Source organism: Vibrio metoecus, assembly GCF_009665255.1.
GTDB classification, from domain to species: domain Bacteria; phylum Pseudomonadota; class Gammaproteobacteria; order Enterobacterales; family Vibrionaceae; genus Vibrio; species Vibrio metoecus_B.
The window spans coordinates 2,778,358-2,836,028 of record NZ_CP035686.1 but is presented as its reverse complement, the minus strand read 5'-3'; the positions used below and the strand labels follow the sequence as shown (position 1 = coordinate 2,836,028).

Sequence of the window (57,671 nt, the reverse complement as noted above, 5' to 3'; positions counted from 1 at the left end):
CGGATCAATAAATTGAGGGAATAGTGCCACAAGAAAAACAATGGATTTGGGATTGGTCAAATTGATCAACACCGCTTTACGCAACAGTGCCGATTGCGATAATTCCGCTTGCGGAGCCACCATCGTCAATGGTGTTCGATCGCGCCACTTTTGAATCCCTAACCACAATAAATACGCCGCGCCGACCCATTTAATGATGGTAAAAGCCAATGCCGATTGAGCAACCAAAGCACCAATACCGATCCCAACTAATACAATGTGGCAAGCTAAGCCTATCTGCAGACCAATGATGGCCCCTAATGAATGACGGGTACCATAACTTAAACCATTACTGATTGAGTTGACCGTGCCAGAACCGGGCGCCAGACTAAACACAACCGCGGTAAGCACATAGGCAAGCCAAACTTGGATATCCATTGCAATTCCTCATTCCTGATTTATGCTAGCCAACTGAGGCTAAATGCAACCGCGCACAACCACATCGCCACCAGCTTATGAACCTTGAAAAAAACCTTACCCCTTATACGCAAGAGTCGAGTTTGGAGCAAGCTCTCAACTTTGAGATAGCTCAAGTGTGGCACACTCGCCACGAAGGAACTTATCGCAGTTTTGATAAAAAGCACATTTATTGGTGTAGTCTGCAACATCCAACTCACCAAAAAGCCGTCGTGGTGGTGAATGGGCGCATTGAGTCGGCATGGAAATACCAAGAGTTGTGCTATGACCTGTTTCGCCAGGGTTTTGATGTGTATACCTATGATCATCGCGGGCAAGGATTGTCGGAACGACTCACCGAGGATCGACAAATCGGTTATGTGCACGAATTTCAAGATTATGTCGCCGATTTAGCAGGCTTAGTGGAGCATTTCCACTTAGAACGTTACCCACAACGTTTCTTATTAGCACATTCTATGGGCGGCGCAGTAGCAACCCGCTATGTTCAAAGTACCCCCAACCACCCTTTTCATGCTGTAGCACTCAGTGCTCCGATGTTTGGCGTAGCGATGCCTTGGTATTTGCGACCATTCGCGGTGTTGATCACTCAACTCATGGCCGCGTTCTCTATGAAACCCAGCTACGCCCCAGGTTATGGTCCTTATCATCCCAAGCCATTTCCTCTTAACTTGCTCACGCACAGTGAGCGACGTTATCACGTATTTCGTAAACTGTATGAAGCGCATCCTGAATTACAAATTGGTGGCCCAAGCCATCGCTGGGTTTGGCAAAGTCTGCTCGCGACCAAGCAATGCCTACAGTTAACCCGCCAAATCAAAGTACCAATGTTGATTTTGCAAGCCAGTGAAGAGGCGATTGTGTGTAACCACGCTCAAAACCGGTTGTTTAAAAAACTCACCCGAACCCAAAAGAGTGCCGCTTTACAGGTTATCGCGGGCGCTCGGCATGAACTTCTTTTTGAGCAAGATGCATACCGAAATCAGGCGTTGACGCATATTTTACGCTTTTTCGCCACACACTCGGTGAATCAGAAAAATTGAGGAAAAGCGGTGAGAGAGGTTTACCCTCTTTTTCCGCATTTAATTCCACTACACTAACAGGCCTTAGGGTGACGGGTCATCCTGCCTACAGTGAAACATGAGAGTTTTATGACCACTTCAGCACAAAAACAGCTTTACAAAATCGTGGCGTCGGATCTCGACGGTACCTTACTCGCCCCTAACCATCAGTTGAGCGAATTTTCCAAACAGACCCTGAAACAACTTCATGACCAAGGGTTTACCTTTATTTTCGCCACTGGTCGTCACCATGTTGATGTGGCGGGAATTCGTGAAATTGCGGGCATTCCCGCGTATATGATCACCGCAAACGGTGCACGTGTGCATGACCAAAATGATCTGTTGATGTACAGCAAAAACGTACCGCAAGAGCTGGTACAAGCGATCATCGATGTGGTGAAAGAAGATCAACAGCTGTTCGTTCATCTGTACCGTGATGATGAGTGGATGCTGAATAAAGAAGATGACATTCTGCGCGACTTCCACGAAGACTCGGGGTTTACCTACCGAGTCTTTGATATCGATAACGCACCAACCGACGGTATCGCTAAGATTTTCTTTACCCAAGAAAATCAAGACCATGAACATCTAGTTCAGTACGAAACCCTCCTCAATCAACGTTTTGGCGATAAGATCAACGTTGCATTCTCTACTCCTTGGTGCTTGGAAGTGATGTGTGCTGGCGTATCAAAAGGGGATGCACTGCAAGCCGTGGCCGAGTCATTACAATTGGGCTTGGAAAACTGCATTGCTTTCGGTGATGGCATGAACGATGTCGAGATGCTTTCAATGGCAGGTAAAGGCTTGGTGATGGGTACCGCACACCCAAAAGTCTTTAATGCCCTTCCTAATAATGAAGTGATTGGCAGTAACGCCGATGATGCGGTGGCGCATTATCTACATCAGCATCTGTTTTAAACCGGTGTAGATCCTAGGCAAATTAGCCCCAAAAAAGGCAGCTCTGGCTGCCTTTGCTTTTTATATCCTTCTGACTGTCGGGAAAAGTGCGAAACGCTTCGCAACCGCCCCATACTTGTGTCCGCACTCTGTCAATTGAACCCGATGGTGGTTTAGCTTGTCTGACGCTTTATGCCATAATTTCGGTCACTGAACCTTTCTGTCACTCATTGATATCGAGCCAAAGGAATTGATCCATGAGAGCTTTACCCCTCTGCGCTATTTCACTCACTATGCTGCTGCAAGCCTGTAGTCACCTTTCCTTACCCAGTAATGAACCAGAGCCAGCTCCGATTATCCCTGCGACACTCGATAAGCCCGAAACCATTCAGCCACAAAGTTTTATGCTGCGTGGTGAAGTGGTCGTCGGCCATGAAGTTCAGCGTTTCACACCTTGTGGAAGCCATCAACAATATTGGCTCAACCTCTCTCCTGAGCAGCTACGCGACGCCCTCGCACTCAGTCGTAGCCCGTATCAGCCTCTTTATGGGGAAATCGTCGGTACTCTACTGCCTCCTAGCCAAACTGGGTTTAATGGCGATTATGTCGCGCGCATTGAGGTGCAGAGCATCAATCAATTAAGCAATGAAAGTCGTGGCTGTGAGCAGCCCGTGACCGCCACCCGAGCGTTTGGTAATGAGCCATTTTGGTCAATGCGTTTTGTCGATGGTGGATTGCAGTTCCAACCTATGGGTGGCGAGAAACAGCACTATTCGATTACCCGCACTCAACTAAGCCCCGATCAACGCCGCTACCAGTTTGAAGAGGGAGAACTGCGCCTTGAACAAGGTCAATGCCAAGATGGCATGAGCGATAATATTTACCAGTGGCAGGCCAAACTCTCACTCAAAGGAGGCCAGTATCAGGGCTGTGCAACACTCGCCAACATTGACCCAACCTTAGAATGGAGCGGTGTTTATTTTGCCAGCTCCACCGAGCAAACCGGGTTTAGTGTTAGCCTCACACTGGAGAATGACCACACAGCACAAACTCGCTATGAGTACGCCAATGGTGAACCGGCGGTGATTGAGCAAGGTTACTGGCAACAGTTGAATCCCAATCAGATCCAAGTGGTTATGACACGCCACCAACAACAGTATTTGATTTCAGAGCGCATTTTTACCCGTGATGGCTACCAGATCACCGCCGAACAAGAGAAAGTCGGCCAGTCGGTTTATCACATCGCAGACGGCGGCTTGGTACTCTTTCGCTCTATGGTGGAACTCAGTGAGAGTGGCGCCCCTGCGGCAGTAGGACAAGCGGCAATCCACGCACAGCAAGTCGCTGGACGTGCCGATTATGAGGAAGAGGTCGATCAAGCAATTCGCCGCTACTTTACCCTACACCAAACCGCGCCAGACCATACTCAATATCGCTGGTTGAAATACGATCTCAATGGCGATGAGCAGCCTGAGCTGTTCGTTCAGTTGGATTGGTGTGGCACTGGCGGCTGTACTTTATTGATTTTTGAGCAGCAAAATCAGCAATGGCGCTTCAATAGCCGCATCACTCTCGTACAAAACCCGATTCGACTAGGCAAGCAGACTCACCACGGTTGGCAAGATTTACTGCTCACCGTCAGTGGTGGCGGAGCGAAACCAGCCTTGCACAGCTTGCAGTATAACGGCATCAGCTACCCAACCAATCCGAGCGTTGCCCCCGAAGCGCAAATGGAGCAAATGAGCCAAGTGGTACTGTTTTCTGATGGGTTATCCCCCCAGCAATCCGGTGTCAAACTGTGAGTGCAACCTGCCCAAACTGTGGCCTTAAGTTCCAATGTGTGTGCGCAGCGATACCAAAACTCTGCGCGCCCTTTCAACTCTCGCTGCTCACTCACGATAATGAGTGGCAACGAGAGACCAATACCGGACGCTGGCTCACTCAATCACTCGCAGAATGTCATGCTTACACGTGGAGTCGAGTCGCCGCCAACACCGAGTTACAGGCTCGTATCAGGCAACCTAATACCCGCTCATTTTTGATTTATCCTAGTGAAGAGAGCGTTGCGTTGGAGCATGCACTGTCTACCCTAACTCGCGACGAGAGTGCGCACTTTATCGTGTTGGATGCCACCTGGCAGGAAGCCAGAAAGATGGAGCGCAAAAGCCCTTGGCTTGCCGATCTACCGCGAGTGCATCTATCCACCCAAACACTTTCGGCTTATCGGCTAAGACGCAATCAGCAAGCTGGTCATTTGTGTACGCTAGAAGTGGGGCTCGTATTGCTGCGCCAATTTCAAGCCGACCCTCAAACTGACGCATTAGAACAGTTTTACCACTATTCCATGAACGCGTTTCAAGCCGACAAAAGCGGCCATCGTTGGATTGAACGCTAAATCACACTTGGCCTAACCTAACCGTGAGGGGCGGCCAAGGAAGTAACCTTGTAAGTAATCCACTCCCATATCTTCACTGATGCGACAAACCGTCTGGTTATGGACAAACTCAGCCACGGTTTTCGCATTCAGTACCTGACACAGTTTCACCAGCTGTTCAGCAATTCGGCGCTGCTTGATGTCCTGATCAATATTGCGGATCAAGCTGCCATCAAGCTTAATCACTTGCGGCTCCAGCTTCACAATCTCATCTATATTGGAATAGCCACTGCCAAAGTCATCGACGATGATGGTCGCACCGAGTGAGCGAAAGTGATTACACACTTCGATCATACGCCCGTAGTCTTTGATTTGCTCACTTTCCAGCACTTCCAAACCCACGCGAGAAGGATCAGCCATCGATTTTATCGCAGCCTCCAAGTGCTGTAAGGTACGCTCACTCATCAAATCCTGCGGAGAAAGATTGATGGAAAAAGCCTCCGGACGATGACGCATCATAGTAAAGGTATGGCTAATCATCTGACGGCTTAAGCGGGTATACAGGTGTGTATCGGTGATGATGGGCAGAAAGTGGCCGGGAAGAATAATTTCACCTTCATCTTCAATCCGCACCAAACATTCATACGAAGCCACCACGTGGCTGCGCGCCTCGCAAATCGGTTGCGCATACACCACCACATCATCACGCAGAACCGCTCGGCTCACACGCGATAACCAGTTCAGACGATCCTGACGCACGGTTTCTTGTGATTTGAGCCGAGCAGCATTACAGAAATGACGATTGTTCTTGAAGGCGTTGCGCCGCGCTTCGATGGCTCGCAGTAACAAATCATCCGGCGTGTGTTCAGAAAAATCATTCTGACTCACTAAGCCAGCACATAGGGAAATTGACAGATAATCGACGTTCGGCAGTCCCCACGGTTCGAAGTTAACGTGTTCCAGCTGCTCAACAAACTGAGAGAAATGACTGTGAATGATTTGCTCGTCAACTTGAGAACAAAAGACAGTCGCCCACTCCCCAACACCGATAGCGTACAACACACTGCGACTAGCCAGTTGTTGGTCGAGATACGATTGAAATTGATCGCTTAAATCGCGCAGCAACTTATCGCCAACCGGGTAGCCATACTTTTCATTAATCTGATTGAAGTTGGTGACTTTAATCGCAATAAGATGTTCATGCTCGGCAAACTGCTGTAGGCGCTCACGCAACACAACCCGATTAGGTAAGCCTGTACGACGATCGCGACGGTAACTCGCGGTGAGCAATGAGGTTTGTGCTCGGATCTGCTGCGCCAAGTTATCGGTCATGATGTCGAGGTCGTGAAAAGCGTGACGGATCAAATTGAACAATGGAGAGGTCATCCCTACCGGATAATTCGGTAGCGGTGCCAGTTCAAGGTCGCGCAATTCTCCCTCGCGCAATGCCAGAAACGTCATGCTATGGTGCATCACCTGCTGCTGCCCCTGCACATGCAGCAATTCCCCCCAACAGTAACAACCATCGGTAGGAGCCACTGCCTGAAATGGTTTCAACTCATGATTCTCGTTCATGAAATTTAGGCGTAGCGCGCAGTTAAACACCCATACCTGTTGGCATTGTTTAGCTTGCAGTTGCTGCGCTTTAAGGTAAACCTTTTCCAGCGTGAGTGACGGATGGTCAAAACAAAAGCGCACTTCATCTTGCACCGCCAGCAGCCGATCAAAATGCAACCCACCTTGCACATCTAAGCTCAGTGGCAGGAAAACATCTTGCTGGCGGCATTCGCCCTTCATTAAGGGGAAGCTGATCAACCACTCGTGACAGTGATCTGGCTGCGCCCCAAGATTGCGCTCATACACCACTTCAATCGGCTCATCATCAAGACTCAGGACTCGGTTTCCCTCCACTGCAGTCACGCGATAAGTTCGCCCAACAGGTTGCCACTCGGTGTATCCACCGATGTCCACAAACAAGCCCTCACCATGCAACGCGACCGCGACGCTCGCCTGCTGGTAGCAAGCATCATCCAGCAGTACCCAACGCCCAGTAGCGGTTTGTTTCGCCGCACCACCAGCAACCGGCACTGCCGTGCCATGCTCCGTGTGTAACGTAAATCGTGGGGCTTGTAAGGTATCCATTTGCTCAGAGAAACAGACCACCGCCTTGGAAGATTCATTCAGTTCCAAGCGGCGAGCCAGATGCTGACCATCCGCAATACAGTCGTCGCTATAAGTGACCACCGCTCGACTAAGATACGTCTGTTCAAAAACCGTTACCTGCAGCAAAGTGGTGTGATAATGGATCTCGCCTTGAAAGATCACCTCTTCGGTACTGCAACCGAGCAAACAAGCCTGTGGATATTGAGCACGAACACATTCGGCGAGCACCAAAACTTGCTCAGCACTCAGTGGCGAAAAGATTTGGACAAGAACCGACTGTCCATAAGGAAGATCCAGAGTCTCAAGCACCGCCCGTGCGGATGCTAAATCAGAGATGAGACGAGATGCCGTAAACATAAAGAGCTGATAAGTCAGTGAAATGTTTAAGCATTATGCAACGCAAACCTTACCGCAGACCATACTCAATATTTAAGCAATGTAATTTTTGTGACTCGAAAATATGCACTCAGTTAACTATGAGCAACAACTGAGATAAGCGATGAATCTCTACATCTGGCAGTACGCTCGCTTTAGCTAGCCGACGAATACTCTGCCCTTGATCGTTAAACCAACAGGCTTGAAAACCATTTTGCCGCGCCCCTAGCACATCGGTTTGTAAATGGTCACCCACATGCAGGATTGAACGGGGCTCAAGCTCAAGCTGCTGTGCTGCTTTCGCAAAGAGTTCTGGATAAGGTTTGGCTCGTCCATCTGGACCTGCGCGCAGTACCGATTGGAAATAACCACTTAAACCGATTTTCTCCACCTGCACATTGCCGTTGGTGATCGCCACCAGCGGCACCTTAGTGGCCAATTCAGCCAAAACTCGATGAGTTTCCGCTGGCACATTCACTTGATTGCGCCAATACATGACTTCGGCCAGAGTCTCACGCGCAGCTTGCTCCGCCTGAGGTTGGGCATACCCCAACTGCATTAAACCCAGCTTTACCTGCAAATAACGCCACTCACTCACATCATGGCACTGGTCAGGGAAAGCCTGCGCCACCTCGCGCTTAAGTGCTTGCCACCACGCCATAGGTCGCGTGGCCGCCAATGGATGATGGGTCAATAACCACTCAGTGGCCTTGGCTTCCACTTGTGCGATCACCGGATGGTTATCATAAAGTGTATCGTCCAAATCAAACGTGATCGCCTGAATCGGAGCCAGTGAGCGATAAAACAGCATGCTTAGTCCTTGTTCTTTTTACGAGCGCGAGGGTGTGCTTGATCATACACCTGAGCCAGATGCTGGAAATCGAGGTGAGTATAGATTTGCGTGGTAGCAATATTTTCATGGCCGAGCAATTCTTGCACCGCGCGCAGATTATTACTCGATTCCAACATGTGCGTAGCGAAAGAGTGACGCAGTTTATGCGGGCTAATATGGCTCGCGACCGCTTGCTTTTGCCCCCATTCAGCCATGCGTTTTTGCACGCTGCGGTGTGAAATGCGCGTACCGAGTTTGGAAACAAACAGCGCCGTTTCGTCACTATTAGCCAACTGACTGCGCAGTTTGAGCCACTTCCCTACCCATTCTTGCGCCTGTCCAGCAAACCACACTTTGCGCTCTTTGTTGCCTTTACCGATGACGCGGATTTCCCCGTCACGCAGATTGACGTCTTTCACATCGATCGACACCAATTCTGCCAATCGCAAACCTGAGCCATACATCAGCTCCATGATCGCACGGTCGCGAATGGAAAGTGGATCATCATCGGTCACTTCCAGCAGTTGCGCCATTTCATCAACATCAAGATTTTTCGGCAGCGGACGCTGCTTGCGGGGAGCAGAAACGCCTTTTGCGGGATTGGCCTGCAACTCACCACGCAAAATCAGAAAGTCGAGGAAGCTGCGCAGTGACGATAGTCGAGTCGCAATGCTACTGGCTTTCATCCCTTTTCGCTTACCTAGAACCACCAATTGCCGCACCCAACCAGCATCAAGTTGTGACCAGCTAGCCAATCCCATCTGCGCTAAATAGCGCGCCATGGTTTCTAACTGCTGTTTGTAATTACGCTGTGTATAGAGACTCAACCCTTTTTCACTGTGCAGATACGTGTAAAAACGCTCTAGTGGCTGGGCTAACCCATTAGGAAGCGGGGTGAGTTCTTCGTTCTTCATCGTGTGCTGCCCAAGGTAACGTCTCGATCAGATGTGTTAAGACTAACGCCAAGTGACGTAAAAACAAGGTATCCATACTCGGTTGAAAGTGGCCGCCATCTTCACTGGCAAAAGCCAAAATACCCAATGGGATCTGACGAGATAATGGCAGCACAACGTATGAGCCCATTTCTGGCGCAGGCCTATCGCCAAGCAAACGTTGGCGATCCGCTTGCCGTAAACGGCCTAAATAGGCTGGCTTGCCATTAAAGTGGTTGGTCGCAAAGCGCTGCCAATCCTCACTGGCTAAACCATATTTCTCATCATGTCGCTGCAACAGGCGCACATAAGCACGTAAATTCAACTCACGCGCTTTCGCTTCAATGGCATGCAGTACCGCTTGCAGAGACGAGCATTTGAGGATCTGCTCCTGCAAATCCATAAACTCATGGAAAGTGCGATCGTTATTCGCAGCGAGTGACATCAAACCGGTGATCTCTTCTTCGAGATCTTCGATACGCTGACGCTGGCGAGCTAACTGTACGTGTGCCAGCGATACAGCTCCCGTTTGGGTCGGTAAAGCCAGTCGCTCAACCAAATAGGCGTGATGCTGGAAAAAGTCGGGGTGTTCATAAAGATACTCTGCCACCACTTGGGCGGTCAGAGCATCTGCCGTTACCTGAGACAAAATTGAACCTCAATTAGCAAGAGATTTGGCCATCGTAGATATGGGTCGCAGGACCAGTCATATAGAGTGGTTTACCCGGGCCTTGCCAGCTGATTTCCAACTCACCACCGGGTAAATGCACGCGTACCTGCTCATCCAGTAGTCCTTGTAAAATCCCAACCGCGACCGCGCCACATGCGCCACTACCACAGGCTTGAGTTTCACCCGCACCGCGTTCATACACGCGCAGATTGATCTCTTCACGGCTCACTACCTGCATAAAACCGGCGTTGACGCGTTCAGGGAAACGTTCGTGAGATTCCAGAAGCGGCCCTAAGGTTTCTACCGCTGCCGTGCGAATATCTTCCACCACAGTCACCACATGCGGGTTGCCCATACTCACTGCGCCGCAAAACAGAGTGTGTTCACCGACACGCAAGATATAGGTTTTCTCACTCTGCTTGGCGCGGAATGGGATCTTGCTCGGTTCAAATTCCGGCACACCCATGTTCACCGTGATCAGATCTTCCTCTTCCACGTTGAGCACCATCTTGCCTTTTTTAGTGCTGACGTTGATGGTGTATTTGTTGGTTAAGCCCTTCATGCGCACAAAGCGGGCAAAACAGCGTGCACCATTGCCACACTGCTCCACTTCGCTACCATCGGCATTAAAAATTCGGTAGTGGAAATCGGATTCAGGATCGTAAGGCGCTTCAACCACCAACAGCTGATCAAAGCCCACTCCAGTATGACGATCCGCCAAACGACGGATCAATTCCGGAGAGAAGAAGACGTTTTGGGTAACGCAGTCAACGACCATAAAGTCGTTACCCAAGCCGTGCATTTTAGAAAAATGGAAATGCATAGAAGATAACTTTACTCTGGTAAAACTGATTCCAACGCCCACAGACTGCTGAGTTCTTCTCGTTGACGCACCAAGTAGGTTTTATTGCCATCAACCATCACTTCAGCAACGCGGGGGCGAGTATTGTAATTTGAAGACATGGTAAAACCATACGCACCAGAAGAGCGCACCGCCAGCAAATCGCCTTCTTCCAGTACTAAGTCGCGATCTTTGCCTAAGAAGTCACTGGTCTCACACACCGGCCCCACCAAATCATAGGTTTGCGCTTCGCCTTGGCGTGGACGCAGTGGAATGATGTCTTGCCACGCTTGGTACAACGCAGGGCGGATCAAATCATTCATCGCCGCATCAATAATTGCGAAGTTTTTGTGTTCCGTGTGTTTGAGAAACTCAACCTTAGTCACCAGCACACCTGCGTTAGCCGCAATCGCGCGTCCCGGCTCAAAAATCAGTTCTAAATCACGGTGGCGCTCAAGGCGATCCAATAAAGCTTTCGCATATTCAGAAGGCTGTGGGGGTAATTCATCACGGTAAACTACGCCCAAACCACCACCAACGTCCAAGTGACGAATATGAATACCTTGCGCTTTCAGAGAATCAATCAGCGCCAGTAAACGGTCAGTCGCATCAATAAATGGAGCCAGCGCGGTGAGCTGCGAGCCGATATGACAGTCAATGCCATGCACGTCAAGGTTCGGCAAGCTGTGCGCAAGGCGATACACTTCTGCAGCGCGGTCAAAGGTGATGCCAAATTTGTTATCACGCAAACCCGTTGAGATGTAAGGGTGAGTTTTGGCATCCACATCTGGATTGATGCGCAGTGAAATCGGCGCTTTGACACCTAATTCTGCCGCGACTTTATTCAAGCGATGCAGTTCAGGCTCTGACTCCACGTTAAAGCATTTGATCTTCAATTGCAGCGCACGTTTCATCTCAGCTTCAGTTTTACCGACGCCAGAAAACACTACTTTACTCGGATCACCGCCCGCCGCCAGTACACGTTCCAATTCACCGACCGAAACGATATCAAAACCAGAACCTAAGCGAGCTAACGTATTCAATACGCCAAGGTTAGAGTTGGCTTTCACGGCATAACAAATCAGATGCGGGTAATCCCCCACTGACTTATCAAACGCATGCCAATGGCGCTCAAGCGTGGCTCTTGAATAAATATAAAGAGGTGTACCGTACTGGTTTGCCAAATCGGCTAGTGGAACTTGCTCAGCCCATAGCTGGCCATCATCCTGATAATTGAAGTAATCCAAAATGCTTTCCCTTTTGTTCTTAGTCGCGTGATTTACTGACTTTGCTCGCTTTGTTTTGCGTCATCAGGCATATAAAGTGGCCCAGTTTGCCCACATCCCGCCAGCGCGAGCATGGACAACAAAAACAGTGCAGTGAATTTCTTTTTCATTTTGCATATCGTGCTTATTGAATCAATGCCCCCTATAATCGCACCACGATTAGGAAAAGCAATAGGATAGATAGGATGAACGAAACTGAATTTCATCAACTCGTCGACAGCCAGCTAGAGCGTATAGAAGCGGCGATTGATGAGGCCGGTGCCGATATCGACTACGAAACCTCAGGCAATGTGATGACCTTAGAGTTTGATGATCGCAGCCAAATCATCATTAACCGCCAAGAACCAATGCGTGAAATTTGGTTAGCCTCAAAATCAGGCGGCTACCATTTCAAGTGGATTGATGGCGAGTGGATCTGCTCCAAAACTGGGCTTGAACTGCTCACCTTGCTGAAACAAGAGTGCGATAAACACGCCGATGAGCCGATCGATTGGGTTTAAGTTGGCGCACTTATCATGCAATAAAAAAGAGCACATCAGTGCTCTTTTTTATTGTGAATTGTTCAGCAAACCTAAAGCTTCGCTGATTTAGGCATTGACTACTTGTGAAGGTTTGGAATACACAGCGCTGTCGTTACGGTACGGCACCACATACGTTTCCCCCTCTTCTGGATGAATAATTTGATAATACTGCGGTAGGTTGAAGTTGATGCTTTTCGCGCCGAGTTTACTGCTATCATCCAACATCGAAGTGTAGAAGCTGTTGACGCTGGCAATCATTTCATCTTTTTCGCCATTGAACTGGTGATACACCTCAATGCGGTTGGCTTCATCCAACACATAGATGTTGAAGCCTTTCTCGGTGTCTTCAAAGAAAAACTGCACCAAGCCCTCGCTGGCAAAACTATCCACCACGGCAGGTAAAGGATAATCTTCATCACGATCCAACATCAACAAAGGGGAACCTTTGAGCTTATTGGTCGAAATGCTGCGATAAAAATCGACCGAGTTTTCCAATTTTTGAACCGAAACACCACGACGCTCGAAGAACAATCCATACATTTGGTCGGCCATGCGCAGTGCTTTAAAACGACGGCGCTTCTCTTGCTCCATCGGCTTGAGACGTAAATCAATGCACTCGGCCAGCAGCTGGTAGACCAAGTTACGCATCACACCACGCAAGTTTTTGCTGTAGCAGAACACATCGACCGATTCCGGAGGCAACGCGTCCTGATGCATTTTCCCCAGAACCGTTTTCAAGGCATCGAGCATCGCCGTCTGGCCTTCAAAATGCAGAGTGCGCACTTCTTGCCACGAGTTGCGATACACCAAATCGACACTGCCGACTAAACATTTTTGTTCTGCGCCGAAGCTGAAAATATCGATGTTTTTCAGATCCACCTTCAGCGCTTTACCACTGAGTTCACTGGTTGGGTCATGTTCAAAGTTGATAAACATGGCGAGCTGGCTAATTTCACAAGGATTAGCCAGTGCTTGCATGGTGGGACGACGCTTACGCAGCGAAAAGGTATTACGCAGATCGCTGACCATTTGGTAGAACTTGTCGATATCCAACTGAGCTTCACGCACCACGGCGTGCAAACGCGTGGATTCGGTGATCAGGCCATTAAAAAACGCCCAAGCCACCAACTTACTCAAGTATTCGTTATGCTCAAGATACGGTTGACCAATCAAGCGCTGCGCCTGTAATGGCTGCTTATAGAGATACCAACCGGGCTTATTAGTGCGTCCAGCACAAACCTCAATAAAACTTAAATCGGGCTCATGCAAATCAGGCGAAATCTGCGGGTTCAGCAAAGTGACTTTCCCCGGCAGCACCTCAAACGCGGCATAGAGCTTACGTGCCAGAATCGAGATATCTTGCGGGCTGATCGCCGACGTGATGTCATTACGGCGCGCAAACTGAATCAAGTTGCGGTAGCTGAGCATCAGCGCATCAAGCAGTGCGTGGTGCACTACCTTCACTTGCTCGACTTTCCAGTGACGACGGTTATCGAGCTCTGCAATCAAGTCTGCATCCCATTGCCACTCACTGGTGAGCTCACGCAAAGCCTCACGACGCCATGGCATCGAACCGATCCCAGGATCTCGCGACAGTTTCTCATGGGTTTTGAGGTAGAAACAGCGGCGCACTAAATCAAGGCGCGTAGTATCACCAATCCGCACTAAGTAGCGTGTCACTTTTTCTAGCATTTGATAGTAAGAGTCCATCCCATACAGGTCTGGCTCATCGGCAAAGAAGCGTCGTTTGCTATCAATACTCAACAGTTGAGTGTGTGGGTACTCCCACGAATAGGCTTCGAGCAGGATCGCTTTTAATACCGACTTATAAGGCGAGTCGATACTTTTATACAGCTGCCACAAATTCGCACCGAAATATTCTTCAGCAGGAATGCGGTTCAACTTACCAAAATCGATCCATTCATTGCAGTTCAAATAGCCATTTGAACAGAGCTCGTGAACATATTCGTCGTAGCACTCTTCCATTTCTGGTGGCACGATTTGCCACAGCAGTCGCTTGCCCGCTAGGCGCACCGCAGAGCGATAAAATTCATCCAACAGCAACAAATGCTGCGATGAACCACAGTTTTCACCGCTTAACGCTTCGGAATGGTTATGACGGAAACGCTCTTCATCCATGATGAAGAAGTTGGCTTCCACGCCCTGACTTTTCGCCCAATCGGTGATCAGTAGGCATTTACTGGAGAGATTCTCGCGCGCTTCACAACTCATGTGAGCAGAGACACAGACCCAAATATCCAGATCGCTCGATGTACTTTGACCGATCGATGAGGTACTCCCCATCGTATACAGACCCAAAATCTCAGGATTCACTGATTGAGTTAACGATTTGCCGATAGTCAATTGGGCATCATCGATAAACTGCTGTTGGATCTCATTAGCGGAAAAGAGATGAATACCGAAAGGGGTATCTGCAGAAAAATAACCGGGGATCAGGGGATGATTAAATTGGAATAGTGCGGGAATTAAATGAAAAACACGTTGGCTTTGCAAATCCATAAGAGCCAGCGCACGTTCAATACGTTGCCGGTTTAGCTTATCAAGTCGATGGATTAAGGTCTGAGTATAAGCCTGCAAGGTTGCTTCCCTGAATAACAGATACAAGCCGCTTTTTGATTATGTTTTACGCGACCATGCCAACAAAACGTGATCAATTTAACACTTCTTAACCATTTGGTAAAGCGCTCTTGGAAGCACATCACACCAAGTTGGCACTTCTCCGCAAACGATCACCTAAATGATTACAGTGTTGTTGCTAAATTGTACTTTGTAATCATAGACAAATGAATAAATGCGAAGCTAATCACACAATTCCATCCTGATGCCGCATTCTTCGATACGAAACCATCCGTAACTGAACTAGTTGTAAGTATTTTTATCCCCAAGTGATAGGATTAGACGACTTTAGACAGATGGATAGGAACATCATAATGACCGAGACGCCAATTCGCATTGCAACCCGCCAGAGTCCACTGGCTTTATGGCAAGCTAACTATGTTAAGGATGCCTTAATGGCCGCCCACCCAGGCTTGCAAGTGGAGTTGGTCACTATGGTGACGCGTGGTGATGTGATTTTGGATACCCCACTGGCTAAAGTGGGTGGCAAGGGCTTATTCGTCAAAGAGTTGGAAGTCGCCATGCTCGAAGGTCGTGCCGATTTAGCCGTACACTCCATGAAAGATGTGCCGGTTGATTTTCCTGAAGGTCTTGGCTTAGTCACCATCTGCGAGCGTGAAGATCCTCGCGATGCATTTGTTTCTAATACCTACGCCAAAATTGATGATCTCCCTTCAGGCGCAGTTGTCGGTACTTGCAGCCTGCGTCGCCAATGCCAATTAAAAGCAGCGCGTCCTGATCTAGTCATCAAAGAGTTGCGCGGCAACGTGGGAACCAGATTAAGCAAACTAGATGCTGGCGAATACGATGCGATCATTTTGGCCGCCGCCGGTCTAAAACGACTGGGGCTTGAGAGCCGCATTCGTAACTTCATCGAACCCGAACAATCACTACCTGCGGTTGGCCAAGGTGCAGTGGGCATTGAGTGTCGTTTGGATGACCAACGAGTGCGTGAACTGCTTGTGCCACTCAACCATACCGACACCGCGGATCGCGTGCGCTGTGAACGTGCGATGAACCTGACTCTGCAAGGTGGCTGTCAGGTGCCGATTGGCAGTTATGCATTACTTGATGGTGATGAGATTTGGCTACGCGCTCTGGTGGGTGAACCTGATGGTTCGCAAATCGTTCGTGGTGAAATCCGCGGCCCACGTTCTGAAGCAGAACAGCTAGGCATTACACTGGCTGAGCAGCTGCTTGAGCAAGGCGCCAAAGAAATTCTGGAACGTCTCTATTGTGAACACGAATAAAGACGAGCATGAATAAGCCGCAAGATAGTTCATCACATCTGTAACCGATTGAGGGTGCTATGACAGTACTGGTCACTCGTCCCGATGTACAAGGCATTGAACTGTGCCAACTTCTTCATCAGCAGGGCATCACTGCCCTGCATCATCCTCTGATCACTATCTCTGCCAGTCCTCAACTCCCTGAGCTGGCAGAAGATTTAGCTTCATTCGACATCATCATCGCCGTTAGCCAGCATGCTGTGACTTTCAGTGACCAATTTCTGCAACATCGACGAATTTGTTGGCCAAATAGCGCTATTTACCTTGCCGTTGGTCAAAAAACCGCGCATGTTTTCAGCAAAGCCTGCCAACAATCAGTAGACTATCCAGAGATTAGCGATAGTGAACACCTGCTGGCACTAGAGGCATTACGCCATGTCGCAGGTAAGAAGATATTGATATTACGGGGCAATGGTGGCCGTGAGCTGATTTATTCCACCTTAGTGGAAAGAGGCGCAACGGTACGCTATCAAGAAGCGTATTGCCGAAGTGAGCTGCCTTTTTCTGCCACTGAGTGTGTTCCTAAATGGCAACACGCCGGGGTCAGCTCACTGGTGATCACCAGCAGCGAACAGTTAGCTTTTTTCGTTAGCCAGTTAAATGGCAGCAATTTGGAATGGGTACAGCACCTCACTCTGCTGGTTCCAAGCCAACGCATTGCCGAACTCGCCCATAACCTAGGATTTCATCGGATTGTGACTACGCCAAGTGCAGCCAATCGCGATTTAGTGGTGGCATTAATGCCCTAACCAACAGGAACTCTGAGCAATGACCAACAACAATAAACCGCAACAAGAACCTGAAACCGCAGCCAAAACCAGCGTGCCCTCGCCCACTGTTACTTCATCTACCGAGCACGAATCAAAAGTCGATGCCTCCGTTCAACCAGAACCCGCGGCAGCTAAAGTTTCTAACGAGCCTCAACCGCAAGCTCCAGTTCAAACTCCCAATAATCAGGGCAAAAAACTGGCTAGTGTCGCCTTGCTACTGGCTTTAGCACTCGGTGCTGGTTTTGCTTATGTTCATCAGCAACAGAAAGCCCAATTTAATGCGCAACTACAAGCGGTACGTGCCGAACTGAATCAAACCCGCGAAGCACTCAATGCGCAGCTAGAACAAACTGTATCCAAAGCGACATCACAAGCCACTGAAATTACCCACCGCGCAGAAACCGTACTGGAACAACAGCAAAAAAGTATTGAGAGTTTGCAGCTCGCGGTGGCTGACATTAAAGGTCGCCGCCCGAATGATTGGCTCCTCGCGGAAGCTGATTATTTGGTGAAGCTCGCAGGACGTAAACTGTTTCTTGAGCATGATGCGGAAACCGCAACCCAATTGATGGAAAGAGCCGATCAGCGCATTGCTGCGCTCAACGACCCCAGCCTAACACCGCTGCGTAAAGCCATGGCGAATGACATTACGGCGCTTAAAAATATCCCACTGGTTGATCGTGATGGTTTAGTGCTGCGTCTGATCAGCTTACAACAACAAGTCGACAGCTTACCGCTGGCCAATGCGATCTTGCCAGAAGCTCAACCACAGGAAACCCAAGCGGTATCCGAGAATATTAATGATTGGCAAACCAACCTGAAAAACTCACTCAAGGCCTTTGCCGATAACTTCATTACTTTCCGTTCTCGTGATGGGAATGTGATCCCTCTGCTCTCCCCAACTCAGCATTTTTATTTGAAAGAGAACCTGCAAGCCAAATTAGAAACAGCGATCAAAGGGGTGTACACCGAACAACAGACCCTTTATGTCACTTCACTGACTACCGCTGAACAGTGGTCAGCCTCTTTCTTTAATAGTGGAGACAAGGCCGTGCAAGCGTTTAATGCTGAGTTAGCTTTGCTCGCAAAACAACAGATACAGGTTAACTATCCCGTGAAACTGCAAACTCAGCAGCAGTTAGCCGATGTAATCACCGAGCGTTTGCGCCGCAGTGTTTCTCCTATCACTACGGAGGCGCAGCAATGATTCGACTGATTTTCTTATTTGTCGTCCTCGGCCTTGGCCTGTTTGTAGGTACTCAATATGCAGGCCAACAAGGTTATGTGCTGATCTCAATTGCCAATCGCACTATCGAAATGAGCGTGACTACGCTAGTGATCTTTATCATCGCTGCGTTAGCCGCGCTGTTCGCACTTGAGTTTGTGATCAAAAAAATCCTCTACACCAGTTTTCATACTTGGAACTGGTTCAGTGTGCGTAAGCTACGCCGCTCACGCCGCTATACCAATGAAGGAATCATCAAACTGCTTGAAGGTGATTGGAAACAAGCCGAGAAAAAAGTTACTCGCTGGGCCAATCATCACGATATGCCGCTGCTCTGTTATCTCGTCGCATCGGAAGCAGCGAATGGAATGGGTGATCGAGCGAAGCGCGATCACTACTTAGCGCTGGCGGCGAAGCAGGACAACGCCACTTTAGCGGTTGAACTGACTCGTGCGAAGCAGCAACTGAGCGATGGCGATAATGAAGCCGCATTGAACACCTTAACTCAACTGCAAAACAGCCATCCAAACAATACTGTGGTACTGAACTTGCTTAAACAGTGCTACCAAGCCCTAGGCCAATGGCAGCCACTCTTGGAACTGCTGCCCAAACTGGTGAAGGCCAAACGTTTGACCAATGAAGAAGCACAGCAGCTTGAGCTCACCGCCCAACGTGGCATTTTACAAAGCATTGCTAGCCAAAAAGGCAGTGAAGGATTGGTTCAGCACTGGGCACAAATGTCGCGTAAGTTAAAAGCCGAGCCAGAACTGTTGATGTGTTTTCTTACTCAACTCATTCAGCGCAAAGCCGATTATGAAGCGTTTTCGGTGATCAAAGAGAGTTTGAAGAAACAGCCGACCGCTGAGCTTTATGCCCTGTTGCCAGAGCTCAATATCACTGATCGCCATCCACTGATCGCTTTGCTGGAAGATGCACTGCGCCGCGATAGTAATAATGCGGAAGCACACAGCGCACTAGGCCAACTTTATCTGCGCGAAAAGCATTGGGCCGATGCACAGAAACATCTCGAAAAAGCGCTGTCGCTGCGCTCAAGTGTCTCAGACTACGCCTATCTAGCGGATGCATTAGAAAAGCAAAACTTCACGCGTGCGGCGCATGATGTTTCTCGTAAAGCGCTCTCTTTGCTGGAATCGCCTTCCGTTCAGTCATCCTGAAACGACATAGCATAAGAAACAACAAGGCCACCGCATGCGGTGGCCTTTCACTATCAGTCAAATTTAAATGACTCGTGAGAACTGCTGCTGACGCGCCCGCTCACGCAGGTATTTATCAAAACACATACAGATGTTGCGAATTAACAAACGACCACGCAGAGTCACTTCAATCATCTTTTCATCCACCGTCACCAACTCATCGTCAATAAAGGTTTGTAGCAGAGCTAAATCCTGACGGAAGTAGTGGTTGAAACGCAGATTGAACTCGCGCTCAATCTCGGTTTTATCAAGCTTGAAGTTACAAATAAGCTGCTTAATCACTTCACGGCGCAGCAAATCATCTTTATCGAGCGCCACCCCCTTCCACAGTGCATGACGCATCTCATTGACTTGCGCATAGTATTTTTTCAGCTCTTTCTGGTTTTGCGCGTACGCATCGCCCACCATAGAAATCGCGGAAACCCCAAAGCCAACTAAGTCACACTCACCTTGGGTGGTGTAGCCTTGGAAGTTACGATGCAAAATACCGTTACGTTGAGCAACAGCCAACTCATCATCCGGCAAGGCAAAGTGATCCATACCGATGAACTGATAACCCGCGCCAGTCAGAGTGGCAATCGTCTGCTGTAAAATCGCCAGTTTTTCTTCTGCGGCAGGTAAATCCGCATCTTTAATTTTGCGCTGTGCCGCGAACAGTTGTGGCATGTGCGCGTAGTTAAACACCGACAAACGCCCCGGCTGCATGGTCAGCACTTGTTGCAAAGTCTGAGCAAAAGTTTCTGCAGTCTGCTTAGGTAAACCGTAAATCAGATCGAGGTTGGTCGAACGGAAACCAAGCTGTTTTGCACGCTCAACCAAAGCAAAAATAAACTGCTCATCCTGTTCACGATTAACCAGCTTCTGAACTTCTTTATTGAAATCTTGCACGCCAATGCTGACTCGGTTAAAGCCTTCTTGGCGCAGGTGATCAAGCACCTCTAACTGAATTTCACGCGGATCGATTTCAATACTGATTTCAGCGTCATCCGCAAAATCGAATTCACTGCGTAGCAGCGTCATCAAACGGCTGATCTGTGCATTGGTCAGGAAAGTGGGAGTGCCACCGCCAAAGTGCAGCTGAGTAACATTTCGTCCCGTCAGCAATGATGCGCGTTGGCGAATTTCATGCTCAAGCACATCAAGATATTCGTCAGCTTTGTGCGAGTGACGAGTGATGACCTTGTTACAGCCACAGTAGTAGCAAAGCTTATGGCAAAACGGGATATGGATATAAAGCGATAGCGGGCGCTCTGGGTACTGAGTACAAGCCATATCAAAGTCAGCGATGGTAAAGGCTTCATGAAACTCAACCGCAGTCGGGTATGAAGTGTAACGCGGACCGGAGTAGTTGTACTTATCCAGAATAGCCTGATCCCATACGATCTGTTGGCTGGGTACGACATACGACGACATAGTGAAACTTTCCGTTTTGCTCAATTCTTGACAGGCTATTCTGCCACACGACATTGGCAGACGTCGGGCAGCAGAACAGGATTTGGCAACAAAATATTCGATTCTGCTAGCGTGATCACTCCCCCTTTCGGGTTAGTTTCACACCATCTGAATCGCAATTTGATTATTCAGAGGCTGGATGCGCTGCTTGAGTGCAGTGAGCTCTTCAATGATCGCATCTTGCAGACGACTTTCTGCTTTGGTGCGTTCAAGATTCTGCTTCATTCGCTCTTGCTTCGGTAGCTGCTGACGCGCGTCACCGCGCGCCATGTCTTTCACCAGATGATAAAGCTCACTGATCGCGGGATACTCTTGTTCAAAATTGACGCGTTGTTCACCTTGCACATAATCCATAATGCAATAAACACGGATACTGATTTCCGACAGATCGCACTGCCCTTGAATACCCGCCATGCAAAGGATATTGACGCTATCAAAGATGTTCGCATTACGCTTTTCAATCGCTAACTGTTGATGTTGCAACTGCAGCGTTTGCTGTTTTTTCACTTGCCACAGCAAATAAGCAGCGTAACTGGCGAGCGCCACGATAATGGCACCACCCACGCTGGCGAGTAGCATCCCGTTCATCACTGCTCCTTAATCTTGATACTTATCGACATCCAGCTGTTCAAACTCAGAGAGCAAATCGTCTTCTGTTTTGCGCTTTTTGCTCAGTTTAGCTTGTGGTGCAGGCTCTTCCACTGGCTCATCGTCCAACAGACCCAGTTGATCCATCAGCATTTCGATGCGATCTAATTTCTCATCAACGTATTTCTGCAAGCCAATACCTAGCTTCTCACCGTTGTCGAGTCTATCTAGCAATACGTTCAGTTGTGCATCTTTTTCCAGCATCGCCAGTTCTTGCTCAGCCGCCAGTTTACGCTCTTGTTTATTGAGCTTCTTCGGCGCTTCAACAATCAATGGAATTGGCTTTTTGCTGCCCAAACGCGGATCACGCTTCTGCGTCCCTTGGCGCACTTGGCTTTCGCTACCTTCAGAGTGACGGCTGCCTGACTTTAAACCTTTACGTTTTTTCAGTTTTTTACGCAGACGGCTTTCCACTTCGGATTCGCTGCGTGTACGTACCACGACCAGTTGATCGTTACTGTTGGTACCCGGTTTTCTCGATTTCTTTGAGCGACTCATTACTGGGGTTTCCTCAGTAAAATTACATCATTACCAATAAATTCAAGTTCGAGCTTATCCCGCTCAGCCAGATACTGAAACGTGGCACGACTGAAAAAGATCACGTGAGTGAGATCATTTTTGTAGTGCCAACCAGCAAATGCGTCCAAGTCTTTGACCATTTTTGTCATCAGACCAATCCAGCCGCCTGGCTTAACTAAATTTAACCATTGCTGCCACACTCGGTGAGGATCATGTAGATGCTCAATCACCTCGGTCGCAGTCATAAAATCGTATTGGCGGTTCAACACCTCAGTATCCGGATGATAGAAGATATCGTACAACGCCACGGTGTGTCCCGCTTCTTCTAACATCAGTGATAAGGTGGGACCAGGCCCACAGCCAAAATCTAACCCTTGAGATTGGGGAGGCAGTCTCTCAAGCATAGGCGAACAGACTCGCGATAAAAAGCGTCGATAGCCTTCATCACTAGGAATGTTCTGATGCAAGTCATAGAAGCCTTTTTCTCGCTCCGCACTTAAGCGTTGCTCAGGATCGACATACACCAGCGCACACTGCTGACATTGAAAATAGCGACGATGCTTATCTACAAAATACGCTTGGCTGTTTTCACTGTGACATAACGGGCACGAATGCATGCTGACCTCCTCCAACGGGATGCGCAACATACCAGAAACTGCCCTTAGAGTGGAGTGTAAAAGGCGATTTTCTCATCAGCCTAAACAAAAAACGTAGAATTATTCGATGTAGTAAATCATAAAGAGACAGGCAGGTATAAAAAGCAACAGCCCTAGTAAGGTCACTAGGGCTGCTTGATGTTCTTTTGCTCGTATTGCCTGATTAATGCAGGCCACCTACGTATTTTGACAAGATATCGATATCCGTATCCGTCAATTTATGTGCCACATCACGCATCATCTCGTTCATATCGTTAGCACGAGTACCTGAACGGAATTTCTCTAGCTGTGCTTTGACATAGTCAGCATGCTGGCCTGATATTTTCGGGAAGCCGGACAACTCTGTACCGTCACCACGGGGGCCATGACACGCCACACAAGCGGTCAAACCACGCGAAGCATCACCGGCGGTATACAAAACCTTACCTTGTGCCACGACATCTTCAGGGGTGGTATTCGCAGCCGTAGGTAATGAGGAGAAATACGCAGCCAAATCAGCGATGTCGTCATCGCTCAGTGGCATTGCCATAGCACTCATTACCGGATCGTAACGACCTTGTTTTCCACCGCTAGCAGCACCTAGTTTCAGTTCCTTGAGTTGCTTTTCAAGGTACTTCTCATGTTGCCCTGCGAGTTTAGGGTAAATAGTTAATTGGCTGTTACCGTCTGCACCGTGGCAGGCAGCACAGGTTAGAGATTTGGCTTTACCAGCTTCGATACTACCTTGGGCCCATACAGAGCAGCTGGCTAAAACACTCAAGATTAGCGCTAATTTCTTCATGACATTCCATTTATAATTATCAAGCTTCCAGTACCACTCTGGGGTACCACTCATGGTACAATAGGCGACCTTATGCCGAGCACGGTTATTTTACACAATTTCACAAAAAAGTAATCAATCGACTACACAAAGTCGAGATGGAGTTAACACAGTGAGCGTAAAAATTCATTACCAGAACACGCATTTCATTACCAGTGCGCCTGATATTCGCCATCTTCCTGAAGATGAAGGTATCGAAATTGCGTTCGCAGGACGCTCTAACGCTGGTAAGTCAAGTTCCCTTAATCGCCTGACCAACCAGAAAAACCTGGCCAAAACCAGTAAGACTCCGGGTCGTACTCAGTTGATTAACCTTTTTAAAGTAGCAGAGGGTTGCCATATCGTCGATTTACCGGGGTATGGCTTTGCTCAAGTACCGCTGGAAATGAAACTAAAGTGGCAAAGAGCACTCGGTGAATATTTACAAAAACGCCAAAGCTTAAAGGGTTTGGTGGTATTGATGGATATCCGCCACCCGATGAAAGATCTTGATCAGCAGTTGATCATTTGGGCGGTGGAGTGTGGCATTCCAGTACAAGTGATGCTGACTAAAGCGGATAAACTGAAAAGCGGAGCCCGCAAAGCACAAGTTTTGAAAGTGCGTGAAGACGCTAAACAGTTTGGTGGCGATGTCGCGGTAGATGCGTTTTCTTCACTGAGCGGCATTGGTGTCGATACACTACGCGCGAAGTTGGATCAATGGTATGCCCCAATGTTGGCAGCGCTTGCAGAGCAAGCAGAGGGAGAGCAACCCGAAGAGTCTGCTGGCCAATAATCTCAGCATTTTTCCATGATAAACCTCGCATTAGCGGGGTTTTTTATTGTGGCTAATTGTGGCTAAGTTGAAACCAATTAAGAGCTGAATAGAAAAAACAAAATCCCCACCATCCTGGTGGGGCAACGGGAGAGAAATCGGTTGTTATTGTTATGTCGCCAAGCATTCCGCAAAGCCACACAGATTTCAAGTCAGCACTCAACCCACCTAAAATTATACTCTTTACTGAGCGATCCCACGCACTGCAATGGTTCTCGTTAATTATGGTTGAATATAAATAGCTGAGAACACACTTAGTTTCCTTCCAGAAATAATAAAAGTGTGAATGAAGTTTAATTACAGAATGGTGTCTTTTTGATTATTTTCGCCAACAAGATTCGTACGAAACATAACCCAAAAATGAAAAGAAGAAACTCATCAAAGCGGATGGCAAACTTGAATAGCGCCCAATAAAAAACGCCCCAGTCAAATGGTGACTGGGGCGGCTGAATCAGCCTAATCCAATAACGTGAAACAAAAGGTCTGAAAGATAGAACATCTTACCTCTGTACCCTACGTCGTTTAATGTACAACAATTGGTCAGAATTGAAAATATTTTTTGTAGTTTTTTTTCATTAAACTTTCATTAAGCAACATAAACATCTGAACCAGGTAAACTTTTTTCAGCCATAAAAAAAGCCAGCGAACGTGTGCTGGCTCATAAAACACTCGATTATCGATAAAAAAATCAACTAATGGGCTTGTTCCCAGTTATCGCCATGTCCTGCATCCGCGACTAATGGAACCGCAAGCTCTGCGGCCGACTCCATCAATTCTTGTACTTTACTTTCAATTTCGGATAAAGATGACTCTTCAACTTCAAAGACTAGTTCATCGTGTACTTGCATGAGCAATTTGACACGACCATCGCCTTCTCGCTCAATCCACTCATCGACCAGCAGCATCGCTTTTTTGATGATGTCTGCTGCTGTACCTTGCATTGGAGCGTTGATCGCGGCTCGCTCCGCCGCTTTACGGCGCATTCCATTACGCGAAGCAATTTCAGGCAGATGTAAGCGACGACCAAAAATGGTTTCCACGTACCCCAGTTCTGCCGCGCGACTGCGCGTGTCTTCCATGTACTGCATGACACCTGGATAACGTTCGAAGTATTTATCCATGTACTCTTGTGCTTCACCACGCGGAATGCCGAGCTGTTTTGCCAAACCAAACGCACTCATGCCGTAAATCAAACCAAAGTTGACCGCTTTAGCACGACGACGCTGCTCACTGCTGACTTGCTCAATCGACACACCAATAATTTCTGCTGCCGTTGCGGCGTGAATGTCTTTCCCTTCACGGAAGGCATCGAGTAACGCCTGATCACCCGACAAATGCGCCATGATGCGCAGCTCGATTTGCGAGTAGTCGACGGCCATGATTTTCCAACCATGCGGTGCAACAAACGCTTGGCGAATGCGGCGTCCTTCCTCATTACGCACAGGGATGTTCTGTAAGTTAGGATCCGTCGATGAAAGACGTCCCGTAGCCGTGACAGCTTGATGGTAAGAAGTATGTACACGCCCTGTATTGGGGTTAATCATTTTGGGCAGCTTATCGGTATAGGTCGACTTGAGTTTGGCCAGACCACGATACTCAATCAGCACTTTCGGCAGTGGGTAATCCAAAGCCAACTCTTGCAACACTTCTTCATTGGTGGAAGGGGTACCTGATGGCGTTTTTTGCAACACAGGCAGTTTCATTTGCTCAAACAAAATGGTTTGCAGTTGCTTCGGTGAGCTGAGGTTGAATGGCTGACCCGCCAGTTCATACGCCTTTTTTTCCAACTCATCGAGACGTAGCGCAATTTCCTGTGATTGAGCACTGAGCAACATGTCGTCAATCATGACACCAGTGCGTTCAATGCGTGACAGCACAGGAACGAGCGGCATTTCAATTTCGCGATACACTTGTTCCAGCTTGCTGTCTTGCTCAATCAGCGGGCTGATGCGCTGATGTAAACGCAACGTCACATCCGCATCTTCTGCGGCGTATTGTGCCGCTTCTTCTAAAGCGATTTGGTTAAAGGTGAGCTGGTTCTTACCCTTACCTGCCACTTGTTCAAACGAGATACAGCTATGCTGTAAAAAGCGCAACGCTAAACTATCCATATCATGTTTGCCGCCTACGCTGTTATACACGTAGGATTGCAGCATGGTGTCGTGGCGAATGCCACGCAACTCAACGCCATAACGCGCCATCACGCTCGCATCGTATTTGAGGCTCTGGCCGACTTTGGCTTTGTTTTCATCTTCAAGCAGAGGTTTAAGCTGAGCGATCACCCAAGCACGATCCAACTGCTGCGGCGCATCCAGATAATCGTGCGCAACTGGCAGATAAGCCGCTTCACCTTCGGCAACGGCAAACGACATCCCCACCAAATTGGCGACCATGTAATCAAGGTTGTCGGTTTCGGTATCAAAGGCAAACAGTTCAGCTTGCTGTAATTTTTCCAACCACAGATTGAAATCTTGCTCGTTAAGGATTGTCTGATACTGGCTGCGATCGATCTGTGCCGCAGGGCTTTCAGGAATCGCTGCGGCATGACTTGCGGCATTGTTTGCTGCGTTTGATGCAGTCACTGAAGACGCTTTCGCTTGCTCGTCCGCAGTCACAATTCCAGTACCACCATCGAGTAATTCTGTCAGCCAAGATTTGAAGGCTAATTTCCCGTATAGCGCCATCAAGGCGTCGCGATCGGGAGTCTGCTTCAGCAGTGTTTGTGGTGACTCTTCCAACTCCACATCGCATTTAATTGTAGCGAGTTGGTAAGAGAGATTGGCATTGTCACGGTTCTCTTCCAGCTTTTGCGCCATGGTTTTTGAACCACGGAAACCTAAAGCAGCGATTTTATCTAAATTGGCGTATAGATCGTCCAAACCACCAATACCTTGCAGGAGCGCTGTCGCGGTTTTCTCACCCACACCCGGTACGCCCGGAATGTTATCCACTTTATCGCCCATCAAGGCAAGATAGTCGATGATCAGCTCAGGTGGAATGCCGAACTTTTCAATCACACCTTCACGATCCAGCACCACATTGGTCATGGTATTAATCAGGGTAATATTGTCATCCACCAACTGTGCCATGTCCTTATCACCGGTGCTGATCAATACCGGCATACCCGCTTGTGAGGCTTGCCGCGCCAATGTTCCAATCACGTCATCCGCCTCAACCCCTTCAATCGCCAGCAGCGGCAATCCCATCGCACGGATAACTTGATGCAGTGGCTCAACCTGGCAACGCAGATCATCGGGCATTGGTGGACGATTTGCCTTGTATTGGTCGTACATCTCATCACGGAAGGTTTTTCCCTTCGCATCAAAAATTACCGCGATACGATCGGAAGCAAACTGACGCATCATGCTGCGCACCATATTTACCACACCATAGATGGCGTTTGTCGGGATCTCGCCATTACTCATGGTGCCTGGGTAAGCATGAAATGCGCGATAGAGATAAGAGGAGCCGTCGATCAAGATCAGCGGATTGTCAGGTATACGAGCCATAAAAGGATTATCCAAACGTGAGTTAATAAGCCTAGGATGCCATGAGTACTGCTTGGATTCTACGTTGTTCCCCGTTTTGATCCACTCTGGGGATATTCTATTGACTTGTGGATTGACCCTTTCTGTGGATAAGTCTGTTTATAGTTTTATTTGCCCACCTCTAAAACTCATAAAAACCATGCGAAAATTAAAACTAACTATATGTTTTTAAAAAACAAAAAAACGGATCAGTAAAAAAAGAAATGATCTTTTTCGGATCATCAATTGTGGAAAAGACACTCGCTGCCCTTTTGCTCACCCTGTAAACGCACCTGACCATCCGGTGGACGGTTGTCGCGAAAAGCGTAACTTGTCCACCGATTAGTGATTCTGAGCGAGGCGAAGTGGATAACTAAAATCACTAGTGCAGAAAAAGAAAAAGCGACACCCGAGGATGTCGCCTAGCAAACAAGGTGAAAGCCAATTGATTGATTCGCTTTACCAAAAAGCTAAAAATTACACTGGAAGCAATGTGAGCAATGTCGTGTCAAAAAGAACTGGTTCAAGTTCGGGCGTTCAATCTCCACATGTCGATTCTTCAACAGAGGGGCATTTCACATCCTTATGAACTATCGTTCGTTCCCTAAGACATGGTTAATAATAATAGTTCTCATTTAATAGTCAATGGTCAAATGAGAAAAAATCTCATTTATTTTTTAATTGATTTTACAAAGTGGATTCTACTTTCTAAGATTTGATCTTTTTTCTCATACTCTTCAATAAGATAGTTATTTCTAATCAATAAGCGCAACATAGCAGGAAACTGATTGCGAGATTTCACTTTGATACATTGATACCCCTGCTCTAACGCCCATGTTTCTTGAACCTCAAGTAAGCGCTGCGCTACGCCATGACCTCGCGCTGCTGGAGCCACACCGCCAAACCAGCTGTAGAACGTTTCATTATCGAGCTCGTAACCAATTTTAAAACCTAGCAACCCGCTATCATTTTCTGCTACGAGCACTAAGCCAGTCTTATTGTTCAGTCGAGCTTGTAAGCTCTGTTCTGTTTCTTGCTGTGCAAACTCATGGATTTTTTCAACAAGTTGTACAACTTCACTCAGGGAGCCTTCACGAATTAACATCATTTTTCCTCAATTAAAAAGGCTGACTTACGTCAGCCTTGATCTTTGCTTTATTGGCTCAGAGTATTCTTTACTTTTTAGGTAAGTATTGCGCGGCTTTTGCGCTGTCTTCTGCTAACCACTGAGCAACGTCTTTGGCAAAATAAGTTAAAATGCCATCTGCACCTGCACGTTTGAAGCAAAGTAACGACTCCAACACCGTTTCGCGCTCTTTAAGCCAGCCATTCATAATTGCGGCTTTGTGCATCGCATACTCACCAGAAACTTGATAAGCGAACGTTGGCACTTGCAACTCCGTTTTCACACGGCGTACAACATCCAGATAAGGCATGCCGGGTTTCACCATCACCATATCTGCACCTTCATTGATGTCCATTGCCACTTCGTGCAAGGCTTCATCCGAATTGGCTGGATCCATCTGATAGTTTTTCTTGTTGCCGCCTTTCAAATTAGCAGATGACCCTACCGCATCACGGAATGGCCCATAGTAATTTGAAGCATACTTGGCTGAGTAAGCCATGATCTGGGTATGAATGTATCCGGCCTCTTCTAAAGCCTGACGAATGCGGCCAATACGGCCATCCATCATATCGGAAGGTGCAACCACATCTGCCCCAGCCTCTGCGTGAGACAGAGCTTGCTTGATCAGCACTTCGGTGGTTTCGTCATTTAGAACATAACCTTGCTCATCAATAATTCCGTCTTGACCATGCGTGGTAAATGGATCAAGCGCCACATCAGTGATCACGCCCATTTGGGGAACATGTTCTTTTAAAGCACGAACGGCACGCTGAACCAATCCTTCCGGATTGTAGGCTTCTGTTGCACATAGGCTTTTGGCATCTTGGTTAACAACCGGAAAGAGAGCAATCGCTGGCACACCAAGATTAGCGAGATATTGTGCTTCCTCCAGCATTAAATCGATCGACAAGCGCTCAACACCGGGCATGGAATCGACTTTCTCACGGCGATCTTTACCCATCAGGATAAACATCGGGTAAATCAGATCGTTCACCGATAATTGGTTTTCTGCCACAAGTCGACGGCTGAAATCATGTTTGCGCAGGCGACGTAAACGACGTCCTGGGAATTGACCTTGGATGGATACCGACACTCTACTCTCCTTCTTATATTGTCAGAGCCTGAAAGATCAGGCACTGGGGGAAGTGTTGGGCAAAATCATATCACTCTCGGCTCGGCATGCTAGCGTCAATAAAGGAAAAAGCCAAAAATGACCGAATGCTCACACTCACGTATACTCGGCATTGCCCCCCTAATGAGAGAAGATTTCATGATTGATACCCATGCCCACATCTATGCGACGGAATTTGACCACGACCGTGATGCGGTGGTGGAACGCGCTAAACAAGCGGGGATTGAAAAAATCCTGATGCCTAATATCGATCTCAATTCCATCGAGCCGATGTTGGCAACAGAAAAGGCCTACCCTGACCTGTGTCATTCGATGATGGGCTTACACCCTTGTTATGTGGATACCAATGTGAAGCAAACCTTAGCAACGGTTTATTCTTGGTTCTCTCGTCATTCCTTTATTGCCGTAGGAGAAATCGGCATCGATCTGTATTGGGATAAAACCTTTAAAGCAGAACAAGAGATGGCTTTTTTAACCCAGCTCAACTGGGCAAAGGAGTTCGATTTACCTGTCGTGATCCATACTCGCGATTCATTACACGAAACATTGGCTTTATTGAAGCAAGCTCAGGATGGCAACTTGCGTGGTGTATTTCACTGCTTTGGTGGCACGATTGATGAGGCAAAAGCAATCAATGATCTCGGCTTTCATCTTGGGCTGGGTGGTGTGAGCACATTTAAAAATAGCGGAATGGATCTGGTAATCCCACAGCTCGACCTTAATTACGTTATTTTAGAAACGGACTGCCCTTATTTAGCGCCAGCTCCCCATCGTGGTAAACGTAATGAACCGATGTTTACCCAACTGATTGGTGAAAAAATTGCTCAGCTATACTCAATGAACATCGATGAGATAAACGACATCACCACGAATAATTCCAATATATTGTTTAAATTGAATAAATAACAATTTTATAAATTTAATTTCATATGTTTTTATTGAAGTAGAATCACATTTAACTTAAATCAATAACTGTATGATGCGTGACAAATTTTCATATTCAACTTATACACTATGAATACTTGCACTCATACAAATCAACTACAACGTAAACGACGCACACTTTGGCAAAAAATACTCGGAATTAAAGAAATCTATCTTTGTAAAGATTGTGGGCATCTAATAAAAGTGAGATAGCACATTAATACCCCTGTAAATTCTCCCATCACCCACTCCCAAAGTTTCTGTAAATAGAATTTCATACCAACAAAATCATTTGTGTTGCGAATTATTTTGTTGGTTTTCGTCTTACTTCCCTTTGTTCACACTCCTACCCCACACGGAGGCATGACGACTTCGCGATCCCAACAAGGATCGAAACCTCGATCGCGTTGCGCAAACCATCTGTGGATAACTCTGTGATAAATTTCTTCACTCGCCGTCATCAAACCGCCTATTTCAAGGCTTTCTCGATAGGAATGGATTGGGGATACTTTCAAAATTACCCACAAGAAAATCAGGATCATCGCTACATGTTGTGGATCGAAACTCAGAAAACTACTTTATCAACGCAATTCACAGGATTACCCACAAGCGCTGTCATTTTAATCACAAGTGGATAACCTTACTGTTCTCCGGTACTTGTCTAAACTTGAATAGGTTACACTTAACACTACCTTGCATGCCAAATGAGAGCGAACCTATGGACCAATTTTCACACATCGATGTTAATGCTGCACAAAGCCTGATGGAGCAAAAACAAGCTCGTTTAGTTGACATTCGCGACCCACAATCTTTCCAACTCGCGCACGCTAAAAGCGCTTTTCACCTCACTAACCAATCTATGACTCAGTTCATGGAACAAGTTGAGTTTGATAACCCCGTTTTAGTGATGTGTTACCACGGGATCAGCAGCCAAGGTGCGGCCCAATATCTGGTTAACCAAGGATTTGAAGAGGTGTATAGTGTGGATGGCGGTTTTGACGCTTGGCAACGTGCCAACCTTCCTATTGAAGCGAGTTAACGATTAATGCTGTTACTGACCACTTTAAACAATCCGCGAGCAGCCCAAGCTTTTATTGATTACATGGCCGCTCATCAGATAGAAATTAAAATGATGCCGGATGCCAGTGGTCAGTTCACCCTTTGGGTACCGAATGATCAACATATTGATATTGCACAAGTTGAGCTGCAGGCGTTTTTACAAAACCCTTATGATCAGAAGTATCAAGCCGCGTCATGGGAGGTCGCCGATCAAAAACGCCCCCAATTTCATTACGCCTCCCCCAACTTATTCAGCCTCATCAAAGCCAAAGCGGGTGTATTTACTCTGCTGATCATGGCGCTATGTATTGCCATTTTTGCACTACAGACCTTTGGCGCTGGTGAAGCCATTTTTGCTGCCTTGCACTTTCCCGCTCAGGCTAGTGAGCAGTGGCAAATTTGGCGCTGGGTAAGCCATGCTTTACTGCATTTTTCAGTCATGCACATTGCTTTTAACTTACTCTGGTGGTGGCAGTTTGGTGGTGACATTGAACAACGTCTCGGCACTGTAAAATTGGTAAAACTATTCATTATTTCAGCCATCATCTCCGGTGCGGGACAATACTGGGTGGAAGGCGCAAATTTTGGGGGCCTATCTGGCGTGGTTTACGCTTTAGCGGGATATTTGTGGATTCTTGGCCAACGCGTGCCACAACTCGGGCTGTCGCTCCCGAGATCATTAATGGGTTTTATGCTGATTTGGTTAGCGCTGGGTTATGTTCAACCGTTTATGGCGATTGCCAACACCGCACATTTAGCGGGTTTAGTCAGTGGCATCGTTCTAGCTTGGATAGATAGCAAGCGCTACCAGCAAGCGTAATTGCAGTCTTTGGCATGAGAGTAAAAAAGCGGCTTAAGCCGCTTTTTATGATTAATCTTGGATATAAAACCAAAACTATTGGTAGATATACTTAGTAAACAGTAAATCTGCGATCACAGTACGGCCGACTTCAGGCAACAAAATATTGTTGAGGCGGTTAACCAGTGACTTACGCAAATCTTCACGTCCAGCTAAAGATTTAATGGTATCTTCGGTTTGTTTGCCCAATAACTCAACCACAGCATCACGAATCAAAGGTTGATGCTGTTCCACCACTGGCAAATCGGCCGCATTCGCCACCATAATATCGATACGCACTTGGATATAACCCAATTTGTTACCTTTGGTAAAAAAATTGGTCGTGAGATCAGGCTCTAAAGTGAAATAAGCCAGTTGAGGTGTAGCGGGTGGATCTTCGGCATGGCTGGCAAAGGACAGCATTAAGCTCAAAGCGAGCATTATTTGGACGACGTAACGTTTTAGCATATTTCTGTCTGCACTTTATTCTGTTCGCAATACTCGAACCGCCGGAGTCTTGTTACAATAGAGCATCCATTTGGTAAATAAAATGCTTTCCGCGTTCGAACTTTTGGGTTTGGAATCAAAATCTGAGCTTTATTGTATACCCAAACTACTTGGAGTTGCAGGTAAGAAGGATAATCGGGTAAAGCGTCAAATTGAATAATAGTATGAATCAATTAACTTCGCTCTATTTAGCTGCACTCTATCAGGTAGTTTGGCAACAACCTGATGAGATTGAGTTTCCAGATCCTCTAGCTAAACAGTGGCTACTTGAACAAGGCTCTTTATCACGACGGATGGCAACACATTGTGAGCACCTCAGCGTAGATTTACTGAGTAATCAAATCATGCCGGCAGAGTCATTGAGTCACGATGAAACCCTGTTACTCACCTCGGAAGAATACCTGCTGCGCCAAGTCATTCTTTGTGGCGACCAACAACCTTGGGTATTTGGCCATACTTTGATCCCACGCTCATCCATGCATAATCAGCAGTTTGATTTAGCCCAACAAGGAAAAATTCCGCTAGGATTAACCGTATTTAGTGCGGATAATGTCAAGCGAGATGCTCTGCAAGTAGGCTGGGTTGAAACAGACTTTGGGCGGCTATTAGCACGTCGCTCGCGTCTCTGGATGAACCACAAGCCCATGTTAGTCACAGAGCTGTTTCTCGCCACATCCCCGATTTACTCTAAGGAGAGAGTGTAAATGACCGCTGTTAAAGCGCGCGCTTACTGGCAACTGATGCGCATGGATCGCCCGATTGGCTCCCTACTCTTACTTTGGCCTACTCTGTGGGCGCTACTTTTAGCCGCTCAAGGCTTGCCGGATCTTCGCGTCTTAGTCGTGTTTGTATTAGGGGTTTTTTTAATGCGCTCGGCTGGGTGTGTGATCAACGATTACGCCGACCGCCATGTCGATGGCCATGTGAAGCGCACGAGCCAACGTCCATTGCCCGCAGGGTTAGTTTCGGCCAAAGAAGCCTTACTGCTGTTTGCCCTTCTTGCTGTCAGCTCGTTCTTACTCGTGTTGACCATGAATACCCTAACTATCCAGCTCTCTTTTATCGGCATTCTGTTAGCCTTTGTTTACCCGTTTATGAAGCGCTTCACTCACCTGCCTCAACTGGTGCTTGGCCTCGCGTTCAGTTGGTCGATTCCTATGGCTTGGGCTGCTCAAGCAGATACGCTGCCTCCACAAGTCTGGGTACTGTTTTTGATTAATGCGTTATGGACGATTGCTTACGACACTCAATACGCCATGGTCGACCGAGATGATGATGTGAAAATTGGCATCAAATCGACCGCGATCTTATTTGGGCGTTGGGATAAACGCATCATCGGCCTACTGCAATTGGCCACTTTGGGGTTACTGGTCGCTTTAGGCCAAGGCTTAGCGCTTGGCACCAGTTACTACTGGGGTCTGCTGATCGCAGCGGGGCTGTTTGCCTATCAGCAACATTTGATCCGTTATCGCGAACGTATGCCTTGTTTTCAGGCGTTTTTAAATAACAACTATGTGGGGATGGCCATCACCGCAGGCATTCTGCTCAGCGTTTGGTAATCCCAACTTAAGGCAAAAGAAAAGGCATCCGCAGGATGCCTTTTTCATTCGGTTCGATTGGCTAGAACACTTTCGATTGGCTAGAACACAATCGTTACGCGTCGACCTGACACAAGCTTTCTTGAATCGTCATGCGCACTTCTGGGTAGATCAGCGCATAAAGCTGGCGAGACAGCGGCTTCGCCGTTTCTAATACGCAACGGCCTTGATCATCGAGATATCCCTGCTCTTGCAACGTCACGAACAGCGAAGCAAATACCCCTTTGTCAAAGAACTCAGGCGCATTAATGCCATGCAAACGACCAAGACGCTGCGCCACTTCCTGACTCTTCTCTTCCAGCTCTGCTTTACCCAAATGTGGGCAGCTCACCAGCAGGTTCAGCGCAATCGCATAACGCTGCAGCGTTTCGGATATAATGCGCCCCAGCAGCATCAGCACTTGAGTTTGCGCTTGATTCAGGGTGACGGTTTTCCCTTCCACCGTGACCAAACCTTGGCGTGCTAGCTCCGCCACATAAAGCAGTACCAGATCGTTGAGTTCTTCTGCCTCAAAACGCAAAAACAGCTCTTGTTTCAGGAAAGGATAGATTTGTGCAACGGTCGCTTGCACCTTTTCCAGCGATACACTTTGCTGACGAATCAACAACTGAGCGATCAGCGATGGCAGAGCCAACAAGTGGATAATGTTGTTGCGATAATAAGTCATCAGGATCGATTGGTTACGATCCAGCGAAATAATGTCGCCCATGGTATCAGTTTCCACCACAAACTTATCCAACGACTCCGCATGTTCAACCAGCTTCTCTGCACTCTCACTCGGCAGCGTTGATGTGGCTGAATACGGCACATTGCGCAGCAGTGATAAGTAACAATCCACCTGCTTAATCAGGTTGTCACGCGCCAAGGCACGCTGACGCGAAGCAAGCAGCGCCGTCGCACACAGAGTCATCGCATTCACCGCTGCCGCATCGTTGATGTGCGTCATCATACGGTTCGCGAGTTTATTCACCGTTGGCGTCATCCATTGCGGCTTACTCTCGCCCATCGGGTCAATATCTTGCGTCCATTGCGGTACCGTTTCATTCAAAAACTGGTTGAGTGGGATCGGCTCACCGAAGTTCACGTAACCTTGACCAAAATTGCGCAGCTTACGCAGCGTGCGCAGCACTAAACCCGCATTCTCTTTCTCTTTACGTTTGCCGCGTAACTCTTTGGCGTAAGTACCCACTTCCATCACATGCTCATAGCCGATGTAGACTGGGACTAAAGTCACTGGACGATTCAAACCACGCAACATCGCTTGAATGGTCATCGCCAACATGCCGGTTTTCGCTGGCAGCAAGCGACCAGTACGCGAGCGGCCACCTTCGCTGAAGTATTCCACCGAATAGCCTTTCGCAAACAGCTCAGCAAGATATTCACGGAAAATCGTTGAATAAAGTGGCGCACCTTTAAAGCTGCGACGAATGAAGAATGCGCCGCCGCGGCGGAAAATCGGCCCGGCAGGGAAAAAGTTCAGGTTGATCCCAGCAGCAATATGCGGCGGCACCATGCCTTCATGATAAAGCACATAAGAAAGCAGCAAGTAATCCATATGGCTACGGTGACAAGGCACGTAGACAATTTCATGACCATCTTGCGCCAAGCGACGCACGGTCGCCGCGTTATTGATGTTCAAACCTTGGTAGATGCGATTCCACAGCCAACCTAAGATGCGATCGCCTTTTTTCACGAGCGAATAGGAAAAATCCGCCGCGATCTCATCCAGAATGTCGTGCGCTTCTTTGCGCGCTTTCTCAAGCGGGATCTGTTTGGATTTCGCTTCGTCCGCAATCGCTTTTTCAATCGCAGGAGAATTCATCAAGCGGGCAAACAGTTGTGCTCGCTGCGGCAAATTGGGGCCAGACGCCGCCAGTTTTTGCCGAGAGAAGTGAATGCGTGCTACACGAGCCAATTTATGGGCAATCGAGGCATCGGTGCCGTGGGTGTCCGCCATGTAACGCATCGACACCACTGGACTAAAACGCACCAAGCAGTCACGGCCAGAAGCCAAAACAGCCAGCGCTTTCTCCGGACCATTCAACGCTTGCAAATAAGGTCTTTCTTGCCCTTCTTTGCCCGGTTTACGTCCCCACAAGACCGTTGCTGGAATCACCTGCACATCCAACTCACTGTCGAGCTTATGTTCAGTCAGCAGCTCAGAAAACAGCGCAATAGAGTCACTCGGTACATGTTGATCGCTACTCAGCAGCGTTGGGCGCGAAGCAATAAACACATAGCGCTGGCAAGCTTTGCCATTCAGCATCAAAGGCTCTAAAGGGTCAGGCAGCCCAGCTTCTTTGGCATGTGTTTGCAACGTCAGCAGGTCGACGTTGGAGCGAAACGGTAAGGCGTAAATCACCGGTTTATGAGTATCGATATCCAGATCTTGGATCGGATTCGATGGAATCGCCGTCCCTTTCACCAGCACCGACATCGGCAACTTCAGTAGTGAACGGGATAATAGGTGTCCTGAAGACATAGAGTTCAAAGCCTCAAGATTCTTGAAATAAGCGCGACAGTACGTCTGCTTTCACGGCCAACGCGAGAGCTCACCATCGTGCGGTATCGTTTTTTGCGCGCCAAGAATACCAGAAACTGGTCAAACCTTTTAATTTAATTGCTTACATGCGCAGCATTTCCGAGTGAAATGGGAAGCAGCCACACCGTACTTGAAGCCATTATGGAGGACGCAATCCAGTGGCTAACTTCACAATCACACAAAAAACAAGCAATTGGCTTTGCAATTCTCATTGCACTGGATATACTCACAGTCAACTGTATAAAAAGACAGGTGACTCATGAAGCCGTTAACTCCACGCCAACAAGAAGTGTTTGATCTGATCAAAAGTAAGATCGATGAAACCGGAATGCCCCCAACCCGCGCCGAAATTGCTAAAGAGCTGGGTTTTCGTTCGGCCAATGCGGCTGAAGAACACCTCAAAGCGCTGGCTCGTAAACAAGTGATTGAAATGGTGCCCGGAGCCTCACGTGGGATCCGCATCCTCGTCGATAACGCCGCGAACGAAGAAGAAGCCGAAATAGGCTTGCCTTTGATTGGCCGCGTTGCCGCGGGTGAACCGATTCTTGCTCAAGAGCATGTGGAAGCACACTACCAAGTCGATCCAAGCATGTTCCGCCCGCAAGCCGATTTTCTGCTGCGTGTACATGGCGAAAGTATGAAGAACATCGGCATCCTCGATGGTGACTTACTTGCTGTGCACAAAACACAAGATGTACGCAACGGCCAAGTGGTGGTGGCGCGCGTAGAAGATGACGTCACGGTGAAACGTCTGGAGCGCAAAGGTTCCAAAGTTTTCCTGCATGCGGAGAATGAAGAGTTTGCGCCAATCGAAGTCGATTTAGCCGCGCAATCACTCACCATTGAAGGCATTGCAGTAGGCGTCATTCGCAACAGCACTTGGATGTGAAGATTGTTGAGATAAATTCTCAACAACTTGCCTTCTTATTTGAGATTCATTATCATCTTCCTATCCCAGCATAGGAAGATGAGCATGCGCCACTCAGATTCACCCACCTCAGACCCATACCAAGTTCCTGCGAATTTGGTTCAGCCACTTTGGCTACGCAGCCGAGAAAGCTTGGTCGATAATGGCTTGGTGTATGATCCGATTGCAGCCAATGCCTGTAGGCGTTGCGCTTTAGCGCAAGACTGCCTGACTGGCGATATCGCTCAAAAGCAGTTACTGCACGTCACTTTGACTCAACTTTGTGATCAACAAGTTCGCCACTTTCTTGATACTCATCCTGATGGCTGGATCATTAATGTCGGTGCTGGCCTCGACACCCGCTTCTATCGAGTAGATAACGGCCGCTGCCACTGGATTGAGTGGGATATCACTGAAAATCTATTATGGCGTGAAAAGCTGTTTCACCGCAGTGAGCGTTATCAACTGGTGTGTGGTGATGTGATGCAACCACAAGGGCTCGCCGAACTGCCGATCCCTGAATTCGCTCCTGTGCTGTTGGTCTGTGAACATGCCTTGCTCGATTGCGATGCTCAGCAAGTGGCGCGTTTCGTGCGCTCTATCGGATTACATTTTGCCAAAGCCAGCGCCTGCCTTGTGGTGGCGGGAGATAAAACCTCCAGCTATCTAGGCCAAAAACTGGGCTGTGAAGCTTATGCCCACGGGTTTACCTGCGCAGGTGATGCCATCATCAATTGCTTGCCGTGGGCGAAATCGGTACGCACTTTCTCACCACTGGATCGCCATTGTGATCGCTGGAAATTTTGGCAACGCGCGATTGCACGCTCCGGCATTTACAAAACACGCTTAACCCCTGTTGTTGTTAACCTAGATTGGTAACCCGCCATCTCGGTCATGTCATAGCCCAACTATCCCCACTCAGTTACACTAACCGCAAGTCGTTACTGAGGTTTTCTGTGTGTCACTGATTTTGCAAACGTTGAAACAACCGAACGTGCATCGCCAAGTGCTGGCGATCGCGCTGCCTATGGTGCTGTCTAACATTACCGTTCCACTGCTCGGCTTGGTCGATGCTGCGGTGATCGGTCATCTCGAACACGCTTGGTATTTAGGCGGCGTGGCACTCGGCAGCACTATGATTAGCGTGACATTCTGGCTGCTCGGTTTTTTACGCATGTCGACCACAGGCTTAACCGCCCAAGCGCACGGTGCGCAAAATTCACAGCAGCTTGCTCGAGTTTTACTGCAAGGCAGCGTCATTGCACTGGGTTTAGCCGCACTGTTTTTACTGTTTCATCGCCCTATCGCCGAACTGATTTTTCACTTCAGCGATGCCAGCAGCGAAGTCAAAACCTACGCTGAAACGTATTTCTACCTTCGTGCTTGGAGTGCTCCAGCCGCACTCCTTAACTTTGTGCTATTGGGCTGGTTACTCGGTACGCAAAATGCCCGCGCCCCGATGTGGATGGTGATCATTACCAACCTGACCAATATTGTGCTCGATCTACTGTTGGTACTCGGGCTTGGGCTGAAAGTCGAAGGAGCCGCCATTGCGTCAGTTATTGCCGATTATGCCGGTCTCTTGTTTGGTCTCCTGTGTGTGGTGCGTTACTGGCGGCAGCATCAGCTCCCAGCCCCTTTCTCTTTCATCCCCTCTCTCACCAAAGAGCTTTCCCGTTTAGTGGCGCTCAATCGTGACATCTTCCTCCGCTCACTCTGTCTGCAAGCCGTATTTAGCTTTATGACCTTTCAAGGCGCAGCGTTGGGAGATGAAATCGTCGCTGCTAATGCGGTGCTGATGAGCTTTTTGATGATGATTTCCTACGGTATGGATGGATTTGCCTACGCGATGGAAGCCATGGTCGGTAAAGCAATTGGTGCCAAGGATGATCGCCAACTGCGTACTGCCATGATTAGCAGTACCTTTTGGGCTACCATGATCTGTTTGCTGTTAAGCCTGATCTTCTTAAGTTTTGGATCGGATCTGACCCAGATGATCACTAACATTCCGAGCGTTCAAGCAACGGCGGAGCATTATCTGCCTTGGCTGGTCGCCATGCCATTAATCGCCGTATGGTGTTTTCTATTGGATGGTGTGTTTATCGGCGCGACCAAAGGCAAAGAGATGCGAAATAGCATGGCTATTTCGGCCGTCGCCTTCTTTGCCATTTACGGGTTCATGACCCACTACGGTAATCACGCTCTGTGGCTAGCCATGCTCAGCTTTATGGCATTGCGTGGCGTGACACTTGGCATCGCTTTAGCAGCCCAATGGCGCGCTGGCACCTTCTTACAATCTAGCTAAAAAGTAGGGAGCACACATGTGCTCCCTATTCTCATCAATCGCTTACGCCATCATTGATGCCATGGTTTTATTCGTCTTCTTGCGCTTCATCGGGCTCGTCACGGGTATAAAAACGGGCGAAGAACAAGCCGACTTCAAACAACAAGCACATAGGAATCGCGAGTAGCGTTTGCGAAATCATATCCGGTGGGGTTAGCAGCATGCCGACCACAAATGCCCCAACAATAATGTAAGGACGCTTTTCCGACAGGCTTTTAGGCGTGGTTGCGCCCGTCCAGCACAGCAGAATGATCGCCACGGGTACTTCAAACGCGATACCAAAGGCTAAAAACAGCGCCAATACAAAATCGAGATAACTCGCGATATCGGTCGCGAACTCCACACCACCGAGTGAAATAGCGGTGAAAAATCCAAACACCAGCGGAAACACCACAAAATAGGCAAACGCCACACCGCAGTAAAATAGCAGCGAGCTAGAGACCAGCAGCGGGAAGATTAAACGCCGTTCGTGCTTATATAAACCGGGAGCCACAAACGCCCACACCTGATACAAAATGAAAGGCACCGCGAGAAACACAGCGGCAATCAACGTCAGCTTTAAAGGTGTGAAAAAGGGTGAAGCCACATCGGTCGCAATCATGGTTGCGCCCGCGGGAAGTCGCTCGACTAGGGGTTTTGAGACAAACTCGTAAATTTCATTCGAGAAATAGATCAAGCCAATAAATATCACCACCACGGCCGCCACTGCTTTGAGTAGGCGATTACGCAGTTCCAGCAAATGGCTGATCAAAGGTTGGGTCTGTTCAACGGAAGACATGCAAACCTCATGTAACAGATCAAAAAAGAGTTATCACATCAGTACTAAAACCTAGGATAACTCTTGATAAAGAGAGCTTAAAAAACGCTTATTCGGACTTTTTTTCCGCCGGTTGCGACGCGCTATCGAGGCGAACATCGGGCTCTGTAGCCGAACTGGGGTTGCTACTGGTAGAGCTAGCTTCGCGGCTTGGGGTTGCGGCGTAAGGACGCTGCACTTCCTGCGCGGCTTGCTTGAGTGATTCCACCGATTTTTGCAGTTCAGGAGATAAATTTTGCATCCCCATCTGCTCGGCTTTGCGCAGGTTTTCTTGTAACTCCTGCACTTTCAACTCATGCGCTAACTCATCCTTCACGCTATTGGCCATGCTTTTCGCTGCAGAGACAAACTTTGCCACGCTGCGAATCGCATGGGGTAATCGCTCAGGGCCAAGCACCACCAGCGCCACAATAGCGATCAATACCAGTTCCCAAAAACCGATATCAAACACGACTTATGCCTGCTCTTTGTCTTTTTTCACTTCAGCAGACGCATTGGTTTTGGCCTGCTCAAGATTTTTGGTTTCGAAGTCAGCATCTTTCTGATTTGCTGCGCTGTTTGACTCTTCTTCCGACATGGCTTTCTTAAAGCCTTTGACCGCGCTGCCCAAATCACTGCCAATACCGCGCAGTTTCTTAGTGCCAAACAGCAATACCACGATCACTGCAATGATAAGAAGTTGCCAAATACTGATACCACCCATCTCTTTTACCTCGGGTTATGTGTGAACAAATCTTCGAACTTATCGACGCGACAAGGCGCTTACTGGCGATAAGCTCGCCAACTCAATAGCCAACATAACACGCCAATGGTCGCGCTACCGATCGCTAAAGGTTCTAATTGGTTGGAGATCCATATCGCCGAGCATACGACTAATGTGGCTCCAACACCAAACAAAAACTTTCCCGTCCCTTGTTGACGTTTGGATTGGCGATAACCTTGATAAAGATTATCTAAACGCTGATTCAAGTTACGACCTTGCTTTAAGCTGTCATACAACAATTCTGGCAGCTCAGGCATTTTTTCAAACCATAAGGGCGCACGCTCTTTCAATGCATGCAAGAAAGCTTGTGGTCCCACTTGGTTAGCCATCCACTTTTCTAAAAACGGTTTGGCGGTTTGCCATAAATCGAGTTGTGGGTAGAGCTGACGCCCCAAACCTTCGACATACAGCAGTGTTTTTTGCAGCAAAACTAACTGCGGCTGCACTTCCATATTGAAGCGTCGCGCGGTGTTAAACAGATTCAGTAACACGTGACCAAATGAAATCTCACACAGCGGTTTGGCGAAAATCGGCTCACACACCATGCGGATCGCCACTTCAAACTCATCAACATTGGTATCCAGTGGTACCCAACCGGAATCGACGTGCAGTTGCGCTACGCGGCGATAGTCACGATTGAAGAAGGCGAGGAAGTTTTCGGCCAGATAGCGCTTATCTTCGCTATTCAGTGTCCCGACTATGCCGCAGTCCAAACCAATCCATTGCGGGTTTTCAGGATGGTTAGGATTGACGAACACGTTACCCGGATGCATATCCGCATGGAAGAAACTGTCGCGAAACACTTGGGTGAAAAACACACTCACGCCACGTTCCGCCAGTAACTTCATATTGGTGCCGTTGGCATGAAGTCCTGCCAAGTCAGAAACTTGGATGCCGTATATTCGCTCAGAAACCATGACAGTTTCATTACAGAAATCAGTTAACACCTCAGGGACATACAACTCTTCGCTGTTTTCGAAGTTGCGGCGCAGCTGAATCGCATTGGCCGCTTCACGGCGCAGGTCCAACTCATCGAGCAAGGTTTTCTCGTATTCGCGTACCACTTCCACCGGTTTTAAGCGGCGTGCTTCTGGCAGCGCTTTAGCCACAATGCGTGCCACGCGATACATCAGCTTGATGTCGGCATCAATCTGCGGACGAATATCCGGACGAATCACTTTCAGCACCACATCACGACCATTACTCTTGAGCTTGGCGGTGTGTACTTGGGCTATCGACGCGGAAGCTAATGGTTTGATATCAAAGTCATCAAACCAAGTTTCCAGCGGTGCACCGAGTTCTTCTTCAATCAATTGCTTGGCTTGTAGGCCATCAAACGGAGCGACTTTATCTTGCAACATAGCCAAGGGATCGGCGATGTGCGGCGGAAACAAATCACGGCGAGTCGACATCATCTGCCCAAACTTAATCCACACCGGGCCAAGTTCTTGCAGTGCCAAACGTAAACGATCACCTAACGCTTTATCGGCGTGTTGATTGCGCAGCCAAAAAAGAGATTTACGCGCCAGTAGCGGCGCTCGGGTCAGATGATGCTCTGGCAACAGCTCATCTAAGCCATATTCGAGTTGAACTTTAACTATCCGGTATAAACGTTTCAGCTCTGCAGGTTTCATGCTTTTTCCAGTAACTGGTTCAAACGCGCTTCTAAACGCGCAGCGTGACTTTTCACGTCATCCACTTGATCGCAAAAATAGGCAATTTCCAACGGTGGCGGCGCAATCCGCCACTCTTCAGTGAGCACCTGTGCCAAGTGGTTTTGATGCTTATGCGCTTGCTGTTTTAGCGCGCCGGCGATGCTTTTCACACCATGCACGACACTGTGTGCCACCACATCACCCGTGATGCGCGATAACCACTCTTCCACATCCGGTTTGCAATCGGTCATCAGCTCGGAAAACTTCTGCGCCAGTTGGATATCGCCGTCCAGCTCTAGCTTATCTTGCTTGATCAACTGGGTAATATTGGCTTGCTCACGCAACTGAGGAAGAATCGAGAGGTTTAATGCCAGATAGCAATCCGGCTGGCCTTCAAAGCCGGTCATCACATCGATGCGCTGACTGAACACAAAGGTCAGGGATTGATTTAACTCTCGCAGATGCAGCAAAATCACTTTGCCTTTCAGACGCAGCAGTTTGCGGCCTAACGCCGGATCATCATTGATGAGCGTATTGAGCGTGGTTTCAATCACTGCGGTCAGCAAAGGAGACAGTGGCATGGTTGCAAGCAATGACATAGCAGCCCTTAAAATTTGTAACCACGATGCAGCGCCACAATGCCGCCGGTCAGGTTGTAATAGGTGGTTTGTTCAAAACCCGCCTCTTCCATCATGCCTTCTAGAGTCTCTTGATCCGGATGCATGCGGATCGACTCAGCGAGATAGCGATAGCTGTCTGCATCATTGGCAATCAGTTGCCCCATCTTAGGCAAAATATGGAACGAGTAAGTGTCATAAAGCTTAGACAGCGGCTCAAGGATCGGCTTAGAAAACTCCAGCACCAACAAACGGCCGCCGGGTTTCAATACACGGAACATCGAACGCAGTGCTTTATCTTTGTCGGTCACGTTACGCAGACAGAAACTGATGGTGATGCAGTCAAAATAGTTGTCTGGGAAAGGCAGCTCTTCGGCGTTGGCTTGCACGTAATGCACATTGCCTACCACGCCGCTGTCGCGCAGTTTATCGCGGCCAACATTGAGCATAGAGTTATTGATATCGGCCAAAATCACATGGCCTTTCTCGCCCACAATACGTGAGAATTTCGCGGTTAAATCGCCTGTACCGCCGCCCAAATCGAGAATGCGTTGTCCCGGACGTGCGCCTGAACAATCGATGGTAAAGCGCTTCCATAAACGGTGGATACCGCCCGACATCAGGTCATTCATGATGTCGTATTTGGCCGCAACCGAGTGAAACACTTGCGCGACTTTATGTACTTTTTCATCTTTACGTACGGTTTCAAACCCGAAGTGGGTCGTTTCCTGATTGTCTGTTGCAGAGTTTGCTAGCACGTTGGTGTCCGTCATTATTTTTCCTCTTTGGCCGTCATGACTGCGGCGACTGCGGGCGATTAGTTTACTTTATCCTCAATCGGATGTCTTTCTACTAAAGGGGCATTTTCCTGATCCGGCGCTTGTTGTGCGCGTTCAATCAATGGCTGAGGGATAGAACGTTTGATTTCCACCCCAAGCTGTTTGAAGCTTTCCGCCTGACGAATCGCGTTACCACGCCCAGTCACCAGCTTATTCATCGCCCCTTGGTAGCTCTGATTGGCTTTATCCAATGCACCGCCCAGCCCTTCCATATCTTCTACGAACAAACGCAGCTTATCGTACAACTTGCTAGCACGTTCGGCGATCAGCTGCGCATTTTGATTCTGCCGCTCGTTGCGCCATAAGTTATCAATGGTGCGCAGCGCCACCAGCAAAGTGGTGGGGCTCACCAAAATAATGTTCTGCTCCATCGCGTCTTTGACCAAGCTTGGGTCGGCTTGAATCGCGACTTGAAACGCGGGCTCAATCGGAATAAACATCAGCACGTAATCGAGGCTCTGAATGCCTTTGAGTTGATGGTAATCTTTCTGCCCTAGCCCACGAATATGGTTACGCAGCGCAAGTAAGTGCTCACGTAATGCGCTATCTCGCTCGTTATCGGTTTCGGCATGGAAGTAACGTTCGTACGCTACTAAGGCCATTTTTGAGTCGATCACTACCTGTTTGTTTTGCGGCAAATAGACAATCACATCTGGCTGATAACGCTTACCCGCTTCGTTTTGTAAGCTGACTTGAGTTTGGTATTCATGCCCTTCGCGCAGCCCAGATTCCGCCAGCACACGCGCCAACACAACTTCGCCCCAGTTGCCTTGCTGCTTGTTATCCCCTTTCAGCGCTTGGGTCAGGTTGACCGCTTCTTTGGCCATCTGCTCATTAAGGCGCTGCAAGTTACGCAGTTCATGCACTAAGGTGTGACGCTCTTTGGCTTCGTGGTTAAAGCTATCATTGACCTGCTTTTTAAAACCTTCGAGCTGCTCTTTAAGTGGTGTGAGCAAACCTTCCAAACTCTGGCGGTTTTGCACATCGACCGTGGCGGTTTTGTGCTCAAACACCTGATTGGCTAAATGCTCAAATTGCTGTTTTAGGCGCTCTTCGGCTCGTTCAAGCAGCTGCAATTTTTCTTGGCTCGCCACCAACTGCTGCTGATGACGCGCTTCTTGCTCACGCAATTGGCTTTCTAACTCGGCTTTCGCGGTGCGCACTTGGTTTAGCTCATCGGCATACTGCTGGCGCTCTTGTTTCACCACCTCAAAGTAACGCAGCTTTTCCAGCACTGCCATTAACTTGCCGTGTGATTGCTTGAGTTCAAATTCGTTTTTGTCACGTAACGCATCCAGCTCATCCAACTCTTGCTGCGCGGTGGTGAGCTGCTCATTAAGCTGCTGAATTTGCTGCGCATGCCAGTGGCTCTGCTGCTCAAGTTGTTGCTCAAGCAATTGGGTTTTCAGTTGGTAGCGCTGCTTGACCCACCAGCCGATCGCCACTCCAGTGACTCCTGCACTCACTAACGCCGACCACAATGCGCTTTGATTTTCAAAAATCCATTGCATGTTGAACACTTACTGTGATTTATCTCGATCAAAATGGTATTTCGACACTGGATAAATGTCCAGTTTGTTGCGCGTTTATTCTCCCCTAGACTAGCGAAAAACAAGGATAAGAGAGTTTCAGGATGAATGAAAAACGCGCGTTAGGTTTGGGCTTGGCTTCGGTACTGTTGTGGTCAACGGTCGCGACTGCCTTTAAATTGACGCTGGCCGAGTTAAACCCGCTGCAAATGGTGACGGTGGCGAGCATTGTCTCTGCGCTCGCGTTACTGGTGATTTGTGCTGCGATGGGCAAGCTTAAGCTGATCGTCCCCACTTTACTGGCCAATCCGTTTTACTACCTGTTGCTTGGATTGATTAACCCACTCGCCTATTACCTGATTTTGTTTAAAGCCTATTCGCTGCTGCCCGCCTCACAAGCGCAAGCCATCAACTACAGTTGGGCGATCACTCTCACCTTGATGGCGGCGCTGTTTCTCGGCCAACGCATTCGTAAACAAGATTGGATCGCCTGTGCTCTGAGTTACTTTGGTGTCGTGGTGATTGCCACAAAAGGCGATCTGCTCGGCCTGCAATTTGAAAGTCCACTTGGGGTTGGTCTCGCCCTGCTGTCGACTCTGCTGTGGGCGGGATATTGGATTCTCAACACCAAAAATAAAGCTGACCCGATCGTTGGGGTGTTACTCGGCTTTCTGCTGGCAATCCCGTTTGCACTGGCGCTGTGTTGGCACGAAAACCTCAATTGGCAAGGCATCACCACCCAAGGTTGGTTAGCGGTCACTTACGTGGGACTGTTTGAAATGGGCATCACGTTTGTACTTTGGCTCAGCGCACTAAAAAATACCCAGAACACCGCACGCATCAGTAACCTGATTTTTGCTTCGCCTTTTATCTCATTGCTCCTGCTTGCCACCATCATTGGCGAAGCGATCCACCCAACCACCTTGATCGGTTTAGTGCTGATTATTGCCGGTTTAGTCGCTCAGCAGTGGAAAAGCAAAGCCGGCGGTACATCTGCCACACAAACCGAATCGCTGTAAAACCTGCAGAACAGTCAAAATTGATTACACTTTAAACACAAGGCTAGTGTTTAGGAGGTGATGATGAATCGCCGTAATCAATCTGTGATCAACGAAGAAGTGACGTTTTCCAAAGATGTCGAACTGGTTTCTACCACCGACACTCGTGGCATTATCACCTACGTCAATGAAGCATTTTGTCAGGTCGCAGGGTATACCGCTGAAGAGTTACAGCATAAAAATCACAACATTATTCGTCATCCCGATATGCCAAAGGCAGCTTTTCAGGATTTGTGGGATCACCTGAAACTCAAACACGCTTGGCGCGGCGCGGTAAAAAACCGCTGTAAAGATGGTCGCTACTATTGGGTTGATGCGTTTGTTACACCAATCTATGAAAAAGGTCAGTTGGTTGGCTACCAATCCGTACGTCGTCAATTAGACCCTAAGGTGCGAGAGCGTGCCGAAAAAGCTTATCGCGCGATTCAACATGGCCAACGCATCACGCCAAGACTGCAGTTCTCGACAACCCATAAGCTACTTATCTCATTACTGGTTACCGGGCTTATCGCGCTGGCTGCTATTTTTTATTCACCGTACTGGTGTTTATTGCTTCCCGTGTTCTACTTTCTGTTTTTTTATGGTGAAGTGATTAACCAACCTCACTTCAATGATCGACTACGTCAACAATACGATAGCGTGTCACGTTGGGTTTATTGCAATACGCCCAACAACCAAGCGGAGTTTCATCTGTTAATGGATGAAGGGCGCAACCGCACGATTTTAGGGCGAGTGCTAGATGCCAGCCGTGCACTGCGCGATAAAGTGAAAGAGCTAGAACAGATCTCACACAGCTCAAGCCAAAGTGTCGAAGTGCAAAATGGAGAGCTCGAAACTATCTCCACCGCAATGGAAGAAATGGTCGCTACCATCGCCGAAGTGGCGCGCAACAGCAGCCACTCTTCAGAGCAAGTTCACCAAGCCACTCAGCTTTGCCATCATGCCGTTAAGCAGATCGATAATACCGAACAACAAGTGGCTTATTTGGTAAAAGAGGTTGAGACTTCTTCCGCCAATACTGAAGTGATGGCTGAGAAAATTGCCGCCATTGGGCAAGTGATGAACGAAATTCTTGGCGTTGCAGATCAAACCAATTTGTTGGCACTCAACGCCGCAATTGAAGCCGCTCGCGCGGGAGAACAAGGTCGAGGCTTTGCCGTGGTCGCCGACGAAGTACGCGCCTTAAGCCAACGCACTCACAAAGCGACAGAAGGGATCCAAGTCTCGATGCAAGAAATTCTGGATGCACTACAACAACTCAAAAGCACTATGAACAACGGCACACAACTCGCTAACGCCTGCATTCATACTACACAGGAAACTCGCACAGAGATTGAAGCCCTTAATCAGGCCATTAGCGGCATTGATGATGCAGCAACCCAAATATCCACCGCTGCAGAACAGCAAAGCATTGTTGCCAAAGAGATCAATCAGAACTTACTCAACATTAAGGAGGCGTCGACTCGCACGCTGCAAGATGCTCAATCCGTTGCGGGTTTGGCATTGGATGTGAAAAGTAAAGCCGATGCCATGGCAGCGCTCGGCTTGTCATTTAAATCTTAGGATTAATGTGATGAGACAATAAAGTTTGCCCGTAAGCGCTGAATGTGACAATAAAGATTGTCCTATTTATAAATATGAAAATATAGATTATCGCGTAGAAGAATTGAAGATGGTACTGGTATACGGTCATCCCGAGTAAAAACAAATTAAATCAATAAGGTAATGGGCGATTTTAAAAATGCTCCATTTAGCTCTAATATTTTTAAGATATTGTCTTTGCTTAAACTTTTGTGATGCGATAAACCTAAAATATTCCTTAAATTGGTATGAGTGAACATGTAATGCGAGTAAAAATAAAACAAAATGAAAATGGTGAGCGCTACTTCATAATTCCTGATGAGTTTCAAAAGGATTTGTCTTGGAATGAAGGAGATCTAATAGAATGGATTGATAATGGTGATAGCTGTTGGACTTTAAAGAAACTCTGTCAGCAGGATGCATTAGAACTTAAAGCAATTGAAAATTCTGGGTTGAAATCTGACTATAAGCAATCAGATTAAAAGACGATTATGAGTTTGCTCAATAGTCACAAACAAGACACTCTTCAATCCTGCATGTTGCATATATGAGCAATGTGTAACCATTCACATTTTTTCAGTGGAGGTTTACAATTAATGTCTCTTCCATCTGACTCCAAACTCAAAAAGTAACTAACCGAATATACGATAAATGACTGGCTCTTTGAACGAGATCCAGCCAACATAATCACTAAAAAAACTTTCCTACTTTTTTCAAGATCTTATCGACAACGTTAGCTAATTTGGCCAGGTTCTTAACATGTCCTTCAGCTTCCTTCAGAACTTCTTTTGCTTCATTTGCATTACTAATTAGCTCCTCAAGTTCCTTTTGTGATGCCTTAAGCTTGCTGGAGTTAGACTCAATAATTGCGGTGTGGTACTCATGAAGTTTATCACCAAGCTCTTCAAAGCTACGTAATAGCGACTCATCTTCAGGCCCAAGCATTGAGCGGTCCAGATACCCCTTGATTTGATCATATGAACTTTTCAGTTCTCTGTAAGTAGCATTGTTGTCGGCCATGTTGCTATTCTCCTAAGGTATCGCGAAAGTCTTTGATTGCGTCGATCTGAACTTTAGTAGACTGAAGTGCTTTTTTGGCAGCATTTTTAGTTAAGTCATCATCGCTTTTCAGGGACATAACAATAGACTGATTTAGATCCTGAATTGAACTCAATGCACGTTCTAATTTTGCGTATTGAGAATCTAAGTTATTCAAGCGAATTTTTATTTCATACGTCTTTTTATAGGCATCCACTCGTTCTTCTAATGAGTGATTGAAGGTTACGCAACGCTTATCTTCAATCACTTCACAACGATTGGGGTTGTTGAGCAGATACAAGCGGATTTGTAGCTCTTTCTCTAAACTGATCTTAGTTACATGTTTCCATGAATCTAACTCGCTCTTTAAAGAGTCGAACGAACGTTGAATAATTGTTTCGGAATCGATCAAAATAGTCTTTAGGAGGTCGTAGCGTTTTTTCTCTGTATAAGTGCGAGCAATGGCGTTTATACTTACTGATAGTAGCTTTATATCATTGGCGTCAGTCGACACAACTTGTGGTAACTCAGACAAAGACTCGATAGATGCGTTTAGCTTCTTAGAGTAATTATCTAGCTCTTCAGTTCGGTCATCCGTTGCCAGTACGTAGATACTCTGAGAAAACGTCTTCAGATTATGTAACAGACGCTCTTGGTCAGAGCTATCGATAGTTACTATATCTAATCCATTTACGGTGACTCCATCTCTCGTAGCTTTAACCAATTCCGCATTTACTCGAGCCTCATCAGCGGATTTATACACATCCATTAGGGTCTCTTGAACTTTTGTAGTTTGGTCTGCGTATTCGCTAACCAGCGTTATTGATTCATTTGATGCACACCCAACCAAGGCGAACACCGCAAATAAAGCAACAACATTAAGATGAACTTTGGGCAACATTATGTTCAACGTTCTTTGTATCATATATCTTTAAGCCTTCTACCCTTGTTTTATTTAGACAACTAAGCAACACAGATACCGTATCGAGGTAAGACATCTCGAATTACTTCTAGTCGGTACGTTTTCAGTGCATCATGAAACTGTTTCCAGTCTGACTGTAGAAAGGCAGTTGTATAATGGTAAACAACTTTATCGTTTTGGATCGAACTTGGCCCTCTTGCCAACTCTTTCCAACTTTCGCTACCGTCTTTGTTGAACGGTAAATCAACGGGAGCAAAACCAAAGAGTCCTTCCCGTAGTTTTTGAACCCACTTAGCGTGCCGAGCATCACCATCATCATCAACAATTTCTCTCAGAGTCTGCTCAATCATTGAGTATTGCTGAGTACTCAGTCCGGGCTTCGAATCAATGTTCATTAAAGAGTCAGAATCTTTCCAACATTGAAGCGCTTTGCACATAGCATTCGCAGCATCGAGGTAGATTGCCGTGTTATCTCTCTCAACGAAAGTTCCCTCTCCGTTAATATAAGACCATTTAGCGTAGGGACGATCAGGGAAAGACAACACTGCTCCGTGGCCTAGTGGTGATGAACCCGATATACCCTGACTTAACAGCTTATATTTGATGCTTTCTAAAGCCGAAGTGGAAGAAGAATCAAGCCCGCTTACCCTGTTGTAATCATGGATTACACCTGCAAAGCCTTGATGAGCAAAGGTATCTGCATACACATGCATCGCAATTCCCATGAGATGAGCCGCAAATGGCTTGTCCCAATGTGTTGCTACCATTCTCAACATGTCTCTAGCCACATGACTGTCGGGTTTACAGATTAACCGATGGATGAATGAACCATCCGGCTCACAGCCTGAAGGAAGTCCTTGGTTACCAGGGAGAAAATGAAAAGGAATCCACACCAAATGATTCGCCAATTCTTGCATATTCCTATAATCTAGCATTTTGTGTGCCGAAGCTATACGGTCAAACATTGCGCCATTGTCGAAATAGATTGGCTTGTTATTTGTTGCTTCATCTACATATTGAGCTGAATATGCTACTTTTTCAGCATCAGTATGTGAAATACCTGCGAAGCGAGCTACTACATAGGTAAGGGTGTGGTGTCCATCTATTTGCATCAGTACCTCCAGCTCGTCAACGAACTGCTTGTTACACATCACTGCCAAAGGAAGACGCTTTTAAGTTGTTGATATGAAGTTTCTTAGCCCGACAGCGCATTGCTTACCTCACAACTGTACTGATTACTCAGTTGTGGATAATTTAAATATATCAATAAGTAAGATAGGCGGATAGTAAGGAGATACAGCCAAGATAAAGCAGTCACAGAAATATCTGAAATCATTTCTGTACGTACTGAATAAAGTAGTAGTTGATCAAGCTAAATTATTGCCGTCGAGTAAAAAGGTGTAAACGCGCATGATAAGCAGCCTTGTTGCGTAAAAGCATTATTAACCACTCCTCATCTCTATCAACCAAATATAAGGCTGCTCCACTATTATCTGATAGTTTGAAACATTACATGGTGAAGAGGATAGTACTTGTTTGATAGCACAACTAAAACAGGTCACATTCACTATTTCGCAACAAAGACTAATTACTCAAGTAAAGCCTCACGAAGACGGTTAGTTAATACAACGTTGCTGTGAGTCTCTGTAGTGGCATAGTGAATTTGGTCACTTAGTTAGAGGTGATATCATCACCTCATAAGTTAACAGGTGACATTATGACAAAACGTACAAGACGGCTATTTAGCGCAGAGTTTAAGTTAGAAGCAGCGCAGCTAGTCTTAGACCAAAATTACTCAGTGACGGAAGCAGCCCAAGCCATGAATGTGGGCAAGTCCACGATGGATAAATGGGTTCGCCAGCTTAGAGAAGAACGCCAAGGGAAAACACCTAAAGCTTCACCTATGACCCCTGAGCAAATAGAAATTCGGGAATTGAAAAAGAAGCTGGCTCGCCTTGAAGAGCATAATGAAATACTAAAAAAAGCCACGGCTCTCTTGATGTCGGACTCACTGAACAATTCTTGATAATCAAGAAACTCAAGCAGAGCCACAGCGTAAAAATATTATGCGAAGTCTTCAATGTTCATCGAAGTAGTTATCACTATTGGCTTAAACGCCCAGCGTTAATTAATGCGGAAACAATAAAACTGCGCAGCTTGATTAGCGAGGCTCACGCCGCAAGCAATGGCTCTGCGGGAGCGAGAACCATTGCAGATATAGTCACAAATCAGGGTGTAAAGCTGAGCCGATACCGAGCAACAAAGCTAATGAGAACTCTTGGTTTAGTAAGCTGCCAAGAACCAAAGCATCGTTACAGAAAGGCTTCACAAGAACATATTGACGTTCCAAATCACTTAAGTCGTCAATTTGCTGTTACGGCTCCAAATGAAGTCTGGGCTGGCGATGTTACGTATATTTGGACTGGTAATCGGTGGATGTATTTAGCGGTCGTTATCGATCTTTTTGCCCGCAAAGTGATCGGTTGGTCAATGTCTTTGTCGCCTGATAGTCGGTTGACAGGTAAAGCGCTGTCTATGGCCTATGAATCTCGCGGAAAGCCAAAAGGTGTCATGTTCCATAGCGATCAAGGCAGTCATTATACTAGCCGTAAATACCGTCAATTACTGTGGCGCTTTCAAATAAAACAGAGTTTATCTCGCCGAGGAAACTGTTGGGATAATGCGCCGATAGAGCGCTTCTTTAGAAGTCTGAAGACGGAATGGGTGCCAACTGTGGGTTATCGTAGCTTCGCTGAGGCTCAACAAGAGATCACCCGCTACATTATCGGATATTACTGCCAACTCAGGCCACATCAGTATAACGGTGGTCTAACTCCCAATGAATCAGAACGATTATATTGGGAAAACTCTAAAACCATGGCCAATTTTAGTTGACCACTACAAAGGGTTTTAGCTACTTTTTGTGTATAACCTAGAGGAAGGATAGGAAATTGTTCTCTTATGTCTGTTACTGAATCTGTAAACTCTGCTAAATAGAAAAAATCACTCTCAATAGAAGACAACATGTGGTGAATGCGTTGTGTTTTTATGCCTTGGATTAATGACCGAGTACCATTTGATTTGACGTCCTGAATCCTAAGCCAAGGCTTGTAGTCCCTCCCTGAACCAAGACCATATTTATTTTTAAGAGCACGTTGGTAATCTTGTAAAGAATCCAGCTTTCGTCCTCGCGCCATAGCATATCCAAGTAATTCATTATGAATATAACGTATCGTTGAAATGCCATATGGGCAAACTTTATTGTCTCAAAATTTCCTTACGGGCAATCTTTTTTGCTTGTGGGCAAACTTTTTTGTCTCTGCACAACAATTAAACCCACTGGCCGGCGACATAGCCACTCGACCAAGCCCATTGGAAGTTATAGCCGCCGAGCCAGCCAGTGACATCCATCACTTCACCGATAAAGAATAAGCCTTTGACGGTTTTGCACTCCATGGTTTTGGATGAGAGGCAATCGGTATCCACGCCGCCAAGCGTCACCTCTGCGGTGCGATAGCCTTCGGTACCGTTTGGCACAATCGACCACTGCTCTAAACTGGTTTGCAATGCTTCGAGCTCTTTCGGGGAATACTGTTTCAACGGTTTATCGGCAAACAATTGGCGCTCAATCAACACTTCCACCAAACGCTTGGGCAACACTTTCGATAAGGTATTTTTCAAAGATTGATTCGGGTGCGCTTCTTTTTCGCTATTCAGCAGCTCCACCAAATCCACGTCCGGCACTAAGTTGGTGGTGATGATTTGTCCTGGCGTCCAGTAGGATGATATTTGCAGCACCGCAGGCCCAGATAAGCCGCGGTGAGTAAACAGCAAGGCTTCTTTGAAGGTTTTACCGCATTCCGCGCGCATCTCCACCGGAATCGCAATCCCCGATAACGGCGCGAAATCTTCCTTATCTTGCACATGCAACGTAAATGGCACTAGGCCTGCTGTGGTGCTGATCACGGGCAAACCAAACTGCTCAGCAATCTTGTAGCCAAACGGCGTGGCACCCAATTTCGGCATCGACAAACCACCCGTGGCGACCACCAGCGACGCGCACTCAATCTCACCGATGGTAGTTTGCAGCGCAAAGCCTTGCTCCGTTTGGGCTATCGCACTGATTTCAACTTGATAACGCTGTTCGATATTCGATTGGTTACACTCGCTGAGAAGCATATCGACAATTTCTTTGGCCGAATCAAGGCAAAACAGCTGGCCATGATCACGTTCTTCATAAGCAATACCGTATTTACTGACCAGCGAGATAAAATCCCAGTTGGTGTATTGCGACAATGCCGATTTCACAAAGTGTGGGTTTTGGCACAAGTAGTTCGCCGCCGAGACATCATAGTTAGTAAAATTACAGCGACCACCACCGGAGATCAGAATTTTTCGCCCCGGCTTTTTAGCATGATCGAGCAGCAATACCTGACGGCCACGTTGTGCCGCCTGCGCTGCGCACATTAAACCTGCTGCACCCGCGCCAATTATCACTACATCGACTTTCTTGCTCATCACTGCCACCTAATACCATAAAAAAAGGATGTGCTGAGTGCACATCCTTACTCACTTGGGCGGCTATTCTAACGGCAAATCGTCACTCTGCCAACGCAATGCCAATGTAGGGCAAATGCACGCAATTAGAGCATAAATGCAACGACTGTGGTCAGAACCAGTAGCGAACCGGACAGAACAAACAGCTCACGGACCCGATCACACTTGCCGGTAAATACGGGATCATGATGATGGTGATACTCGCGACCTTTAAGATAGTGATATAAGCGAACCTGTTTGGTCACGTTGCCATGAGTGGTGAAAAAGCCTCGACCGTCGACTTGTTGATAAAGCAACGGATGAGCTTCACGCATGATGTAAATAAGTGAGCGCAGCGCTGTCACATAACGTGCGACGTTAATCGCCGTCACGGCCATAAGCGCAAATAGAATGGTATCTCCACTGATCATCTTTTCCTCCCTACACACCTTGTGTTGAGAATGCCCAGAGAAAAAGACGATCGCTTCAGTTTGTCTTTTTGCCGATCTTACTCAGCAGGAGCATCCATCACAGAAGATGAGCCTTTCTTTGCCAATGCTGCGAGATCTTTATCAATGAAGAACAACGCCTTACCATCTTCACCGACCAGTTCCAGCTTATCTAAAATCCCTTTAAACAACTTCTCTTCTTCATGCTGTTCAGCCACGTACCACTGAAGGAAGTTAAATGTTGAGTAGTCTTGGGAGGTGAACGCCACATGAGCCAGTTTGTTAATCTGTTGCGTGATCTTCTGTTCATGTTGATACGTCTCACGAAACACTTCACCCAGTGAAGCAAATTCGTGGCGTGGCGCAGCGATCGCACCAAGGATTGGCAGTGCTCCCGTCTCGCTCACATAAGTGAACAGACGTTGCATATGCTGCATTTCTTCTACCGCATGAACGCGTAAAAACTCAGCAGCGCCATCAAATCCTTTGTCTTCACACCAAGCACTCATTTGTAAGTATAGATTGGATGAGAAAAATTCGAGGTTAATTTGCTCATTGAGATGTTCAACCATCGCTTGCGACAACATAGAAAACTCCTAATTCACTGTAACTATTTGAACGAACTATAACATGTTCGCTAGTTATTGTAGCCCTACCCCAAGGTATCGCCATCAAACTGAGATCGCTGCGACAAAAAAATCACCAATCCAGTGCTACGCTGTGCTTAGTCACCCGAAAAGGAGTCCATACAATGAGTTATCAACATCTTTTGGTTGCGGTGGATCTGTCTGAAGACAGCAAACTGCTGGTTGAAAAAGCGGTGGCTTTGGCCAAACCTCTCAATGCAGAAGTCTCATTCATTCATATCGATGTGAACTACGCTGAGCTATACACCGGCCTTATCGATATTAATT

55 protein-coding genes and 1 pseudogene (2 of these 56 only partly in view) are annotated in these 57,671 nt (G+C 47.5%); 23 read left to right on the top strand and 33 right to left on the bottom strand.

The window, feature by feature from the left end; translation table 11 throughout:
* Positions 1 to 417, bottom strand: partial view of a homoserine/homoserine lactone efflux protein gene (gene rhtB / locus EPB59_RS12955; RefSeq protein ID WP_154173107.1) — the 5' portion only. The gene continues 201 nt to the left of window position 1, outside the view; 417 of the gene's 618 nt are visible here — the first part of the coding sequence; it begins with the start codon at positions 415 to 417; its stop codon lies beyond the left edge, outside the window.
* Positions 418 to 494: 77 nt separating this feature from the next.
* Between rhtB and EPB59_RS12950 the strand changes: the two genes are divergently transcribed.
* The 4 genes from EPB59_RS12950 to EPB59_RS12935 all read left to right on the top strand — a co-directional run bounded on the left by EPB59_RS12950 (position 495) and on the right by EPB59_RS12935 (position 4,806).
* Positions 495 to 1,496 carry an alpha/beta fold hydrolase gene (locus EPB59_RS12950; RefSeq protein ID WP_154173105.1) on the top strand — a complete coding sequence of 334 codons (1,002 nt, stop codon included), beginning with the start codon at positions 495 to 497 and terminating at the stop codon, positions 1,494 to 1,496.
* 108 nt (positions 1,497 to 1,604) lie between these two features.
* On the top strand, positions 1,605 to 2,432 hold the full coding sequence (locus EPB59_RS12945) for a Cof-type HAD-IIB family hydrolase (protein WP_154173103.1): 828 nt from the start codon (positions 1,605 to 1,607) through the stop codon (positions 2,430 to 2,432).
* Between the two features lie 236 nt (positions 2,433 to 2,668).
* The gene (locus EPB59_RS12940) at positions 2,669 to 4,213 is read left to right on the top strand and encodes a COG3650 family protein (protein ID WP_154173101.1); all 1,545 of its coding nucleotides are present in this window, start codon (positions 2,669 to 2,671) and stop codon (positions 4,211 to 4,213) included.
* Positions 4,210 to 4,806, top strand: coding sequence for a tRNA-uridine aminocarboxypropyltransferase (locus EPB59_RS12935; RefSeq protein WP_154173099.1), 597 nt, complete (start codon positions 4,210 to 4,212; stop codon positions 4,804 to 4,806). The genes EPB59_RS12940 and EPB59_RS12935 overlap by 4 nt, the downstream gene beginning before the upstream one ends.
* A 12-nt stretch (positions 4,807 to 4,818) precedes the next feature.
* Here the strand turns inward: EPB59_RS12935 and EPB59_RS12930 are convergent, their stop codons facing one another.
* The 7 genes from EPB59_RS12930 to lptM all read right to left on the bottom strand — a co-directional run bounded on the left by EPB59_RS12930 (position 4,819) and on the right by lptM (position 11,994).
* Positions 4,819 to 7,305, bottom strand: coding sequence for a bifunctional diguanylate cyclase/phosphodiesterase (locus tag EPB59_RS12930; RefSeq protein WP_154173096.1), 2,487 nt, complete (start codon positions 7,303 to 7,305; stop codon positions 4,819 to 4,821).
* A gap of 109 nt (positions 7,306 to 7,414) precedes the next feature.
* The gene (gene yigB, locus EPB59_RS12925) at positions 7,415 to 8,134 is read right to left on the bottom strand and encodes a 5-amino-6-(5-phospho-D-ribitylamino)uracil phosphatase YigB (protein WP_154173094.1); all 720 of its coding nucleotides are present in this window, start codon (positions 8,132 to 8,134) and stop codon (positions 7,415 to 7,417) included.
* A gap of 2 nt (positions 8,135 to 8,136) precedes the next feature.
* Positions 8,137 to 9,069, bottom strand: coding sequence for a tyrosine recombinase XerC (xerC, locus tag EPB59_RS12920; RefSeq protein WP_055052234.1), 933 nt, complete (start codon positions 9,067 to 9,069; stop codon positions 8,137 to 8,139).
* The gene (locus EPB59_RS12915; protein ID WP_055052233.1) at positions 9,038 to 9,736 is read right to left on the bottom strand and encodes a DUF484 family protein; all 699 of its coding nucleotides are present in this window, start codon (positions 9,734 to 9,736) and stop codon (positions 9,038 to 9,040) included. Before EPB59_RS12915 ends, xerC begins: the two co-directional genes overlap by 32 nt.
* Before the next feature lie 13 nt (positions 9,737 to 9,749).
* Entirely contained in the window at positions 9,750 to 10,580 is an 831-nt protein-coding gene (gene dapF / locus EPB59_RS12910) for a diaminopimelate epimerase (protein WP_000545412.1), read from the bottom strand.
* Positions 10,581 to 10,591: 11 nt separating this feature from the next.
* Positions 10,592 to 11,845 carry a diaminopimelate decarboxylase gene (gene lysA / locus EPB59_RS12905; RefSeq protein ID WP_000384380.1) on the bottom strand — a complete coding sequence of 418 codons (1,254 nt, stop codon included), beginning with the start codon at positions 11,843 to 11,845 and terminating at the stop codon, positions 10,592 to 10,594.
* A 32-nt stretch (positions 11,846 to 11,877) separates the two neighbouring features.
* A complete protein-coding gene (lptM, locus tag EPB59_RS19030) occupies positions 11,878 to 11,994 on the bottom strand; it encodes an LPS translocon maturation chaperone LptM (RefSeq protein ID WP_000726425.1) in 117 nt (38 codons plus the stop codon).
* Positions 11,995 to 12,069: 75 nt separating this feature from the next.
* Between lptM and cyaY the strand changes: the two genes are divergently transcribed.
* Positions 12,070 to 12,384: an iron donor protein CyaY gene (gene cyaY / locus EPB59_RS12895; RefSeq protein WP_055052231.1), complete on the top strand. Its 315-nt coding sequence runs from the start codon at positions 12,070 to 12,072 to the stop codon at positions 12,382 to 12,384.
* 87 nt (positions 12,385 to 12,471) lie between these two features.
* Here the strand turns inward: cyaY and EPB59_RS12890 are convergent, their stop codons facing one another.
* Positions 12,472 to 15,003 (bottom strand): class I adenylate cyclase, encoded by a 2,532-nt coding sequence (locus EPB59_RS12890; protein WP_154173092.1) that lies wholly within the window; start codon positions 15,001 to 15,003, stop codon positions 12,472 to 12,474.
* Positions 15,004 to 15,356: 353 nt separating this feature from the next.
* Here EPB59_RS12890 and hemC point away from each other — a divergent pair, with 353 nt between their 5' ends.
* From hemC to EPB59_RS12870, 4 genes are read left to right on the top strand one after another with little or no spacing between them, the layout of a single operon-like run.
* Positions 15,357 to 16,292 (top strand): hydroxymethylbilane synthase, encoded by a 936-nt coding sequence (hemC, locus tag EPB59_RS12885; RefSeq protein ID WP_154173090.1) that lies wholly within the window; start codon positions 15,357 to 15,359, stop codon positions 16,290 to 16,292.
* 59 nt (positions 16,293 to 16,351) lie between these two features.
* Entirely contained in the window at positions 16,352 to 17,080 is a 729-nt protein-coding gene (locus tag EPB59_RS12880) for a uroporphyrinogen-III synthase (protein ID WP_148541456.1), read from the top strand.
* A gap of 19 nt (positions 17,081 to 17,099) precedes the next feature.
* A complete protein-coding gene (locus EPB59_RS12875; RefSeq protein WP_154173088.1) occupies positions 17,100 to 18,308 on the top strand; it encodes a uroporphyrinogen-III C-methyltransferase in 1,209 nt (402 codons plus the stop codon).
* Complete coding sequence (locus EPB59_RS12870) at positions 18,305 to 19,501, top strand: heme biosynthesis protein HemY (RefSeq protein ID WP_154173086.1); 1,197 nt, start codon at positions 18,305 to 18,307, stop codon at positions 19,499 to 19,501. The genes EPB59_RS12875 and EPB59_RS12870 overlap by 4 nt, the downstream gene beginning before the upstream one ends.
* 63 nt (positions 19,502 to 19,564) lie before the next feature.
* Here the strand turns inward: EPB59_RS12870 and hemN are convergent, their stop codons facing one another.
* The 5 genes from hemN to EPB59_RS12845 all read right to left on the bottom strand — a co-directional run bounded on the left by hemN (position 19,565) and on the right by EPB59_RS12845 (position 23,596).
* The gene (gene hemN / locus EPB59_RS12865; protein WP_000100656.1) at positions 19,565 to 20,953 is read right to left on the bottom strand and encodes an oxygen-independent coproporphyrinogen III oxidase; all 1,389 of its coding nucleotides are present in this window, start codon (positions 20,951 to 20,953) and stop codon (positions 19,565 to 19,567) included.
* Positions 20,954 to 21,091: 138 nt separating this feature from the next.
* Positions 21,092 to 21,580 (bottom strand): DUF2489 domain-containing protein, encoded by a 489-nt coding sequence (locus EPB59_RS12860; RefSeq protein ID WP_001013984.1) that lies wholly within the window; start codon positions 21,578 to 21,580, stop codon positions 21,092 to 21,094.
* 9 nt (positions 21,581 to 21,589) lie between these two features.
* A complete protein-coding gene (gene yihI, locus EPB59_RS12855; RefSeq protein ID WP_154173084.1) occupies positions 21,590 to 22,138 on the bottom strand; it encodes a Der GTPase-activating protein YihI in 549 nt (182 codons plus the stop codon).
* Positions 22,138 to 22,776, bottom strand: a complete 639-nt coding sequence (locus EPB59_RS12850) for a class I SAM-dependent methyltransferase (protein WP_195707011.1) — start codon at positions 22,774 to 22,776, stop codon at positions 22,138 to 22,140. Before EPB59_RS12850 ends, yihI begins: the two co-directional genes overlap by 1 nt.
* Before the next feature lie 202 nt (positions 22,777 to 22,978).
* Entirely contained in the window at positions 22,979 to 23,596 is a 618-nt protein-coding gene (locus tag EPB59_RS12845; protein WP_055052117.1) for a c-type cytochrome, read from the bottom strand.
* Positions 23,597 to 23,747: 151 nt separating this feature from the next.
* On the opposite strand from EPB59_RS12845, the gene yihA reads away from it, so the two are divergent.
* The gene (yihA, locus tag EPB59_RS12840) at positions 23,748 to 24,410 is read left to right on the top strand and encodes a ribosome biogenesis GTP-binding protein YihA/YsxC (protein WP_055052116.1); all 663 of its coding nucleotides are present in this window, start codon (positions 23,748 to 23,750) and stop codon (positions 24,408 to 24,410) included.
* Positions 24,411 to 25,141: 731 nt separating this feature from the next.
* Here the strand turns inward: yihA and polA are convergent.
* From polA to hemB, 3 genes are all read right to left on the bottom strand, one after another.
* A complete protein-coding gene (polA, locus tag EPB59_RS12835) occupies positions 25,142 to 27,958 on the bottom strand; it encodes a DNA polymerase I (RefSeq protein ID WP_154173080.1) in 2,817 nt (938 codons plus the stop codon).
* A gap of 688 nt (positions 27,959 to 28,646) precedes the next feature.
* Positions 28,647 to 29,081 (bottom strand): GNAT family N-acetyltransferase, encoded by a 435-nt coding sequence (locus EPB59_RS12830; protein WP_195707119.1) that lies wholly within the window; start codon positions 29,079 to 29,081, stop codon positions 28,647 to 28,649.
* Between the two features lie 70 nt (positions 29,082 to 29,151).
* A complete protein-coding gene (gene hemB, locus EPB59_RS12825; protein WP_154173077.1) occupies positions 29,152 to 30,195 on the bottom strand; it encodes a porphobilinogen synthase in 1,044 nt (347 codons plus the stop codon).
* Positions 30,196 to 30,372: 177 nt separating this feature from the next.
* Between hemB and EPB59_RS12820 the strand changes: the two genes are divergently transcribed.
* The 3 genes from EPB59_RS12820 (at position 30,373) to glpG (ending at position 33,037) form a co-directional block, all read left to right on the top strand.
* Positions 30,373 to 31,140 carry a TatD family hydrolase gene (locus EPB59_RS12820; protein ID WP_154173231.1) on the top strand — a complete coding sequence of 256 codons (768 nt, stop codon included), beginning with the start codon at positions 30,373 to 30,375 and terminating at the stop codon, positions 31,138 to 31,140.
* A gap of 736 nt (positions 31,141 to 31,876) precedes the next feature.
* Complete coding sequence (glpE, locus tag EPB59_RS12815; RefSeq protein ID WP_154173075.1) at positions 31,877 to 32,197, top strand: thiosulfate sulfurtransferase GlpE; 321 nt, start codon at positions 31,877 to 31,879, stop codon at positions 32,195 to 32,197.
* A 6-nt stretch (positions 32,198 to 32,203) separates the two neighbouring features.
* Positions 32,204 to 33,037 carry a rhomboid family intramembrane serine protease GlpG gene (gene glpG, locus EPB59_RS12810; RefSeq protein ID WP_154173073.1) on the top strand — a complete coding sequence of 278 codons (834 nt, stop codon included), beginning with the start codon at positions 32,204 to 32,206 and terminating at the stop codon, positions 33,035 to 33,037.
* 75 nt (positions 33,038 to 33,112) lie between these two features.
* On the opposite strand, the gene EPB59_RS12805 is transcribed toward glpG, so the two are convergent.
* Positions 33,113 to 33,523 (bottom strand): flagellar basal body-associated protein FliL, encoded by a 411-nt coding sequence (locus EPB59_RS12805; protein ID WP_055052110.1) that lies wholly within the window; start codon positions 33,521 to 33,523, stop codon positions 33,113 to 33,115.
* Positions 33,524 to 33,726: 203 nt separating this feature from the next.
* Here EPB59_RS12805 and EPB59_RS12795 point away from each other — a divergent pair, with 203 nt between their 5' ends.
* Together EPB59_RS12795 and ubiA are read left to right on the top strand one after the other, a co-directional pair.
* Positions 33,727 to 34,266: a chorismate lyase gene (locus EPB59_RS12795; RefSeq protein WP_055052109.1), complete on the top strand. Its 540-nt coding sequence runs from the start codon at positions 33,727 to 33,729 to the stop codon at positions 34,264 to 34,266.
* Positions 34,267 to 35,121: a 4-hydroxybenzoate octaprenyltransferase gene (gene ubiA, locus EPB59_RS12790; RefSeq protein ID WP_154173071.1), complete on the top strand. Its 855-nt coding sequence runs from the start codon at positions 34,267 to 34,269 to the stop codon at positions 35,119 to 35,121.
* A gap of 94 nt (positions 35,122 to 35,215) precedes the next feature.
* Here ubiA and plsB read toward each other — a convergent pair whose 3' ends face one another.
* Positions 35,216 to 37,642 (bottom strand): glycerol-3-phosphate 1-O-acyltransferase PlsB, encoded by a 2,427-nt coding sequence (gene plsB, locus EPB59_RS12785; RefSeq protein WP_154173069.1) that lies wholly within the window; start codon positions 37,640 to 37,642, stop codon positions 35,216 to 35,218.
* A 319-nt stretch (positions 37,643 to 37,961) separates the two neighbouring features.
* Between plsB and lexA the strand changes: the two genes are divergently transcribed.
* The 3 genes from lexA to dinF all read left to right on the top strand — a co-directional run bounded on the left by lexA (position 37,962) and on the right by dinF (position 40,914).
* On the top strand, positions 37,962 to 38,591 hold the full coding sequence (gene lexA, locus EPB59_RS12780) for a transcriptional repressor LexA (RefSeq protein ID WP_000803691.1): 630 nt from the start codon (positions 37,962 to 37,964) through the stop codon (positions 38,589 to 38,591).
* A gap of 84 nt (positions 38,592 to 38,675) precedes the next feature.
* Positions 38,676 to 39,488 (top strand): class I SAM-dependent methyltransferase, encoded by an 813-nt coding sequence (locus tag EPB59_RS12775; RefSeq protein ID WP_001216392.1) that lies wholly within the window; start codon positions 38,676 to 38,678, stop codon positions 39,486 to 39,488.
* Between the two features lie 79 nt (positions 39,489 to 39,567).
* On the top strand, positions 39,568 to 40,914 hold the full coding sequence (dinF, locus tag EPB59_RS12770; protein ID WP_154173067.1) for an MATE family efflux transporter DinF: 1,347 nt from the start codon (positions 39,568 to 39,570) through the stop codon (positions 40,912 to 40,914).
* A gap of 67 nt (positions 40,915 to 40,981) precedes the next feature.
* Here the strand turns inward: dinF and tatC are convergent, their stop codons facing one another.
* From tatC to rmuC, 7 genes are all read right to left on the bottom strand, one after another.
* On the bottom strand, positions 40,982 to 41,731 hold the full coding sequence (gene tatC, locus EPB59_RS12765; protein ID WP_000099889.1) for a twin-arginine translocase subunit TatC: 750 nt from the start codon (positions 41,729 to 41,731) through the stop codon (positions 40,982 to 40,984).
* Positions 41,732 to 41,819: 88 nt separating this feature from the next.
* On the bottom strand, positions 41,820 to 42,221 hold the full coding sequence (tatB, locus tag EPB59_RS12760) for a Sec-independent protein translocase protein TatB (RefSeq protein WP_154173064.1): 402 nt from the start codon (positions 42,219 to 42,221) through the stop codon (positions 41,820 to 41,822).
* Between the two features lie 3 nt (positions 42,222 to 42,224).
* Entirely contained in the window at positions 42,225 to 42,473 is a 249-nt protein-coding gene (tatA, locus tag EPB59_RS12755; protein WP_000508969.1) for a Sec-independent protein translocase subunit TatA, read from the bottom strand.
* 59 nt (positions 42,474 to 42,532) lie between these two features.
* The gene (ubiB, locus tag EPB59_RS12750) at positions 42,533 to 44,167 is read right to left on the bottom strand and encodes a ubiquinone biosynthesis regulatory protein kinase UbiB (protein ID WP_000801143.1); all 1,635 of its coding nucleotides are present in this window, start codon (positions 44,165 to 44,167) and stop codon (positions 42,533 to 42,535) included.
* Entirely contained in the window at positions 44,164 to 44,769 is a 606-nt protein-coding gene (locus EPB59_RS12745) for a ubiquinone biosynthesis accessory factor UbiJ (RefSeq protein ID WP_195707118.1), read from the bottom strand. The genes ubiB and EPB59_RS12745 overlap by 4 nt, the downstream gene beginning before the upstream one ends.
* Positions 44,770 to 44,795: 26 nt before the next feature.
* The gene (gene ubiE / locus EPB59_RS12740) at positions 44,796 to 45,578 is read right to left on the bottom strand and encodes a bifunctional demethylmenaquinone methyltransferase/2-methoxy-6-polyprenyl-1,4-benzoquinol methylase UbiE (protein ID WP_154173060.1); all 783 of its coding nucleotides are present in this window, start codon (positions 45,576 to 45,578) and stop codon (positions 44,796 to 44,798) included.
* Between the two features lie 44 nt (positions 45,579 to 45,622).
* Positions 45,623 to 47,155 (bottom strand): DNA recombination protein RmuC, encoded by a 1,533-nt coding sequence (rmuC, locus tag EPB59_RS12735; RefSeq protein ID WP_154173058.1) that lies wholly within the window; start codon positions 47,153 to 47,155, stop codon positions 45,623 to 45,625.
* Between the two features lie 122 nt (positions 47,156 to 47,277).
* Here rmuC and EPB59_RS12730 point away from each other — a divergent pair, with 122 nt between their 5' ends.
* The 3 genes from EPB59_RS12730 to EPB59_RS12720 all read left to right on the top strand — a co-directional run bounded on the left by EPB59_RS12730 (position 47,278) and on the right by EPB59_RS12720 (position 50,294).
* On the top strand, positions 47,278 to 48,192 hold the full coding sequence (locus EPB59_RS12730; protein WP_154173056.1) for a DMT family transporter: 915 nt from the start codon (positions 47,278 to 47,280) through the stop codon (positions 48,190 to 48,192).
* 63 nt (positions 48,193 to 48,255) lie between these two features.
* A complete protein-coding gene (locus EPB59_RS12725; protein WP_154173054.1) occupies positions 48,256 to 49,794 on the top strand; it encodes a methyl-accepting chemotaxis protein in 1,539 nt (512 codons plus the stop codon).
* Between the two features lie 281 nt (positions 49,795 to 50,075).
* Positions 50,076 to 50,294, top strand: a complete 219-nt coding sequence (locus EPB59_RS12720) for a hypothetical protein (RefSeq protein WP_032478553.1) — start codon at positions 50,076 to 50,078, stop codon at positions 50,292 to 50,294.
* Positions 50,295 to 50,502: 208 nt separating this feature from the next.
* Here the strand turns inward: EPB59_RS12720 and EPB59_RS12715 are convergent, their stop codons facing one another.
* The 3 genes from EPB59_RS12715 to EPB59_RS12705 form a co-directional block, all read right to left on the bottom strand.
* Positions 50,503 to 50,832 (bottom strand): hypothetical protein, encoded by a 330-nt coding sequence (locus tag EPB59_RS12715; RefSeq protein WP_032478552.1) that lies wholly within the window; start codon positions 50,830 to 50,832, stop codon positions 50,503 to 50,505.
* Positions 50,833 to 50,836: 4 nt separating this feature from the next.
* Positions 50,837 to 51,751 carry a hypothetical protein gene (locus EPB59_RS12710; RefSeq protein ID WP_032478551.1) on the bottom strand — a complete coding sequence of 305 codons (915 nt, stop codon included), beginning with the start codon at positions 51,749 to 51,751 and terminating at the stop codon, positions 50,837 to 50,839.
* Between the two features lie 62 nt (positions 51,752 to 51,813).
* Entirely contained in the window at positions 51,814 to 52,884 is a 1,071-nt protein-coding gene (locus EPB59_RS12705; protein ID WP_032478578.1) for a DUF6765 family protein, read from the bottom strand.
* Between the two features lie 605 nt (positions 52,885 to 53,489).
* Between EPB59_RS12705 and EPB59_RS12700 the strand changes: the two genes are divergently transcribed.
* Positions 53,490 to 54,667, top strand: a protein-coding gene (locus EPB59_RS12700; protein ID WP_154172801.1) for an IS3-like element ISVch4 family transposase whose coding sequence is annotated in 2 segments (ribosomal slippage) — positions 53,490 to 53,748 and positions 53,748 to 54,667 — 1,179 coding nt in all. Because the reading frame shifts where the segments join, the coding sequence is not laid out codon by codon here.
* A gap of 8 nt (positions 54,668 to 54,675) precedes the next feature.
* Here the strand turns inward: EPB59_RS12700 and EPB59_RS18530 are convergent.
* The 4 genes and pseudogenes from EPB59_RS18530 to ftnA form a co-directional block, all read right to left on the bottom strand.
* A pseudogene (locus EPB59_RS18530) lies at positions 54,676 to 54,969 on the bottom strand (heteromeric transposase endonuclease subunit TnsA); the annotation flags it as partial.
* Positions 54,970 to 55,102: 133 nt separating this feature from the next.
* Positions 55,103 to 56,290, bottom strand: a complete 1,188-nt coding sequence (locus EPB59_RS12695; RefSeq protein ID WP_195707010.1) for an NAD(P)/FAD-dependent oxidoreductase — start codon at positions 56,288 to 56,290, stop codon at positions 55,103 to 55,105.
* A 125-nt stretch (positions 56,291 to 56,415) separates the two neighbouring features.
* Positions 56,416 to 56,739 carry a universal stress protein UspB gene (gene uspB / locus EPB59_RS12690; protein WP_000623072.1) on the bottom strand — a complete coding sequence of 108 codons (324 nt, stop codon included), beginning with the start codon at positions 56,737 to 56,739 and terminating at the stop codon, positions 56,416 to 56,418.
* 77 nt (positions 56,740 to 56,816) lie between these two features.
* The gene (ftnA, locus tag EPB59_RS12685) at positions 56,817 to 57,344 is read right to left on the bottom strand and encodes a non-heme ferritin (RefSeq protein WP_000951039.1); all 528 of its coding nucleotides are present in this window, start codon (positions 57,342 to 57,344) and stop codon (positions 56,817 to 56,819) included.
* A 164-nt stretch (positions 57,345 to 57,508) separates the two neighbouring features.
* Here ftnA and uspA point away from each other — a divergent pair, with 164 nt between their 5' ends.
* Positions 57,509 to 57,671 carry the beginning of a universal stress protein UspA gene (uspA, locus tag EPB59_RS12680; RefSeq protein ID WP_055052099.1) on the top strand. Its footprint extends 263 nt past the window's final position, so 163 of the gene's 426 nt are visible here — the first part of the coding sequence; it begins with the start codon at positions 57,509 to 57,511; its stop codon lies beyond the right edge, outside the window.

Coding starts and splice junctions, on each gene's coding strand:
- EPB59_RS12930 (WP_154173096.1), bottom strand. CDS start 7,305: ATGTTTACGGCATCTCGTCTCATCTCTGATTTAGCATCCGCACGGGCG.
- glpG (WP_154173073.1), top strand. CDS start 32,204: ATGCTGTTACTGACCACTTTAAACAATCCGCGAGCAGCCCAAGCTTTT.
- EPB59_RS12730 (WP_154173056.1), top strand. CDS start 47,278: ATGAATGAAAAACGCGCGTTAGGTTTGGGCTTGGCTTCGGTACTGTTG.
- cyaY (WP_055052231.1), top strand. CDS start 12,070: ATGAACGAAACTGAATTTCATCAACTCGTCGACAGCCAGCTAGAGCGT.
- yigB (WP_154173094.1), bottom strand. CDS start 8,134: ATGCTGTTTTATCGCTCACTGGCTCCGATTCAGGCGATCACGTTTGAT.
- EPB59_RS12775 (WP_001216392.1), top strand. CDS start 38,676: ATGCGCCACTCAGATTCACCCACCTCAGACCCATACCAAGTTCCTGCG.
- EPB59_RS12880 (WP_148541456.1), top strand. CDS start 16,352: ATGACAGTACTGGTCACTCGTCCCGATGTACAAGGCATTGAACTGTGC.
- EPB59_RS12950 (WP_154173105.1), top strand. CDS start 495: ATGAACCTTGAAAAAAACCTTACCCCTTATACGCAAGAGTCGAGTTTG.
- ubiE (WP_154173060.1), bottom strand. CDS start 45,578: ATGACGGACACCAACGTGCTAGCAAACTCTGCAACAGACAATCAGGAA.
- EPB59_RS12875 (WP_154173088.1), top strand. CDS start 17,100: ATGACCAACAACAATAAACCGCAACAAGAACCTGAAACCGCAGCCAAA.
- uspB (WP_000623072.1), bottom strand. CDS start 56,739: ATGATCAGTGGAGATACCATTCTATTTGCGCTTATGGCCGTGACGGCG.
- EPB59_RS12945 (WP_154173103.1), top strand. CDS start 1,605: ATGACCACTTCAGCACAAAAACAGCTTTACAAAATCGTGGCGTCGGAT.
- ftnA (WP_000951039.1), bottom strand. CDS start 57,344: ATGTTGTCGCAAGCGATGGTTGAACATCTCAATGAGCAAATTAACCTC.
- ubiB (WP_000801143.1), bottom strand. CDS start 44,167: ATGAAACCTGCAGAGCTGAAACGTTTATACCGGATAGTTAAAGTTCAA.
- EPB59_RS12725 (WP_154173054.1), top strand. CDS start 48,256: ATGAATCGCCGTAATCAATCTGTGATCAACGAAGAAGTGACGTTTTCC.
- EPB59_RS12940 (WP_154173101.1), top strand. CDS start 2,669: ATGAGAGCTTTACCCCTCTGCGCTATTTCACTCACTATGCTGCTGCAA.
- EPB59_RS12705 (WP_032478578.1), bottom strand. CDS start 52,884: ATGCAAATAGATGGACACCACACCCTTACCTATGTAGTAGCTCGCTTC.
- yihI (WP_154173084.1), bottom strand. CDS start 22,138: ATGAGTCGCTCAAAGAAATCGAGAAAACCGGGTACCAACAGTAACGAT.
- tatA (WP_000508969.1), bottom strand. CDS start 42,473: ATGGGTGGTATCAGTATTTGGCAACTTCTTATCATTGCAGTGATCGTG.
- plsB (WP_154173069.1), bottom strand. CDS start 37,642: ATGTCTTCAGGACACCTATTATCCCGTTCACTACTGAAGTTGCCGATG.
- EPB59_RS12715 (WP_032478552.1), bottom strand. CDS start 50,832: ATGGCCGACAACAATGCTACTTACAGAGAACTGAAAAGTTCATATGAT.
- EPB59_RS12830 (WP_195707119.1), bottom strand. CDS start 29,081: ATGTTAATTCGTGAAGGCTCCCTGAGTGAAGTTGTACAACTTGTTGAA.
- EPB59_RS12870 (WP_154173086.1), top strand. CDS start 18,305: ATGATTCGACTGATTTTCTTATTTGTCGTCCTCGGCCTTGGCCTGTTT.
- EPB59_RS12850 (WP_195707011.1), bottom strand. CDS start 22,776: ATGCATTCGTGCCCGTTATGTCACAGTGAAAACAGCCAAGCGTATTTT.
- EPB59_RS12820 (WP_154173231.1), top strand. CDS start 30,373: ATGATTGATACCCATGCCCACATCTATGCGACGGAATTTGACCACGAC.
- EPB59_RS12845 (WP_055052117.1), bottom strand. CDS start 23,596: ATGAAGAAATTAGCGCTAATCTTGAGTGTTTTAGCCAGCTGCTCTGTA.
- EPB59_RS12695 (WP_195707010.1), bottom strand. CDS start 56,290: ATGAGCAAGAAAGTCGATGTAGTGATAATTGGCGCGGGTGCAGCAGGT.
- EPB59_RS12805 (WP_055052110.1), bottom strand. CDS start 33,523: ATGCTAAAACGTTACGTCGTCCAAATAATGCTCGCTTTGAGCTTAATG.
- hemC (WP_154173090.1), top strand. CDS start 15,357: ATGACCGAGACGCCAATTCGCATTGCAACCCGCCAGAGTCCACTGGCT.
- lexA (WP_000803691.1), top strand. CDS start 37,962: ATGAAGCCGTTAACTCCACGCCAACAAGAAGTGTTTGATCTGATCAAA.
- EPB59_RS12720 (WP_032478553.1), top strand. CDS start 50,076: ATGCGAGTAAAAATAAAACAAAATGAAAATGGTGAGCGCTACTTCATA.
- xerC (WP_055052234.1), bottom strand. CDS start 9,069: ATGAAGAACGAAGAACTCACCCCGCTTCCTAATGGGTTAGCCCAGCCA.
- EPB59_RS12745 (WP_195707118.1), bottom strand. CDS start 44,769: ATGCCACTGTCTCCTTTGCTGACCGCAGTGATTGAAACCACGCTCAAT.
- lptM (WP_000726425.1), bottom strand. CDS start 11,994: ATGAAAAAGAAATTCACTGCACTGTTTTTGTTGTCCATGCTCGCGCTG.
- EPB59_RS12860 (WP_001013984.1), bottom strand. CDS start 21,580: ATGAACGGGATGCTACTCGCCAGCGTGGGTGGTGCCATTATCGTGGCG.
- glpE (WP_154173075.1), top strand. CDS start 31,877: ATGGACCAATTTTCACACATCGATGTTAATGCTGCACAAAGCCTGATG.
- EPB59_RS12795 (WP_055052109.1), top strand. CDS start 33,727: ATGAATCAATTAACTTCGCTCTATTTAGCTGCACTCTATCAGGTAGTT.
- polA (WP_154173080.1), bottom strand. CDS start 27,958: ATGGCTCGTATACCTGACAATCCGCTGATCTTGATCGACGGCTCCTCT.
- hemN (WP_000100656.1), bottom strand. CDS start 20,953: ATGTCGTCGTATGTCGTACCCAGCCAACAGATCGTATGGGATCAGGCT.
- EPB59_RS12710 (WP_032478551.1), bottom strand. CDS start 51,751: ATGTTGCCCAAAGTTCATCTTAATGTTGTTGCTTTATTTGCGGTGTTC.
- tatC (WP_000099889.1), bottom strand. CDS start 41,731: ATGTCTTCCGTTGAACAGACCCAACCTTTGATCAGCCATTTGCTGGAA.
- dapF (WP_000545412.1), bottom strand. CDS start 10,580: ATGCATTTCCATTTTTCTAAAATGCACGGCTTGGGTAACGACTTTATG.
- ubiA (WP_154173071.1), top strand. CDS start 34,267: ATGACCGCTGTTAAAGCGCGCGCTTACTGGCAACTGATGCGCATGGAT.
- rmuC (WP_154173058.1), bottom strand. CDS start 47,155: ATGCAATGGATTTTTGAAAATCAAAGCGCATTGTGGTCGGCGTTAGTG.